50 protein-coding genes, 1 pseudogene and 1 riboswitch are annotated in these 55,265 nt (G+C 59.5%); of the genes and pseudogenes, 25 read left to right on the forward strand and 26 right to left on the reverse strand.

Annotated elements, in window-relative coordinates; all coding sequences use genetic code 11:
• A pseudogene (locus GAL01_RS16090) lies at positions 1-747 on the forward strand (IS5 family transposase); the annotation flags it as partial.
• On the opposite strand, the gene GAL01_RS13960 reads toward GAL01_RS16090, so the two are convergent.
• From GAL01_RS13960 to GAL01_RS13985, 7 genes are all read right to left on the reverse strand, one after another.
• Positions 703-945: an acyl carrier protein gene (locus GAL01_RS13960; RefSeq protein WP_062027911.1), complete on the reverse strand. Its 243-nt coding sequence runs from the start codon at positions 943-945 to the stop codon at positions 703-705. The pseudogene GAL01_RS16090 and the gene GAL01_RS13960 sit on opposite strands and share 45 nt — an antisense overlap.
• Positions 946-947: 2 nt before the next feature.
• Positions 948-2,861 (reverse strand): HAD-IIIC family phosphatase, encoded by a 1,914-nt coding sequence (locus GAL01_RS13965; RefSeq protein ID WP_082790627.1) that lies wholly within the window; start codon positions 2,859-2,861, stop codon positions 948-950.
• Position 2,862: 1 nt separating this feature from the next.
• Complete coding sequence (locus tag GAL01_RS15540; RefSeq protein WP_145995649.1) at positions 2,863-4,575, reverse strand: hypothetical protein; 1,713 nt, start codon at positions 4,573-4,575, stop codon at positions 2,863-2,865.
• Positions 4,576-4,741: 166 nt separating this feature from the next.
• Positions 4,742-4,972, reverse strand: a complete 231-nt coding sequence (locus GAL01_RS15545; RefSeq protein ID WP_145995650.1) for a hypothetical protein — start codon at positions 4,970-4,972, stop codon at positions 4,742-4,744.
• A 7-nt stretch (positions 4,973-4,979) separates the two neighbouring features.
• Positions 4,980-6,215, reverse strand: coding sequence for an NAD(P)/FAD-dependent oxidoreductase (locus GAL01_RS13975; RefSeq protein ID WP_062027946.1), 1,236 nt, complete (start codon positions 6,213-6,215; stop codon positions 4,980-4,982).
• A 51-nt stretch (positions 6,216-6,266) separates the two neighbouring features.
• Positions 6,267-7,235: a nucleoside hydrolase gene (locus GAL01_RS13980; protein ID WP_062027923.1), complete on the reverse strand. Its 969-nt coding sequence runs from the start codon at positions 7,233-7,235 to the stop codon at positions 6,267-6,269.
• Positions 7,232-7,483, reverse strand: a complete 252-nt coding sequence (locus GAL01_RS13985; RefSeq protein WP_062027925.1) for a DUF3297 family protein — start codon at positions 7,481-7,483, stop codon at positions 7,232-7,234. The genes GAL01_RS13980 and GAL01_RS13985 overlap by 4 nt, the downstream gene beginning before the upstream one ends.
• Positions 7,484-7,660: 177 nt before the next feature.
• On the opposite strand from GAL01_RS13985, the gene GAL01_RS13990 reads away from it, so the two are divergent.
• The 4 genes from GAL01_RS13990 (at position 7,661) to GAL01_RS14005 (ending at position 15,049) form a co-directional block, all read left to right on the forward strand.
• Positions 7,661-8,857 carry a lipase family protein gene (locus tag GAL01_RS13990; RefSeq protein WP_062027927.1) on the forward strand — a complete coding sequence of 399 codons (1,197 nt, stop codon included), beginning with the start codon at positions 7,661-7,663 and terminating at the stop codon, positions 8,855-8,857.
• 71 nt (positions 8,858-8,928) lie between these two features.
• A complete protein-coding gene (locus GAL01_RS13995; protein ID WP_062027929.1) occupies positions 8,929-9,732 on the forward strand; it encodes an SDR family NAD(P)-dependent oxidoreductase in 804 nt (267 codons plus the stop codon).
• Positions 9,733-9,812: 80 nt separating this feature from the next.
• Positions 9,813-13,118 (forward strand): efflux RND transporter permease subunit, encoded by a 3,306-nt coding sequence (locus GAL01_RS14000; protein WP_062027931.1) that lies wholly within the window; start codon positions 9,813-9,815, stop codon positions 13,116-13,118.
• Positions 13,119-13,123: 5 nt separating this feature from the next.
• Positions 13,124-15,049: an alpha/beta hydrolase family protein gene (locus GAL01_RS14005; protein ID WP_062027933.1), complete on the forward strand. Its 1,926-nt coding sequence runs from the start codon at positions 13,124-13,126 to the stop codon at positions 15,047-15,049.
• A 33-nt stretch (positions 15,050-15,082) separates the two neighbouring features.
• Here the strand turns inward: GAL01_RS14005 and flgA are convergent, their stop codons facing one another.
• The 6 genes from flgA to GAL01_RS14035 form a co-directional block, all read right to left on the reverse strand.
• Positions 15,083-16,075, reverse strand: a complete 993-nt coding sequence (gene flgA / locus GAL01_RS14010; RefSeq protein ID WP_062027935.1) for a flagellar basal body P-ring formation chaperone FlgA — start codon at positions 16,073-16,075, stop codon at positions 15,083-15,085.
• A gap of 3 nt (positions 16,076-16,078) precedes the next feature.
• Positions 16,079-16,870 carry a flagellar basal-body rod protein FlgG gene (gene flgG / locus GAL01_RS14015; RefSeq protein ID WP_062027937.1) on the reverse strand — a complete coding sequence of 264 codons (792 nt, stop codon included), beginning with the start codon at positions 16,868-16,870 and terminating at the stop codon, positions 16,079-16,081.
• Positions 16,871-16,903: 33 nt separating this feature from the next.
• Positions 16,904-17,644: a flagellar basal-body rod protein FlgF gene (flgF, locus tag GAL01_RS14020; RefSeq protein ID WP_062027939.1), complete on the reverse strand. Its 741-nt coding sequence runs from the start codon at positions 17,642-17,644 to the stop codon at positions 16,904-16,906.
• 82 nt (positions 17,645-17,726) lie between these two features.
• A complete protein-coding gene (locus GAL01_RS14025) occupies positions 17,727-18,890 on the reverse strand; it encodes a GNAT family N-acetyltransferase (RefSeq protein WP_099253351.1) in 1,164 nt (387 codons plus the stop codon).
• Between the two features lie 33 nt (positions 18,891-18,923).
• On the reverse strand, positions 18,924-19,391 hold the full coding sequence (locus GAL01_RS14030; RefSeq protein WP_062027944.1) for a RidA family protein: 468 nt from the start codon (positions 19,389-19,391) through the stop codon (positions 18,924-18,926).
• Positions 19,392-19,489: 98 nt separating this feature from the next.
• A complete protein-coding gene (locus GAL01_RS14035) occupies positions 19,490-21,268 on the reverse strand; it encodes a chloride channel protein (protein ID WP_062027948.1) in 1,779 nt (592 codons plus the stop codon).
• A 182-nt stretch (positions 21,269-21,450) separates the two neighbouring features.
• On the opposite strand from GAL01_RS14035, the gene GAL01_RS14040 reads away from it, so the two are divergent.
• Both GAL01_RS14040 and GAL01_RS14045 read left to right on the forward strand, forming a co-directional pair.
• Positions 21,451-22,218 (forward strand): alpha/beta fold hydrolase, encoded by a 768-nt coding sequence (locus tag GAL01_RS14040; protein WP_062027850.1) that lies wholly within the window; start codon positions 21,451-21,453, stop codon positions 22,216-22,218.
• 222 nt (positions 22,219-22,440) lie between these two features.
• The gene (locus GAL01_RS14045) at positions 22,441-23,169 is read left to right on the forward strand and encodes a hypothetical protein (protein ID WP_062027853.1); all 729 of its coding nucleotides are present in this window, start codon (positions 22,441-22,443) and stop codon (positions 23,167-23,169) included.
• A 101-nt stretch (positions 23,170-23,270) separates the two neighbouring features.
• Here the strand turns inward: GAL01_RS14045 and GAL01_RS16095 are convergent, their stop codons facing one another.
• Positions 23,271-23,516: a hypothetical protein gene (locus GAL01_RS16095; protein ID WP_231865233.1), complete on the reverse strand. Its 246-nt coding sequence runs from the start codon at positions 23,514-23,516 to the stop codon at positions 23,271-23,273.
• A 60-nt stretch (positions 23,517-23,576) separates the two neighbouring features.
• On the opposite strand from GAL01_RS16095, the gene GAL01_RS14050 reads away from it, so the two are divergent.
• Positions 23,577-25,742 (forward strand): putative bifunctional diguanylate cyclase/phosphodiesterase, encoded by a 2,166-nt coding sequence (locus GAL01_RS14050; protein WP_231865234.1) that lies wholly within the window; start codon positions 23,577-23,579, stop codon positions 25,740-25,742.
• Between the two features lie 6 nt (positions 25,743-25,748).
• Here the strand turns inward: GAL01_RS14050 and GAL01_RS14055 are convergent, their stop codons facing one another.
• Positions 25,749-26,396: a DNA-3-methyladenine glycosylase family protein gene (locus tag GAL01_RS14055; RefSeq protein ID WP_062027857.1), complete on the reverse strand. Its 648-nt coding sequence runs from the start codon at positions 26,394-26,396 to the stop codon at positions 25,749-25,751.
• 237 nt (positions 26,397-26,633) lie between these two features.
• On the opposite strand from GAL01_RS14055, the gene GAL01_RS14060 reads away from it, so the two are divergent.
• The 8 genes from GAL01_RS14060 (at position 26,634) to GAL01_RS14095 (ending at position 34,972) form a co-directional block, all read left to right on the forward strand.
• The gene (locus GAL01_RS14060; RefSeq protein ID WP_062027859.1) at positions 26,634-27,752 is read left to right on the forward strand and encodes an energy transducer TonB; all 1,119 of its coding nucleotides are present in this window, start codon (positions 26,634-26,636) and stop codon (positions 27,750-27,752) included.
• An 89-nt stretch (positions 27,753-27,841) separates the two neighbouring features.
• On the forward strand, positions 27,842-28,789 hold the full coding sequence (locus tag GAL01_RS14065; RefSeq protein ID WP_062027862.1) for a hypothetical protein: 948 nt from the start codon (positions 27,842-27,844) through the stop codon (positions 28,787-28,789).
• 91 nt (positions 28,790-28,880) lie between these two features.
• Entirely contained in the window at positions 28,881-29,762 is an 882-nt protein-coding gene (locus GAL01_RS14070) for a hypothetical protein (protein WP_062027864.1), read from the forward strand.
• Positions 29,763-29,914: 152 nt separating this feature from the next.
• Positions 29,915-30,847: a ribose-phosphate pyrophosphokinase gene (locus GAL01_RS14075; RefSeq protein ID WP_062027866.1), complete on the forward strand. Its 933-nt coding sequence runs from the start codon at positions 29,915-29,917 to the stop codon at positions 30,845-30,847.
• Between the two features lie 48 nt (positions 30,848-30,895).
• Positions 30,896-31,492, forward strand: a complete 597-nt coding sequence (locus tag GAL01_RS14080) for a histidine phosphatase family protein (RefSeq protein ID WP_062027868.1) — start codon at positions 30,896-30,898, stop codon at positions 31,490-31,492.
• Positions 31,493-31,625: 133 nt separating this feature from the next.
• Complete coding sequence (locus GAL01_RS16185; RefSeq protein ID WP_082790624.1) at positions 31,626-31,841, forward strand: glycosyltransferase family 2 protein; 216 nt, start codon at positions 31,626-31,628, stop codon at positions 31,839-31,841.
• A gap of 106 nt (positions 31,842-31,947) precedes the next feature.
• Complete coding sequence (locus tag GAL01_RS15555) at positions 31,948-32,541, forward strand: hypothetical protein (RefSeq protein WP_145995652.1); 594 nt, start codon at positions 31,948-31,950, stop codon at positions 32,539-32,541.
• Positions 32,542-33,031: 490 nt separating this feature from the next.
• Positions 33,032-34,972 (forward strand): M61 family metallopeptidase, encoded by a 1,941-nt coding sequence (locus tag GAL01_RS14095; protein ID WP_062027879.1) that lies wholly within the window; start codon positions 33,032-33,034, stop codon positions 34,970-34,972.
• A gap of 165 nt (positions 34,973-35,137) precedes the next feature.
• On the opposite strand, the gene GAL01_RS14100 is transcribed toward GAL01_RS14095, so the two are convergent.
• From GAL01_RS14100 to GAL01_RS14115, 4 genes are all read right to left on the reverse strand, one after another.
• Positions 35,138-36,658, reverse strand: coding sequence for an efflux transporter outer membrane subunit (locus GAL01_RS14100; RefSeq protein ID WP_231865235.1), 1,521 nt, complete (start codon positions 36,656-36,658; stop codon positions 35,138-35,140).
• The gene (locus GAL01_RS14105; protein ID WP_062027875.1) at positions 36,655-39,765 is read right to left on the reverse strand and encodes an efflux RND transporter permease subunit; all 3,111 of its coding nucleotides are present in this window, start codon (positions 39,763-39,765) and stop codon (positions 36,655-36,657) included. The genes GAL01_RS14100 and GAL01_RS14105 overlap by 4 nt, the downstream gene beginning before the upstream one ends.
• 18 nt (positions 39,766-39,783) lie before the next feature.
• Complete coding sequence (locus GAL01_RS14110) at positions 39,784-40,920, reverse strand: efflux RND transporter periplasmic adaptor subunit (RefSeq protein ID WP_062027877.1); 1,137 nt, start codon at positions 40,918-40,920, stop codon at positions 39,784-39,786.
• A 260-nt stretch (positions 40,921-41,180) separates the two neighbouring features.
• Positions 41,181-41,978: an OmpW/AlkL family protein gene (locus tag GAL01_RS14115; RefSeq protein ID WP_062106522.1), complete on the reverse strand. Its 798-nt coding sequence runs from the start codon at positions 41,976-41,978 to the stop codon at positions 41,181-41,183.
• Positions 41,979-42,249: 271 nt separating this feature from the next.
• Here GAL01_RS14115 and GAL01_RS14120 point away from each other — a divergent pair, with 271 nt between their 5' ends.
• Together GAL01_RS14120 and GAL01_RS14125 are read left to right on the forward strand one after the other, a co-directional pair.
• Positions 42,250-42,846: a Crp/Fnr family transcriptional regulator gene (locus tag GAL01_RS14120; protein WP_062026948.1), complete on the forward strand. Its 597-nt coding sequence runs from the start codon at positions 42,250-42,252 to the stop codon at positions 42,844-42,846.
• 73 nt (positions 42,847-42,919) lie between these two features.
• Positions 42,920-43,375, forward strand: coding sequence for a hypothetical protein (locus tag GAL01_RS14125; RefSeq protein ID WP_062026946.1), 456 nt, complete (start codon positions 42,920-42,922; stop codon positions 43,373-43,375).
• A gap of 44 nt (positions 43,376-43,419) precedes the next feature.
• Here GAL01_RS14125 and GAL01_RS14130 read toward each other — a convergent pair whose 3' ends face one another.
• Positions 43,420-44,889: a cryptochrome/photolyase family protein gene (locus GAL01_RS14130; protein WP_099253345.1), complete on the reverse strand. Its 1,470-nt coding sequence runs from the start codon at positions 44,887-44,889 to the stop codon at positions 43,420-43,422.
• Positions 44,890-45,069: 180 nt separating this feature from the next.
• Between GAL01_RS14130 and GAL01_RS14135 the strand changes: the two genes are divergently transcribed.
• The 5 genes from GAL01_RS14135 (at position 45,070) to ribH (ending at position 49,075) form a co-directional block, all read left to right on the forward strand.
• Complete coding sequence (locus GAL01_RS14135) at positions 45,070-45,261, forward strand: entericidin A/B family lipoprotein (protein ID WP_062027319.1); 192 nt, start codon at positions 45,070-45,072, stop codon at positions 45,259-45,261.
• A gap of 158 nt (positions 45,262-45,419) precedes the next feature.
• Positions 45,420-45,577, forward strand: a riboswitch (FMN riboswitch).
• A 117-nt stretch (positions 45,578-45,694) separates the two neighbouring features.
• Positions 45,695-46,729: a bifunctional diaminohydroxyphosphoribosylaminopyrimidine deaminase/5-amino-6-(5-phosphoribosylamino)uracil reductase RibD gene (ribD, locus tag GAL01_RS14140; RefSeq protein ID WP_062027321.1), complete on the forward strand. Its 1,035-nt coding sequence runs from the start codon at positions 45,695-45,697 to the stop codon at positions 46,727-46,729.
• A complete protein-coding gene (locus GAL01_RS14145; RefSeq protein ID WP_062027322.1) occupies positions 46,711-47,349 on the forward strand; it encodes a riboflavin synthase in 639 nt (212 codons plus the stop codon). The genes ribD and GAL01_RS14145 overlap by 19 nt, the downstream gene beginning before the upstream one ends.
• Positions 47,346-48,599 (forward strand): bifunctional 3,4-dihydroxy-2-butanone-4-phosphate synthase/GTP cyclohydrolase II, encoded by a 1,254-nt coding sequence (locus GAL01_RS14150; protein ID WP_062027324.1) that lies wholly within the window; start codon positions 47,346-47,348, stop codon positions 48,597-48,599. Before GAL01_RS14145 ends, GAL01_RS14150 begins: the two co-directional genes overlap by 4 nt.
• A complete protein-coding gene (gene ribH / locus GAL01_RS14155; protein WP_062027326.1) occupies positions 48,596-49,075 on the forward strand; it encodes a 6,7-dimethyl-8-ribityllumazine synthase in 480 nt (159 codons plus the stop codon). The genes GAL01_RS14150 and ribH overlap by 4 nt, the downstream gene beginning before the upstream one ends.
• Positions 49,076-49,098: 23 nt before the next feature.
• Here the strand turns inward: ribH and pqqE are convergent, their stop codons facing one another.
• From pqqE to pqqA, 5 genes are all read right to left on the reverse strand, one after another.
• Positions 49,099-50,169 (reverse strand): pyrroloquinoline quinone biosynthesis protein PqqE, encoded by a 1,071-nt coding sequence (pqqE, locus tag GAL01_RS14160; RefSeq protein ID WP_062027328.1) that lies wholly within the window; start codon positions 50,167-50,169, stop codon positions 49,099-49,101.
• Positions 50,166-50,453 (reverse strand): pyrroloquinoline quinone biosynthesis peptide chaperone PqqD, encoded by a 288-nt coding sequence (pqqD, locus tag GAL01_RS14165; protein WP_062027330.1) that lies wholly within the window; start codon positions 50,451-50,453, stop codon positions 50,166-50,168. Before pqqD ends, pqqE begins: the two co-directional genes overlap by 4 nt.
• Entirely contained in the window at positions 50,450-51,169 is a 720-nt protein-coding gene (gene pqqC / locus GAL01_RS14170; RefSeq protein ID WP_062027332.1) for a pyrroloquinoline-quinone synthase PqqC, read from the reverse strand. Before pqqC ends, pqqD begins: the two co-directional genes overlap by 4 nt.
• Complete coding sequence (gene pqqB, locus GAL01_RS14175; RefSeq protein WP_062027338.1) at positions 51,166-52,080, reverse strand: pyrroloquinoline quinone biosynthesis protein PqqB; 915 nt, start codon at positions 52,078-52,080, stop codon at positions 51,166-51,168. The genes pqqC and pqqB overlap by 4 nt, the downstream gene beginning before the upstream one ends.
• A 114-nt stretch (positions 52,081-52,194) precedes the next feature.
• Positions 52,195-52,275 (reverse strand): pyrroloquinoline quinone precursor peptide PqqA, encoded by an 81-nt coding sequence (pqqA, locus tag GAL01_RS14180; protein ID WP_010502998.1) that lies wholly within the window; start codon positions 52,273-52,275, stop codon positions 52,195-52,197.
• 377 nt (positions 52,276-52,652) lie between these two features.
• Here pqqA and GAL01_RS14185 point away from each other — a divergent pair, with 377 nt between their 5' ends.
• Both GAL01_RS14185 and gmk read left to right on the forward strand, forming a co-directional pair.
• Entirely contained in the window at positions 52,653-53,756 is a 1,104-nt protein-coding gene (locus GAL01_RS14185; RefSeq protein ID WP_231865207.1) for an AI-2E family transporter, read from the forward strand.
• A gap of 208 nt (positions 53,757-53,964) precedes the next feature.
• On the forward strand, positions 53,965-54,591 hold the full coding sequence (gmk, locus tag GAL01_RS14190) for a guanylate kinase (RefSeq protein ID WP_062027334.1): 627 nt from the start codon (positions 53,965-53,967) through the stop codon (positions 54,589-54,591).
• Here gmk and GAL01_RS14195 read toward each other — a convergent pair.
• The coding region (locus tag GAL01_RS14195) for a slipin family protein (protein ID WP_099253347.1) at positions 54,581-55,265 on the reverse strand (685 nt) is incomplete at its 5' end. The two genes, gmk and GAL01_RS14195, sit on opposite strands and share 11 nt — an antisense overlap.

The following is a 55,265-nucleotide window of genomic DNA, read 5'->3' on the forward strand; positions in this document are numbered from 1 at the left end:
TTGCAATTACCGTGTTGATGACCGCCACGTGCTTAGGCGGCATCATTTTCGTGAACCGCAATGGTCTGCGCTGGCGGATGTGCCTTGGGAATACGGCCCGCACAAGACGCTCTACAACCGTTGCAAACGTTGGGGCGCCATGGGCATTTTCATGCGGATGATGGATGGCCTGCCTGCCGGAAAGGCAGAGCCTCAGACCATTATGATTGATGCGACTGATCTCAAAGCACATCGCACGGCTTCAAGCCTGCGGCTAAAAAAGGGGATCCGGGCCGCCTGATCGGTCGCACCAAAGGCGGTATGAATACCAAGCTGCATGCGATTATCGATCAGAACGGACGACCGCTGAGTTTTTTTCATAACGGCGGGACAGGTCAGTGATTACACTGGTGCCGCTGCTCTGCTGGACAGCCTTCCTATGGCACAGTGGGTGCTGGCGGACCAGGGGGTATGATGCTGACTGGTTCCGGGATGCCCTGGAGGAAAAAGGGGATCAGGCCCTGCATTCCGGGACGGAGATCCCGCGGAAAACCACTCAAATACGACAAGCGAAAATACAAAAGACGCAACCGCATCGAAATCATGTTCGGAAGTCTCAAGGACTGGCGGCGGGTCGCAACCCGCTATGACAGATACCCGACCGCCTTCTTCTCCGCCATCTGCCTCGCCGCAACCGTCATCTTCTGGCTATGTGTCCTGAGCCTAGGAAATTTTATTCAAAACTGCTTCGTAAAGATCTCCAACTGACTTCAATCCTTCAATTTCTCGCGTTTTTAGACGAATATTGAAATTTTCTTCGATAGCCACAATGATGTTGATCATCGCAACAGAATCCCATCCCGGAATATCTCGAGCTGTTGTTTCATCCTTTAGCAGCAGATCAGGATCATCGAAAACATCCTGAAATATTTTTGTAATCTGCACAGCAACTTCGGTACGATTCATTTTCAAGACTCCGAGCTTAAAGTAATAGAGGTTTGTTTAACGCTCCGCTCCACCAAGGAAAGGATATATATTTTTCCTCTTATCCCATTATCTTCCAACAAGGTAAACCCAAGTCGAGAATACATGTCTGCAACCATATTATTCTTGGACGTAGGCAGATATATTCCTCTAAGCGCTACAGCTCCTCTTGCGAGAGCCTGAGCGGCAATAACACTGAGGGTTGCTTCCTCTACGCCGCGGCCTAGAACCCTGCAACTCATGAGCCATGTATCAATCTCTACAATTCCTTCGTCAGCGTCCCGTCCTATGACTACTGCAATCAGACCATTATCTCCGAAACGGTCTGTCAAACGGAACCACAGACCGAAAGCTGTATCATCAACCATCAGCGTCGTCAGATCGTCTTGGCTGTAACGGCGTGTTGTTAGATTGAATTGATTACTTTTGTTAATAAGCTGTGTGATTCTGGAAAGATTAGTTGAGTCGAACGGACCATAAACTAGGGTCATATTTAACCCACTCAAATAACTATTGAAATCTGTAGAACTTTCTTGCAGGAATTGCCGCTGTAGGTTGGCCTGATATTGATCGCTTCGATTGAGATCTTCAGAACTCAATTCAATAAGATCAAAATACCCAGCCGCCGCTACCGCATCTGGAACAAGTGTAGGATCTTCTGGTATTTCTGGAACATTGACCATAGGCAAAGCCTCGCGCACTCGAGCTCGCTCAAATGGATTGTCATCCACAAACACTATGGAATCGAGACCAATACTAAGACGGGAAGCAATTTCGCGAATATTTTCTGCCTTATCGTTCCAGTTGGCTACAAAACATCCAATATCTTTTTCTTTTAGGATCATTTCTGGATGTTTTTGAAAAGGTAAACGTGCATTCAGCTCATCATTTTTGGAGCAGACTGCCAAAACGACACCTCTACGGCTTAGACGCAATGCATAATCCTGCAAAGCGACAAATGCTTCGCCCAAAGGGCTTCCCTGCCCAAGCTCGATACCATCCAGACCATCATCACCAATAACCCCTCCCCAAAGAGTATTATCCAGATCAAGCACAAGGCATTTTGATGAACGGCCCGCCAGCGCGGCCAAGCTGCGACCCACAAGTTCGCCAAAAACAGGAGCTGCGCTCGGGGCAATTTCCTGCTTGGCACGCCACCACAGTGATGGATCATACCAAGCTTCAAGCCCGTATCGCGTTGCCTCAGCAGCAAGATCGACCAAGATTGCACCATGCCTGCGACAACTGTCGGGCAGAAGTGAATTAATCCGCGTTATGAAATTGGCTGATGAAGATGGAAGAAGCGATTCTGCACTTCCCATAAGACGTGGAAAAACAGGAAGAAAGGAAGTCTGAAGAACAGGACATCCGTAACGGCTTTTAGCGTCGCGCCAGCATTCTGGAAGCAGGCTATCAACGACTTCCTGACATGCCATATCGGCCGTTGCTTGGTCGGCGTTACTTGGCAAAAAGCCTGCTATATGTCGCGCATCCAGAAGCAGGAGAATGAGTGTGGGTGCAAATTCTTTGAGAGCTTTGTCATCCTGCCCGAGCTCCTGACGGTAACTTCCATACTCTCCTGTATGCACAGTGAGCCAAATGCCATGCCTTAGAGCCGCAACTCGAAGTGACGGAATAAGATGAGATATTGTGGAAGAGCCCAGAAGTGCAAGGCGGACAGGTTTGACAGCAAGGTGGGTAGGAGGTTCCGGGAACTGTCGCGTTAAAACCCGATCCAGTTTCATCGTGCGTATGAAATTCAAATTATAACGCGCAAGCTCCAGCAGAGTATCCCAGTCAGGGGCGGCGTCTTTTGCCTGCGAGAGACGTTGATCCCATAGATGACCCGTCGTTATGAGACTTGGATCTGGAAGCCAAGCTAGCTGGGGTGCTGACATGTCAATGTGTTCCCACTTCCTGAATTACGAGATCAAGGGCGGCTCCACAGAGATCCCTCCATTCTTCTAATGACCCTGAATATGCTTCTGCATAAGGAGCAAAGTGTGAAATATAGCCTCTTAGTAATCCATCTCCCAAGTCCTCCACGGTATTGAGATCAGCCTCACCAGATGCTTGAGTGACTATCAGAATGGGACAGTTTCCATGTCGCCTGACGGCTCGATAAAGAGAACGAGCTTCCTCATCTGTAATAATGTCATTGGATTTCCGAATAAGGATTTTTGTTCCTTCTTCAAGATCCTCCAGAGTTTTCCGGGCAAGATATCGTAGTTTTTTTTGCTCGCTTGCAAGTACAGCTTCACTAGATGAATCATGAGCATAGCGATGAGTATGAAACGTTACTCCGTAACGATTACTTGTGGAAATCCACTCACCGTATGCTTCATAAATCTCGGTATCACTCACTGTCCCAAAAGCACTCAAATCTTCATCAAATGCTTGTATAAGATTTTGAATATTTCGTATTCCTCCAAATCTGAACAGATCAAGGGGTTCCAAACCAACTTCGCGCTGAATTAATCCAAATTCGCAATTGTCACCTAAACTCGTAAATCGTGAAAATAATCTCTGATCATTGATCAGTCTATTTTCAGGATCGCGCTGTGAAGCCAGAGGATATGCATCTAGCAGGATACTCTTCAGGCATTCTCTCTGTTCCGAGAGGGAAGAAACGCCTTCTGCAAACGGATTCATGAAACTGATCTGTTTTTCACCCTCGGGCGCAACAGCAATAACCTCAGTATCAAGAGCATACATGGTCTGCGAAGATTCTGGTTTTTCGCCTTGATTTTCTATTTCGGATGAAAGCGAGCGCAGACCAGGAAGACCAAACAATTCAATATCAGATGCTGTAAAAGCCGCCAGACTGGTTTTGCTCAGTTCGGAAATCTGGAAGGGGTTATTCCAGCTACCCTCGCCTTGAAGGGGTTTTTGGATCTGCTCTGGCGACAAATAAACAACTGAACCAAAACTCAAAACTCCAAATATCCATCGACTATCCCAATCTTGATGTAAAGGACGGATATCGGAAATAAGAAGTAAAATATCGCTACCCAGAACTGTTCTCAGGTAGAAAGAAGCAAGAGTCTCGAATTGAATATTTGTTTTTCCATGGGCAGAAACATAGTCCCATCCATATTCATGAGCTACCCGATACAATCTCGGATCGTCAGAGTATCCAATGACAACACCTGGCTTAGCTATTCCTGTAACTCTTTCCAGCTCTTGGAGATGTTTGCGCAGCGTTGTGCGATCCCGTGCTCGGACGCTCATGTGAATTCGCAGGTCCGAAAAATTTTTGTATTTTGGAAGCGCCCATTTTTGTCGGCCTGGACCATTAAATCGAACAATATCAAAAGTATTATCCGTATAATTCACTATAAAAAATGATTCGGAAATATCTTCAAAAAAAATATTTTCCCGAAAAGATATAAATTGCATAAAACGACAGTTAAGTGCTCTATCCCCAAGCACGTCAGCAACATCTTGGCTGTGAAGTCCGTAAGAATCTATCTTATAATCCAAATTACGAATATGAAAAAAAATTTCTGTTATTTTTTTTTCATAATTCACAAACCATCCATCAATTTTAATTTTCGAAAAATCATGGTTGGAAAAATTAAAACTATCTATTCTATAATCTAATTCAGACATTATTTTTGCCTATATTGCATTCTATTCTTTATAGTACGACAGCTTTTTATGGTCTTTCAAGAGCGTTTTCCCTGTTATTCAGGGTAAGTCATTTTCTCGATGTATACAATCGAAGGATCTCCCCCCTTTTTTAGGTTTTAATGAATTTTTTCTACGAGCGTGGTAATCAAATCCAAGGCTTTTCCTGTTTGCCTCGGTGCTGATGTTCGAAGCTCTGATGATCAACACATTGAATAAATTGTCCGAACGAAAAGACAGAGGGTTGGAAAAACAAGCCGATTAGGCCGCTATCTCTTTCTTTGGCTGCAAATCCTGACTCGTCAGTTAAACGATTTTGGATACGGCAGCCAATCATAGCGCCCACTACCTGATCAGATATCAAAGCCGGTTCAATCACGCCAGGTTCAACTCGTCTCTTTGGGCGTATGCTTGATCCTGATGTTGTAGCCCCTGAGCATTCCGTACCAGTAGAGCTTCGGAAACACTTCGGTCTTGAGAAACCAGGCGAAACGGCTGGGTTTTCGCTGGTCGTAGGGGAAGCTCGGCGCGACCTTGCCGCCGTAAAGGAACTCGGCCAGCACGACCTTGCCGTAGGACACCGTCAGCGGGCAGGCGCCATAGCCGTCATAGCTGCCTGTCTGCGGTCGGCCATCGAGTGAGGCCAGAAGGTTTTCCACAACGACCGGAGCCTGTTCGCGGGCAGCCGCGGCGGTCTTGGCGTTGCTGGTGCCCAGGACGTCTCCGGCACCGAAAATATTGTCATAGGTCTTGTGACGCAGACTGGCCGGATCGACGTCCAGCCACCCGGCTTCATTGGCCAGCGGGCTTGCCTTGATGAAATCCGGCGCACTCTGTGGCGGCACGACATGCAGCATGTCGAACGCACGCACGATGGTCTCGTCCGTCCCGACAATCTGGAACGTTGCTTCCCGCTTTTCGCCGTCCACCTTGATCAGGTTCTCCTGCTTGTGAAGGTTTACGCCGTAATAGTCGATCTGGCGCTGAAGCGACGGGACATAATAGGACACGCCGAACAGCGCATTGCCCGCCATCGAGAAATCGACCTCCGTGCGGTGCAGGGAGCCTTCGCGGCGCCAGTGATCGCAGGCCAGATAAACGATTTTCTGCGGTGCGCCCGCGCATTTGATGGGCATGGGCGGCTGCGTGAACAGGGCCTTGCCGCCATCGAGATGGCGGATACATTCCCATGTATAGGCCGCCGTCTCGCGCGAATAGTTCGACGCCACACCATTGCGGCCCAGCGTTTCGGGCAGACCTTCGATCTTGTCCCAGTCCAGCTGAAGACCGGGGCAGACAATCAGGCGGCGGTATTCGACAACGCGGCCGCCTTTCAGTGTCACGGTATTGGCTTCGGGCTGGAAGCTCTCAACGCTGTCCCGCAGCCATTCGACATTGCGCGGGATCAGCCCGCCTTCCTGCCGGAGTGTTTCGGGGAGCGTCATCACGCCGGCACCCACCAGCGTCCAGCCAGGCTGATAGGCATGGGTCGTGGACGGTTCGATAATGGCGATCGAGAGATTGGCGCGTTCGCGTCTGAGCTGGGCTGCGATGGTGATGCCAGCGGCACCACCGCCGACGATGACGACTGAAAAGCGGTCGGACCGGGTCGGGTCGAGCATCGGGTCTGCCATGTTCGGTTCCTCCAACGTCATTGTGCGACGGCAAAAAGTCTAGACCAGAAGGGCAAGTCTTTCCGTCAGCAGGGAATAGAAGGCATCTGCCTCAACGTCATTGACCCATAACGCGTTCGGAACGCGATTGGTTACGTTCCACAGATCCACCACACTCTGGCCCACGCACAGCGGCGCGTCGACCTCGATCTCCACATTGCAGCGCAGTCCCGAGAAAAGCTCCGGCCACAGCAGGAAGCCGATGGTGAGCGGATCGTGCAACGCACCGCCCTCCCAGCCATATTTGAACTTCTCGAACCTGTCTTCCGCCCCCAGCATCCGGACGACCATGTCCGTCACGGGCGAGCCAACCGCCGCAATCGGCTTCAGGCGGGCCGGTGTGGCGATGGCGCGATGCGTCACATCCAGCGGCAGGAGCGTGATGGGGATGCCGGAACGCATGACGATGCGGGCGGCATGAGGGTCCACGAAGAAATTGAATTCGGCGGTCGGCGTGATGTTGCCGCCCTCGCGCTGTGCACCGCCCATGGCCACGATCCCTGCGATCCGGGGGGCGATGTCCGGTGCATGGGTCAGGGCCAGAGCCAGATTCGTCATGGGGCCGAGGCAGACCAGCGTAATCGTGCCCTCGGGCTCACGCCGCAGCAGGTCCACGAGATGCGTTGCAGCATCAATTGCCTGTGGACGCAGCGTCGGTTCCGGAAGATCGGCTCCCGCCATGCCCGTTTCGCCGTGCACATGCTCGGCGCTGATGGGCGCGCGATGCAGCGGACGGGCCGCGCCCGCGAACACCGGAATATCGGTCCGACCCGTCAGTTCGAGCAGGACGCAGGCGTTTTTCGTCGTCAGAGCGACGGGAACATTGCCGGCGACGGTCGTGATGGCCTCGACCGCCAGTTCCGGCGAGGCCAGCGCCAGCAGGATGGCCACGGCATCGTCCTGACCCGGATCGGTGTCGATAACGATGCGGCGGGGTGCGGTCCCGGTGGAGCTGGCCTGTGTCATCATGCGTCTTCTTCAGAATCCTTGATCCAGACCTCGACCGGCCCCGTGACCTTGATCGTCATCGGGCGGCCACGGCGGTCCATGGACTTGCCAACGGCCAGACGCACCCAGCCTTCGCTGATGCAGTATTCCTCGACGGTGGTGCGCTCTTCGCCCTTGAAGCGGACACCGATGCCGCGCGACAGCAGCTCTTCGTTGTAATACGGGCTGTCGGGGCTGGCGGAGAGACGATCGGGAATGGTGTCGGTCATGGCTATCCTCGTTGTATCAGATCCGATCAGGTCGGACCCGCGCGTCAGAGGTCTTCTCTGTAGCGCCGGATGGACGGCTCTCCAAGCCCGGCCCCGGAGGCAATGCCGGATATGGCCGCTCCCACAGGACGCGGAGCACTGCTATGAGAGACGCTTCTTGTCGGAGACAGACCGCCCATGCCGTACCGCTCTTTTCGCCGTAAACCGCTGACCGCCCTGACATCGCTCGTCATGCTTCTGACGGCCGGAGCCGCCCTGTCCGGCTGCGCCTCGGATGACGACGGCGACAACTGGTCCATCAGCGCGCCCGTCTCGGCCGGGCAGGCGATCCGGCTGGATTCCGTGCCGTCCCATGAGCCTGCTTCCGTCTATCGTCTGACCTATCGCAGTACGGATGCGCGCAACCCGCATCAGCTCGTGCGCGTCTCGGCACAGGTTCTGGTCCCACGTGGTCCGGCTCCGGCGGGGGGCTGGCCTGTTCTGGCCTGGGCGCATGGAGAGAGCGGCCTGCACCTGACCTGCGCGCCGTCCGTGATGGGAATCGGTACCGTTCAGGCGCGTTTCTATGACGGATGGCTGCGTCAGGGCTTTGCGATCGTCGCGACCGACTATCCCGGCATGGGCGAGCCCGGCGCACCGCTTCTGCTGAACGCGCGTTCGGAAGGCATGAGCGTGCTGGATTCCGTGCGCGCGGCCCGCGAACGCCTCCCGGACCTGTCAGACAATGTGGTGCTGAATGGTCATGCACAAGGTGGGCAGGCGGCTCTGGCGGCTGCGGCCATGGCTTCGACCTATGCCCCGCATCTGCATATTCTGGGCACGATTGCTGCTGCCCCGCCCTATCTGGACGAACAGACGGCGCAGGAGCTTCTGCATCCCGCCAATCCGCGCAGCTTCTCCCCGGCCGTGCCTGAACTTTTGACACTCGGGCAGTCGCTGGTCGAGGCTGATCCGTCCACCGACATCAACGAGGCTTTCACGCCCCGTGGGCAGCGCCTTTTGCGTGATGCAGGCTCCATGTGCGCTTCGGATTTCTTCCCGATCGCCAAACGCTCCGGCCTGACACCCGCGACCCTGCTCGAACCCGAAGCGGGGCGTGTGCTGGCGCCCGTGTTCGACTGGGCGAAATATCCGGGCTTCTCCCTGCCCTCACCTGTTCTGATCGAATCAGGCGCACAGGATCTGCACACATCCACCGGCCAGCAGAAACGCCTCGTCGCGCGTCTCTGTGCCGCTGGAACACCCGTGACACACCGGATTCATGATGCCAGCCACAACGGCACACTTGCCGCCATGGTCACGGAAGCCCACAGCTTCGCCGGACAGCTTCTTGCGGGCACAAGCCCCCGTTCGGACTGTAATTCCCCGAAGTAACCTCACGGAGAAGAGATGTTTTCGCCCCTTCGGGGGTCGCATCGCGGAAACACTCTGTTAGACTCCGCCCCATGAATATCCTGATTACAGGGGCCGCATCCGGGATCGGACGCGGTCTTGCCCTGAAACTGGCCCGTCCGGGCGTTTCCCTGCATCTGTGCGATCACGCTGAAGACGGCCTGATGGAAACGGCCCGGCGCTGCGACGGACAAGGGGCCAGAGCGGTCCCGGCCGTGCTGGACACGCGTGACCGTCAGGGCATGGCAGAGTGGATCGCCGCCGCGTCGGAAGACCGGCTCGACATGGCGTTTCTCTGTGCAGGCATCACGGGCGGCCTGCCTCAGACCGCCAGCGACGGTCTGCTTCTGGAGCGTGAAGAGCGCGTCCGCGACATGCTCGACATCAACCTGACTGGAACGCTCAACACGTTCTTTCCGGTCGTCGAGGCCATGCGTGGGCAGGAGCGGAATAGCGAAGACCTGCGCGGGCGGATCTGCGTGATGGCGTCCGTCGCGGGGTTCGTGTGCTACCCCGGCACGCCATCCTATTCCGCTTCCAAGGCCGCTCTCGACCGCTTCATCGTGGCCAATGCAGCCCGGCTGGGCGGTTTCGGCATCAGCCTGACCAGCGTGTGCTGCGGATTTGTCGATACGTCCATGGTGAAGGGAAACCGCTTTGCCATGCCCGGTCTGGTGTCCACGGAAGAAGCCGTGCGCCGGATCCTGCGCGGAACGCTGCGCCAGACGCGCCGGGTGACCTTTCCGGCATGGCTGGTCATGGGATCCCGCCTGATGGATCTTCTCCCGCCCCGCCTGGCAGAACGCTATTACGTCACCCAGCCCTCCGCCCAACCGGCAGGCATGCCGGACTTCTGACGGCCCGCACACTGAAGAACTGACATTTTGTGTCCTATCAGTAATGACCTGAAACGCGGTTTTGTGGATAAACTGACCGCATGAATTTCTGCCGCCTATTCATAGACCGCCCGGTCGCGACGACACTGATGTCCATTGCCATCTTCATGGCGGGACTGATCTGCTATCCGCTCCTGCCCGTCGCCACGATGCCGGACATGACCACCACATCCATCATGGTCGTGGCGACCCAGCCGGGCGCTGACCCGCAGCAGATGGCAACCTCCGTCACAACGCCTCTGGAGCGCAGGCTCGGGTCGATCGCGGATCTGGAAAGCATCGAATCCGACACCAGTGCCGGACAGGCCCAGATTTTTCTGGAGTTCTCATCGTCGCGGAACATCGACGGCGCCCTGCGTGACACGCAGGCGGCCCTGCGCGCCGCGCGCGCCGACCTACCGACGGGGACCATGGATGCCGATCCGCAGGCCTTCAAAATGGATGGCGGCGGCTTCCCGGTCTATCTGATGAGCCTGACCGGGGACCAGAAAACACAGGCCGAGCTCTACGATATCGCCAATATCCGCATCAAGCCGCTGCTCGCCGAGGTCAAGGGCGTGGGGCGTGTGGAAGTCGTGGGATCGACGAATCCCGCCGTGCGTGTCGAGCTCAATCCCAACCCGCTCTATAAATGGGGCATCGGGCTTGAGGACATCCGTACGGCTCTCGCCTCGGCCAATGCCTTCACACCCAAGGGTTTCATCGACAGCCACGGCCAGCGGATGATGCTGTCCACCAACGATCAGGCCATCAACGCGGCCCAGTACCGGGACCTGATCGTCGGCTACCGCAACGACTTCTATCCCGTCCGTCTGAGCGACATCGCCACCGTCACCGACAGCGTTCAGGACGTCTACCAGACCAGCTACATCAACGGACATCGCGCCGTCACGCTGGTCGTAACCGCACAGCCGCATGCCAATACCGTGGCTATTGTGGACGGCATTAACGCCAACCTGACGCATCTGCGCGATGCCCTGCCGGCGGACGTCAATCTGGTCGTGGGCCTCGACACGTCCCGGTCCATCCGCGCGTCTCTGGCGGATGCGCGGCTGACGCTGATCCTGTCTGTCGTGCTGGTCGTGCTCGTGATCCTGCTGTTCTTCCGCAGGATGATCACGACACTGATTCCTGCCGTGACGGTCCCCATCGCGCTCTCCGGCACACTGGCGGCGATGGCAGCATTCAACTTCACGCTCGATGTCCTGTCGCTCATGTCCCTGACCATTGCGGTCGGTTTCGTGGTCGATGACGCCATCGTCGTGCTTGAGAACATCGCGCGGCACATGGAGGAAGGAAAGGACCGTTACACGGCCAGTCTGATCGGCTCTTCGGAGATCGGCTTTACGGTCCTGTCCATCAGCGCCTCTCTGGTCGCGGTTTTCATCCCGCTGCTGTTCCTGCCGGGCGGAGCGGGTTCGATCATGTTCGAGTTCTGCATGACGATGATTTCCGCCATCGTCATCTCCATGTGGCTGTCCCTGACGCTGACGCCGATGATGTGCGCAAGGATGCTGGAAATCGACCATGGCGATCAGCCCCGCAAAGGCGTGGTCGGTTCCATCGCTTTCGTGACGGAAGCCTCGCTGGACTGGACGCTGAAGCAGTATGGCCGCTCCATGCACTGGTGCCTGCGCCATCCCGTCCTGATGGGCCTGACCCTGCCGCTGAGCTTCGTGGTGCTGATCGGCTCCGTCATGCTGATGCCCAAGGAATTCATCCCGTCCCAAGACATGTCGCTGCTGGCAGGACGCATCAAGGGCGACCCCACGATGTCCTTTCAGGAAATCGACCGGCGCCTGAGAGAAATCGGCGCCATCGCCCAGACGGACCCCGATGTCACGTCCACCACCATTTTCAGCGACGACAAAAACAGCGGCGAACTTTACATCCATCTAAAGGAAAAAGACGAGCGCGCTTCCGCGGAAACCATTCTGGACCGCATCCGCAAACGCCTGCCCACCGAGCCCGGAGCGGACGTGTCGTTCTGGAGCGTTGGCGGAAGCAGTCAGGGCGGCAGCAGTTCCAAGAATACCGGCAGCTACCGCTACGTCCTGCGCGGAGACAACGTCTCGGATCTGTTCGGCTACGTTCCGATCCTGCTGAACGCCCTGCGCGCCTCGGGCAAGCTGGTCAACATCTCCTCCACGACCGAGGGGCAGTCCGCAGCCGCCTACATCACCGTCCAGCGCGATACGGAAGCACGCTATGGCGTTACCCCGCAGTTGATCCAGAACGTCCTGTACGATTCCTACGGCCAGGCCATCGTTTCCACGATCCACCTGCCCACGACCGAACACCGCGTGGTCATGGTGCTGGCGCCGAAATACCGGATGGACCCCGAGACGCTCCGTCAGGTCTGGATTTCCACCTCCGCAGGCACGGCAGCCGGTGGCGTGGCCTCCAACCTGATCCGCGCCCGCAGCGACGCCAGCACCTCTGCCAGCAGTTTCACGTCTCTCGCGACAGCCTCCATCCAGAACTCGCTGGCCAACCAGCTTTCCGGCAATACCTCCAGCGGTGCCGCCGTCTCCTCCGCGATCGAGACCATGATCCCGCTGATGAACGTCGCGTCCATCCTGTGGAAACCGCAGCCCCTGGATATCACCCATCGCGGCAACTACTATTCCGCCAACATCTCGTTCGATCTGGCGACGGGCGTGAGCTACAACGATGCGGTCGCGCTCATCAAACAGACCATGCAGAGCACGCACGCTCCCGATGGCGTGCTGGGCGACTTCACCGGAACGGCCGGCGACACGCGCAAGCTCATGATCAATGGCGCACTGGCGTTTCTCGCCGCCATTGCCGTGATGTATATCGTGCTGGGCATTCTTTATGAGAGCCTGATCCATCCCATCACGATCCTTTCCACCCTGCCCTCCGCCGGGATCGGCGCGGTTCTGGGGCTGTGGATCGCGGGAGAGTCTTTCAGCATCATCGCCATGATCGGCATCATCCTGCTGACGGGCATCGTCAAGAAAAACGCCATTCTCGTCATCGACTTCGCCATCCATGCCGAGCGTGTCGAGAAGCTTTCCCCGAAGGATGCCATCTTCAAGGCCTCCATCACCCGTTTCCGCCCCATCCTGATGACATCCCTCGCCGCCGCACTCGGCGCGGTCCCGCTCATCATCAGCAATGGCTACGGCGCGGAAATGCGCCGTCCACTGGGTGTCTCCATCCTCGGCGGCATGGTTGTGAGCCAGCTTCTGACGCTTTACACCACGCCGATCGTCTATCTGTGGATGGACGCCATCGGTGCGAGAACGAAGCGTCTGTACCACTGGCTGCTCGGCCTGCTGCGCCGCCACAACACCTCCGCCCCTTCTGCCAGACGGACCTGAAAACCATGATCCTTCCCCGTCGCATCGCCCTGCTGGCCGCGCTGTTCCCCCTGACGGCTCTGGCCGCCCCCGTGCAGCTCTACACCCATCTTGCCATCTCCCCGGACGGAACACGGCTGCTCTCGCTCGAACACCCTGCCGGACAGCCGGGTCAGGACGTGCCGTCACAGCCGGTCCTGTATGTCGTTCCGTCCGGAGCCCGCAGTTCCCTGCCCCTGTGTCATGGCTGCGTGGCCAGCTCCTTTGCATGGCGGCAGGACGGGCAGGCGATGGCCTATGTGCTGAAAAATCCGTCGGCAAAAACCCTGTCGGTCTGGCAGGCGGACCGCGACGGCCATCATGCCGTACAGATTCTGAGCTTCACGGGCACGCTTCAGTCCCTGTCCTATGGACCGCAGGGGCAGATTGGCGTTCTGGCGATCGAGAACGCCCATCGTCAACCCGGCGCGCTGGAAGCCGGGGCGCCCCCATCCGGTGAAATCAATACGCAGGTGGACGAACAGCGGATTGGCGTGATCGAAAACGGACGCCTGAACTGGCAGTCCCCGGCGGATCTGTATGTTTACGAATATGACTGGCGACCGGATGGGCAGGGTTTCGTCGCCACGGCCGCTCCCGGTAACGGGGACGATCACTGGTGGATTGCAAAACTCCATGCCTTCGCAAACGGCACGGACAGCGTCCTCTACACCCCGCCCCAGCAACAGCAGCTCAATCTACCCCGCGTTTCCCCGGACGGAAAACAGGTCTCCTTCATCGGCGGCCTGATGAGCGATTATGGAGCAATCGGCGGAGACGCCTTTACTCTGGACCTGACGAAGCCCGGCGCCCGCCCCGTCAACCTGACACCGGGCCTCAAAGCCACCGTGACCGATCTGTCCTGGGCGTGCGGTCCGGGTCTGATCGCCGCAGGCATCAAAGGCGACCGGAGTGCGATCTGGTCCCTGCAGGGCAGCGTGCGATCGCTCTGGGAAGATCCCACCATGATTTCGGATGGCCGGTCCGAACCCAGCCTGTCCTGTGCGGGACAGCATACCGCCATCGTCCGGCAGAGCTTTGAAAAGGCGCCTGAAATCGCAACAGGCCCCATTGCGCTCTGGAAGCCCGTCAACCGCGACAATGCCGCACAGCTGCCCCATCTCAAAGCCCGCAGTCTGACATGGAAAAGCGATGGCTATTCCGTTCAGGGCTGGCTGCTGGAGCCTCTCAAACGCAAGCCTGGCATGGAGCAGAACGGGAAGGTTCCGATGATCGTCTCTGTGCATGGCGGACCGTCCAGCGCGTCCGGTCCTCGCTATCTGCACGACCACGGATACATGGCGATGGCGCTTGTGGATGCGGGCTATAACGTCTTCATGCCCAATCCGCGCGGCAGCTTCGGACAGGGCGAAACCTTCACTTCGGCAAACCGCAGGGACTTCGGACATGGCGATCTGCGCGATGTGCTGCGCGGGATTGATGCGGTCGAGAAGATCGCTCCTGTCGACGACCATCGTCTGGGCCTGACCGGATTTTCCTATGGTGGCTACATGACGATGTGGACTGTCACCCAGACGGATCGCTTCCGGGCAGCCGTCGCCGGAGCAGGAATTTCAAACTGGCTTTCCTATTATGGAGAAAACAACATCGACAGCTGGATGCTGCCTTTCTTCGGAAAATCCGTCTACGACGACCCCGACATCTACGCCCATTCCTCTCCCATTCTCTATATCCGGCAGGCCCATACCCCGACTTTCATTTTCGTCGGCTCTGCGGATGAAGAATGCCCGATGCCCCAGAGCCAGGAGTTCTTCCATGCGCTCCAGACCCTGCATGTGCCCAGTTCGCTCGTCATCTATCCGGGACAGGGCCACGGTATGCGCAACCCGCAGGCCTGGGAGGATGCCGTACAGCGGACCATCCACTGGTTCGACACCTATCTGACGAAATGAAAAACCGACCTGACGGGTGGCGGACGCTGCCCGTCAGAGAGACGGGAGAGCCGTCGTCTGCTGATGGAGTCTGTTGTCGGCGGAAAGCGGCATGATGCCAGGAATGACTTCCACTTCCGTCCGGTCCACAACACGTCCTGTCAGCACCATATGGCTGCTGGCATTGTAAACATGCACGGTATCGCCCTTCCCGCCTGTTTCCAGAACGGTTCCGGATACCGTCAGATGAAGGCTCTGGCCGGAAAACGTCGCCACGACGGGGGACCCACGATGCACAAGCTGGGGATGAGCAAGTTCCGAAACGCTCAGAACCTGACCAGCCGCGAGCACACCCCGCGCCTCCAGACCAACCGCATCTTCAGGGTTCTGTAACGCATCATCCGGAATCAGACCGACCCGGACGAACGTCATGCTGACATCATCCGGCAGAATGGGCTGCCCCAGATGCATGGCGTGGCGCAGGGTCACCGCACGCACTTCCATGGTCGCCGTTCCGCTTACATTGAAAGCCGTTCCCTGCCCGCCCTTGGCGGAAGGAACCTCAAGCCGTGCCGTAAAGTGCTCGCTGCCATGCGGCGGGCGGTCAATATGCAGGATGGCAGGCGCGCCCTGATCCGCAACCGGAACCGGTACGGGCTTGAAGCCGGTCAGCGCCACTTCCACCCGCGCATCGGACGGCAGTTCCAGCTCCTCGCGAACGACAGGCAGCACATCGTCCGCCGTAATCATGCGCGCCGTATGTGTTACGGTCGTGGACACCAGAGGCGAGGCATCCGGCCAGTCCACGCCGAACTGGGCGGCAATGGCCGTCAACTGCGGACCACCCACCACGTAACTCGCCCCAAGCGCGGGAGCATCGCCGATATCGGTGTCCTGTCCTTTGCCCAGATCGGCAAACAAATCGGACAGACGCACGCGCGGATGATCGACATTGACGGTCGTTCGCAGCGTCGCCGCTGACGCAAAGGAAAACGCACCGCACCCCGCCAGCAGCAGAATGCCACCCGTCACCAGGGCGCGGCTCATGTTTTAAGCGCCGCCCAGATTGGTGACGGTTTTCAGCATGTCATCGGACGCGGTGATGACCTTGCTGTTCATCTCATAAGCGCGCTGTGCCGTGATGAGATCGGTGATTTCGGTCACGACATTGACGTTCGAGTTTTCGACATAGCCCTGCATGATGCTGCCGTAACCGACAGCCTCGGGATTGCCCATCATGGCGTCGCCTGAGGCCGTCGTCTGCGTGAACAGGTTTTGGCCCATCGCGGCCAGACCATTTTCGTTGGTGAAGATGCCAAGCTGCAGCTGGCCGACGAGCGTCGTGTTGTTCTGACCGGCGATCTGCACACTGACCTGACCGGACTGGTCGATCGAAATGCTTTGCGCATTGTTGGGAATCGTAATTGTCGGGCTGATGAGATAGCCATCCGCAGTTACGAGCGAACCGTTGTTGTCCATCGAAAACGTGCCGTCGCGGGTATAGGCAAGCTGCCCCGAGGGAAGCTGGACCTGAAAATAACCGCGCCCCTGAACCGCCAGATCCAGGGAGTTGCTGGTCTGCTCAAGGCTGCCCTGATCGTTGATGCGGTAAATCGCCGCCGTCTTCACACCAAGGCCGACCTGTGCGCCGGCGGGAATGGTCGTGCCGGTATCGGACGAACTTGCGCCCACGCGACGGAGGTTCTGATAGATTAGATCCTGGAACTCGGCGCGGGAGCGTTTATACCCCGTGGTGCTCATGTTCGCGATATTGTTGGAAATAGTTTCGACGTTGGTCTGCTGGGCCTGCATGCCCGTTCCGGCGATGTCGAGTGCGCGCATGGAAAGTTATCCTTGTCCCGTCCGGGGAAATAATCAGGCCGAGACCTGAACGATCTTGTCGATGGCGTTTTTCTGGCGCGTGGCTTCAGCATCCACGAACTGCGCCATGAACTGGAAATTCCGCTGAATTTCCATCATCTTCGTCACTTCGGTCATCATCTGGACGTTGCTGCCTTCCACCATGCCCTGCACGATGTTGGGCCGCTCCACAGCGGTTGTGGGCTGATCCGTCCTCAGAAGCCTGCTGCCTTCGGCCTGAAGCCTGTTGTCGTCCTGTGCCGTCACGATGCCGATCTGACCCTGTTCGCCGGTTTCGGTCGAGATCACGCCATCGGCGGAAATGGTGATGCGGTGGTCGGTCTGGGGGAGGACAATCGGCTGCCCGTCGCGGTCCAGCAGGGCATTGCCGCTTTCATCAACGACAGCGCCGTCCTGCTGTTCCTCGAAGCGTCCTGCCCGCGTCAGACGCACACCATTGGCGGTACGGATCTGAAAATACCCTTCACCTCCGAGCGCGAGGTCCAGCGGGTTACCAGTGGACTGCATGTCGCCCTGCTGAAAGTCCCGGTATGTCGCACGGTCCTGCGTGTAGGATTCCGTATCCGCACCCTCTGCCTGTTTGGAGCCGTGCTGATGGGACAGGAAGTCACTGAAAAGGACATTTTCGCGTTTGTAGCCCACGGTCGATGCATTCGACATGTTGTCCGCAACCACGGACATGGCGCGCTGCTGGGCATCCATGCGCGAAAGCGCGATATAGGTACTGTTCTCCATGGGCGTTACAGGCTCCGGTCAATCCCGATTTCGGAGCACAGCGTAGCGGCACAAAGCTTTCCCAATCGTTAAACGAACACCTTCAACCCGACTCGCCGTGACGATATGGTGAAAGAGTCAGCAGTTCCGCCGCCTCTGCCTGCAGGGCTGTCCGTTCCTCTTCCACGAAGGCTGCGACAGCCTGTCGCAGACCGGGATCGAGTATGGCATGGGCCGAGTGGGTGAAACTCGGGAGATAGCCACGCTGGATCTTGTGTTCGCCCTGCGCCCCGGCTTCAACACGGGAGAGGCCGTGTTCGATAGCAAAGGCGATCGCACGGTAATAGCACAGCTCGAAATGCAGGAAGGGCCAGTCGCCCTCACAGCCCCAGTTCCGCCCGAACAGCGCGTCGGTCCCCATGAGATTCAGGGCGCCTGCAACGGCTTTTCCATCATGATGGGCCATCATCAGGACCACGCGGTCTCCGAGGCGCTCGGACAGCATGGGAAAGAAGCGCTCCGTCAGATAAGCGCTGCCCCATTTGCGGTCGATCGTGGACTGGTAGAAGCGGTAGAACGCTTTCCAGTCTTCCGGCGTGATGTCGTCTCCGCGGAGCGTGCTGAAGGTCAGACCACAGGACTGGGCAGCACTGCGTTCCTTGCGGATGGATTTGCGTTTGCGGGAGGACAGCGCGGCCAGAAAATCGTCGAATGTCGTGTAGCCGTTATTCTGCCAGTGATACTGAAGGCCTGTGCGTGGCAGATAGCCAGCCCCGGTAAAGGCCTCGAGCGAAGCCGCGTCGCAGAAATTGGCGTGCAGGGAGGACAGGCCGAGTTGCGCCGTCGCCTGAATAAGCGCGGCGGCGAGGGCCTGCGCCACGGCCTGCGGATCCGGCAGATCCGGACGCAGCAGAAGCCTCGGGCCGGGCACCGGAGAGAACGGAACGGCGCAGACGAATTTGGGATAATAGCGGCCCCCCGCGGCTTCATAGGCGCGGGCCCAGTTCTGGTCGAAGACGTACTCGCCCCAGGAATGGGATTTTCCATAAAGCGGGGCGAGGGCGGCGATGGAGCCGTCCGGCGCGCGCAAGGCGGCATGACGGACCAGCCAGCCGGAGCGGTCCGCGACGGAACCGCTGTCTTCAAGGGCGGACAGGAAACCGAAGGAGACGAACGGATTATCCGCTCCCGCACAGGCGTCCCAGGCTTCGGCCCCGATCTCGTGGATCGAGGCATGAAGGCTCAGGCTCCAGTCGGGGGACGGCATGGTCTCCGCTTCTCCCATTCGGTTTCTCCCGTATCAGGCGATTTCGAACAGCGCCTCGACCTCGACCGGCGCATTCACGGGCAGGCTCGGCACGCCGATCGTGGAGCGTGCATGGCGTCCGGCGTCACCGAACACGTCCACAGCCAGATCGGACGCGCCGTTCATGACGGTGGCGTGGTCGGTGAATTCCGGCGTGCAGGCAATGAAGCCGCCCAGACGGACAACGCGCGTGATACGGGAAAGATCGCCGTCGAGCGCGGCTTTGGCCTGCGCCAGAACATTGATGAGGCAGGCGCGGGCACAGGCCACACCGGCATGGGCCGAAACTTCGTCACCCAGCTTGCCGGTGATAAGCAGCTTGCCGTCCACCAGCGGGAGCTGGCCGGACACGACGAGCAGGTTTCCCGTCCGTACGGTCGTGACGTAGTTCGCAACCGGAGCGGCTGCGACCGGCAGCGTGATGTCGAGGGCGGCGAGGCGGGATTCGGGGGTCGCGGTCATGGGAAAATCTCCGGTTGGGGCGCCCGGAACGGGCATCTGACAGGGCCATATGTTGAAGCGGGAACGGCCCGATGCCAAGGGGGCAAGCCGGAGCCGGGTCACGTTGGCAGGCTGTCGTCACCCGCAAGGCTTCTGCGGCTGCGTTCGAGTTCTTCGGCATAGCGGCGCAGGGCGTGCTGTTCGGTCAGGGTTCCGATCACCTGCCGGGACTGGGGGTCCTCGACGACGACAAGCGCATCGGCCTCTGCTTTTTCGAACAGTTCGATCGCCTCGCGGATGTTCATAAGCGGTGTGAGCATGGCGTTACGGAACAGGGCCAGCGTTCTGATGGATGTCTGGTCGGCAGGGGCGGCGTGCAGTTCCGCCAGATGAACAATACCGTCATAGTGTCCCGCCTCATCAAGCAGCACGATCCGCTGGGCCGAGCCGAGCGGAAAGAGGGTTTGTGCCCGGTTCACGGACGTCTCCGCCGGAAGGGTCCGGACCTGTCCGCGCATCATGCGGCGTACATTGAGTGAGCGCATCCAGCCGATATCGACAGCGGAACGGATGGATTCGCCCCGCAGATGGAAGCGCCATGTCGCGAAGCTGTAGCCGAACAGGCGACGCACGGTCAGAAGAGACAGGACCGCAGCCACCAGCGTGGCACCGCTCATGGACACGCTACCAGTCAGTTCCAGCATCAGGCACACCATTGTCATGGGGCTGCCGATGACGGCTACGGCCATCGCGCTCATGCCGATCAGCGCGCAGGCCGTGACGGAATCCGGCGCAATGCCCAGCGGCGCCAGAAGTGTGCCGTAGATCGTCCCTGCCAGAGACCCAAGATACAGCGACGCGAAAAACAGCCCTCCGCGAAATCCGGACCCAATGCACAGGCACGACGCCAGCGCCTTCAGGAGCAACAGAACGACGGCCATTCGCGCCGTGACATTGCCTGCAAAGACGGCACGCATCGCATCGTGCCCCGCTGACAGAACGGACGGATGAAGCGTTGCCAGCCCTCCCACAATCAGACCGCCAACCGCAGGCCGCAGCCAGACCGGTCCGGGCATCCTGCGGAACAGCCCCTCCGTCTGGGTGACGCAGAACATCAGCCCGATGGCCGTCAGCGCCGTGAGAACACTGATGAGGACCGCCCCGGCCGTCCCTTCCCAGGACAGCGCTCCAGGAGAGGGAATGACAATGCCGGGCGGAACGCTGCCCAGAAAGCGTGTTACGCCCACGCCCGCCAGCGCGGCGACGGCCACGGGAGACAGGCTGCCCAGCGAGTAAGAGCCGATCACCAGCTCAAACGCATAGAACGCGCCAGCCACGGGGGCATCGAACGCTGCCCCGATCGCAGCCCCGGCCCCGGCCCCCACCAGAACGCGCAGATCCTCACGACGCACCCGGAAGGAGCGCCCTATCCGGGAACCGAAGGCGGCCGCGATCTGGGTAAACCCGGCCTCAAGTCCGATGGAGCCACCCACGCCGTTGGACAGAACGGTCTGGCAGACGATGACCAGACTGTCGCGCACCGACATGCGCCCGCCATGCAGCGCATTCGCCTCAATGGGGTCCACCGGGCTGCGCGGCATGATTTTTGCGATCAGCACCCCGAACAGACCAATCATCAGCCCACCACCACCCAGCACAACCACTGTGCGGAGAGGCGGCAGAGCGTTCAAACCGGACAGATGACCGCCGGACACACCCGAAACGCCAAAAAGCAGTCTGTGCATCCAGAATGTGAGATGGGTCATGACGACCACACACAACCCTGACAGAATGCCGACAAACCCCGCCAGCACGCTCAGCCAGATCTCGTTGCCACGCACCAGCGTGCGCAGATTTGATGGCGCATGGGGAAACAGCCGCGCCTGAAAGCGGTTCATCCCCTGTCGCAGCATAATACGGACGCGGCCCGGAAAACGGCTTGCAGAACCGTCAGGGAACGCAGGCGGAGGGGGCGGCGAAGGGGCGGGACTGGTGGACAAGCGGGCTCCCGGGCGGCAGGTGTGATCCTGTTTGACGGCAAGCGGGCTGCCGATCAACAGCTGTCATGGAAGGATCACTGATGAAACTGAATGTCATCGAACGCGGCGAAGGCCCGGAGACAGTCGTTTTCCTGCACGGGCTGTTCGGGCGGGCCCGGAATCTCGGCGTCCTCCAGCGCGGCGCCGCTGCGACCTTCCGGACGCTGGCGCTGGATCTGCGCAACCACGGACACAGTCCGCACGGCCCCGCCAGCTACGCTCTCATGGCACAGGACGTGCTGGAAACGCTGGACGATCTGGGAATCGGTCGTTTTGCGGTCGTCGGACATTCCATGGGCGGCAAGGTGGCCATGATGCTCGCCCTGGCCGCCCCCGAGCGCGTCACGAAACTGCTGGTGGCGGATATTGCGCCCGCACGAACGGGGCATGGCCACCGCGAGATGATCTCGAAGCTGGACACCCTCACATTCCCCGCTTCGCTCGAACGCCGCGAAGGGCTGGACCTTCTGGAACCCATCACGGGCAGCAGACCCGTCGCCGAACTCCTGCTGCAGAATATACGGCTGGGCGATTCGCCGGGCTGGAGCATCGGTTTCGACGACCTTTCCCGCGACATTCATGAGATCGAAAGCTGGCCCGACCTTCAGATTGCGCCTTACGAAGGGCCTGTCCTTTTTCTGCGTGGGGGTGCTTCGCCCTATGTCCGGCCCGAACATCACGATCCGATCCGGGCGCTCTTTCCGCAGGCGCTGATCCACTCCCTGCCTGATGCCGGACACTGGCTTCATGTGGAACAGCCCCGCGCGTTTCTTAAGGAAATGATGGAATTCCTTCAGGCCCCGGCCTGAAGGAAGACGTTACGATATCAAACCAGACGGAAGGGCGGCAGTTTTACGCGAATCATATCATTACGATTAAGCAACATAATGAGAATCTAATATATTAATATTTTGATAATTTAATAAAACTCAATTAAAATTAAAGTAAAAAAGTTACTTTTCTGAAAATTTAACGACTACAACATCACTGCCGGAACGGCGCATGTAATAAACTTCTTCAGGATTACGCTGATGTACGCTCTACTGTTCTCCGAGCCTTTGGTAAATCGTGCCGAAATGCGTGTCTTTACACGAGAGAAAATCTATTCTTCTGCGCTGGCCCGGGGCGCAGCTCATGGCGATAAAGAGACTATTAAAGCCATGATGATCGGCTGGTGGCCTTTTATTCAGGCTTTCGAGCGCGCTATTGACGTACGCGTCGGCCATCTTCCCATCAAACCGCTCGTCCAGCGTTTCGGACAGGCCCGGATCAAGACCTTCTTTTCAGAAGCGCGTGAAGCCGTGCGGGAAATGAAGGAAGAAGAGGGCTCACACGCCATTCTCTGGGCTGACGGCGCAAAAGAATTCGGCCTCGACCTGTATGGAACCCACTACGACACGCTTCCCACGGTCCAGAAGCTGATCGCCAATGCAGACAGCGAAGATCCCGTGGTCTTCTTCTCTTGGCTCGCAGCCGTCGAATACATTGCCGAAGAACTGGCTGCCTATCTCTGCCATGCTCCGAAGTTCACCAGTCTGTTCGCGAAGAAGCACTGGACCTGGGGTCTGGCGCATGACGAGCACGAACATGACGGCCCGTCCCACCTGGAAATCGATGAGGATCTGGCCCGCGGATATTATCCGTCCAACGATCCGGACATCACTCGTGCAGCTCTGACGGCCAATATGCGCGAATGCATTGAAATGTTTGAAAAAGCCAGCCACGAGATTTACGACACGACGCCGGAAATGGCGCACTAACGAAACCTTAACCATTTAACAGCTATCTCCGTGTCCGGGGCGCCATACCCGAGGCGCGGAGATGTTGTCTGCAACAGATTCGCTCTCTGCAAAGAAAAACTTCATAAATTCCTGTCATCGTGGCACCCTCCTCCGCTATTGGGAAGGTTCATGATGTCTTTGCCTGTCTCACCGGCTTTTGTTGTCGCCTCCTGGTCATGCGCGACATAATGACAGCCGTCCTGACCCTGCTCAAACAAATGCGGCTTGCCCGACTTTTCCCCTTCCGGGCCGAAATCCCGGCAGGAGCAGAGGAAGAAATCCGCCTTTCGCGCTGCCGGGTCCTGCGCGGTCTGAACTTCTTCCATTTTGTTCCCCAGTTCAGCTGCGGCCCGATCGCAGGCCTGTGCCTGATGCGGAATTATCCGATGTACGGTGCGAGCATGTGCGGAGCTGTCCTGCTCCTGCTCCTGCTCTACAACATCTGCTTTTATGCGATCCCGACCGAAAAACTGGTCGACACCCGGCAGTCGTGGATCCTCAAGGGCCTCAATTTCGCATTCGCTCTCTGCTGGATCACGCTTCCTCCCGTCGTGTTTCCTTATGGAGACGCCAATGACCGGGTTCTGGTCGCCGGCATTATGGTCGGGCTGACCGCGACGACCATTACGATGGTTCCCCTGACGGGCATGGGAGAAATCATCGCTTCCATGCTCATCCTGTCCTGCTGCTTCGCCCTTTTTCAGGCGTGGACGATCGACCACGGAATTTTCTATTTTTACATCGCCATCGAAATGGCGGTCTATCTGTTCTTCGTCCTGTCACTGACGATGGCCGTGCGGACCCTGTTCACGGCTTTTCTCGTCAGCCGGTATTCCCTCGAACAGCGCAACAGCATCGTCCAGCTTCTGCTTCGCAATGCCGATGACGACACCGGCGACTGGCTGTGGGAAACCTGCGCGTCAGGAAGTCTGCGCAATGTCTCGGCCAGTCTGGCCTCGGCTTTCGACAATAGCCGCGAGTGGCTTGAAACCCGTATCTTCTTCGACATCCTGTCCGATCTGGCAGGTCCGGCCGCTTTTGACGGTGACGAACGGACGGGGCTCGGGCGGCTGCGACAGTGCCTCGACAACCGAATCTTCTTCCGGGACATCGTGGTCTCCGGAACCCTGCAGGGTCAGCAGCGCTTCTGGTCGCTGAGCGGACGCCCGGTTTTTCAGGACCGCACCTTCGTCGGCTATCGCGGCGTCGGGACGGACGTGACCCAGACGCACTGGGCGCAGGAAAGTGCCTCTTTCAGAGCGCGGCATGACCTTCTGACCGGCCTGCCCAACCGCGGCGCCTTCCTCGACGACATGGAAACCTACCTCATCGAGACCGCACGCACCGGAGAGGCCTTTGCCCTGCTTAACCTCGATCTGGACGGCTTCAAACAGATCAACGACCGGCACGGCCATTCCGCCGGCGACGAGATGCTCCGGAAAGTCACGGTCGTCCTGAGCCGCACCCTGAGCGAACGTCACAGACTCTACCGTTTCGGCGGCGACGAATTCATGCTGCTCGAACGCCAGACAACACCGGCTCAGGCTTCCGCCACTGCATCGGGTCTGATCAATGCGCTAACGAACGTGCCCATCCGGGTTGGCGAAGGCGTACGCTGTGCTGTTGGTCTCAGCGTGGGAATCGTGCTGTCCATTGGCGGATCAGAACGCGTGGGCAGTCTGCTGGAAGCCAGCGATCTGGCGCTTTACGAGGCCAAGAGCCTCGGAGGCCACACGCATCGCTTCTACAATCCGGAACTGCGGACTGTAGCCAAGCGGAACCGGGATTTGATCCGCGCGCTCCCCGAGGCACTGGACAAAGGAGAGCTGGGCATTGTCTACCAGCCTTTCTTCAACACCCAGAGCCAGAAGCTCTGCGGATTCGAGGCGCTGATCCGCTGGTCTCATCCCGAATATGGCCGCGTTCCCCCCGAGCGGATCATCCAGCTTGCCGAAGAGGCCGGCCTGATCCAGAAGCTCGGCGTCTATGTCATGGAACGGGCCTGCCTCTTTGCCTGCGAATGGGAAGAGGGGCTTGTCCTGTCGATCAATGTCTCGGTCGGGCAGCTTGAGGCCCCAACCTTCCTCAAGGATACGTTCCGGGTTCTTGAAAAAACCGGCTTCCCGGCCCGCTGTCTCCAGATCGAGATGACCGAAAACATCTTCATGGAGCCGGATGCCGCAACCTTCACGCTGCTGAGCCGCCTTCAGAGCGCCGGGATTTCCATTGCGCTCGACGATTTCGGCAAGGGCTTCTCATCGCTCGGATATCTGCGCTTCTTCCCGTTCTCGAAAATCAAGCTGGACGGTCTGTTCGTCAGAGACATGCTGCGTGAGTCCCGGGCAGCCTCCATCGTGCGTGCTGTGGTAGACCTGTCGATCGACCTGGGTGTGGCCGTGACCGCTGAAGGCGTGGAAAGTCAGGAACAGCTTTCCTACCTGCGGCGCCTGGGCTGCACGGAAGTTCAGGGTTATCTGCTGTCACGTCCTCTTTCGCCCGAAGACACCCGTCAGTTCATGACGACGGCCCCGGCTGTCATGGAAGCGTCCTGATCCGATTCAGGCCGTCAGGGGGTTGGGAGCCGTTTTCTTTCCTTCTTCCGCCATACGCCAGCAGTACCAGGCCAGTGTTGAACGATAGGGAGAGAAACGCGCCGTTTCCTCTTTTAGCGCCTTTGGCTTTGGGGGCAGTTCCAGTCCGCGCAGACGACGCCAGCCTTCCCGGACACCGAAATCATCAACAGGCATCACGTCCGGACGGTTCAGCGTGAACATCAGCAGCATCTCGACGGTCCAGCGCCCGATCCCACGCAGGGTCACGAGGCGCACGATCAGCTCTTCATCCGTCATGGTCCGGGCATCGGCACGGCTGGGAACAGTTCCATCCAAACGGGCCTGTGCCACACCCCGCATGGCCAGAAGCTTGTTTCCCGAAAGACCGCAGGCACGCAGGCTTTCCTCGGACAGCTCCAGAAGTCTGCCGGGAGACGGCGGTGCACCGTCTCCCGTACCCTGTTCCCCGAGCAGACAGAGGCGCCCGAAAATCTTTCGCGCCGCGGCTCCGTGAAGCTGCTGTCCGGCAATGGCGCGCAGAAGGGCATCGTAGGGTTCCTGCCCGTCGTCACCACGCAGGGTGCAGGGGCCGATGCGCGCAATGGCCGCCGCCAGACCGGGATCGGAGCCAAGAAGTGTGGCATAATCAGCCATCGGACATGCGCCTTTCCGGAAGTTAAGGTTCGGGTGACTCTTTGTGTCTTTCGTGGGTCTCGCATTACTGCCATGATATGCCAAGACAGACGCCCACCCTCAGCCCCGGATAACCAGCCTGCCGGATGACAACCCCGACCGCCCTGGTGCAAAAGGTCTGGCGATGATGCGACGCCACCTTCTCCTTGCCGACCGGCTGTTTTCTGCCAGGTCCTTTCCCGACGGACGGTCCCGCCCATGAGCGGAACAGCCACTGTCACGTCCGGAAAGCCCCAGAAGCGCGAGCCGCAGCTCTTCGCCCCCTCGGCGCGGACTGCTCCCACACGCCCGCAGCACGCCCCCGCCGGGACGCGCGAACGTCTGAGGGATTACGTCCCGCCCACGATCCCGGTACGTCCGGTGCTGACGCCGATGATGCGTCCGCAGACAATTGTCGAGAACGGGCCGACAGTTCCGTTCATTTTTTCGGCCGGCCTCCACGTAGCCGTTCTGGCTTTCCTGCTGATGCAGCATCACGGCATGCACGGCTCGCCTGCGGGGCAGGAGCAGCCGCAGGTGGAAATGGTTTTCGATACACCACCCTCCAAAAGCAGCATGCGTGGCCCGCGGGCCCATGAGGAGGGCGGCGCACCCCCTCCCCCCTCGGCCCAGAGCCCGCAGGAAACACAGGAAGACCAGCAGCAGCCGCAGAAGGAGCAGTCCACTCCGACACCGGCCGTCCCGACACCTGAAACGCCGTCCGCGCCTGACGTGCCCGAAGAGCCTTCGGCAGAGCTGCCCAAGACCGCCCCCACACCTGCGCCGATTACACCGGGAGCAGCGCCAAGCCGCCGCAGCCAGCAGACGTCGCCGCACGCTCATCACGCACAACGGTCGGTCCGCTCCGACCGGAACAATCCGTTCGCGCACCCGATGGACCTGTCCTTTGGCGAGCAGCCCTCTCCCTATCGCCGTCACCGTGGTCGCGCCTCGGGGTCCGGCGGCCCGATCGACATGTCTCTGGGTCCGCTCAGTATGAACGGTGCCATCAATGCCCCCTACCAGACCCGCACGAGCGTCAAGGGCGTCAGCGAGGATTACGGCGGGGAAATCGACCGCTGGATCCGGGCACATATGTATTATCCGGAAGAGGCTGCCCGTGCGGGCGAGGATGGTCCGTCCTCAGTGCATGTGGTGCTGGACCGGTCGGGCCATGTAAAATCCGTCCGGCTGATGAGCCAGTCCGGCTCCTATTCGCTGGATGCGGCAACGACCGGCATGTTCCAGGGGGCGCATCTGCCGCCGGTCCCGCCGGACATGAAGGGTGACCATTTCGATATCGACGTGACGATCAACTACATCCTGATCCGCCGGTAAGGACGCGGCCCCATGCGGGGGGCGGCTTCGACATCGGAGCCGCAATCCCATACAATCCGTCAGGTCACCGTCCTGTTGCCGGAGCCCCGATGCGCCGTTTTCGTTCTGCCCTGCTGTCTCTCTGTCTTCCGCTGGCCCTCCCGCTGGCGCTGGGAGGCTGCTTCAGTCTTTCCCGGCCCTTCGCCGACCCTGGACAGCAGGCCCGATACCTTACGGCAGCCAATCTTCCTCCCGCACGGCTCGCGGTCCCTACTCCGCCGAACGCACTGCTGTCCGACGATGCTGCCACACTCTGGGCCCATGACGTGGCGCAGGCCATGGTCAACCAGTCCGTTCCCGCCATCGCACAGCCCCGCAAAAAGGGAGACTGGTGGCTGAAGCTGAATGCGACGACCCACGGGAATACGGTCGTCCCTCACTACGTCATCATGACTCCGGAAGGGAAAATCCGTGCGGAAACGGACGGTCCTGCCGTGGATATGGCGGGATGGAGCGCGGGCGACAGGCTGACGCTTCAGGACGCCGCCATGCAGGAGGCGCCCCAGCTTGCGAACCTGCTCACAGGTATTCAGGCGAACATGATGCAGCAGGACCCACACAGCCTCATGAACCGCCCCGCGAAGATCTGTTTCAAGGGCGTCACCGGCGCCCCCGGAGACGGAAATGTGGCCCTCGCCCGTGCCTTCTATTCGTCATTTCCGGACAAAACCAACACGGTGACGACCACGGAAAAAGGCGCGGACTTTATTGTACGCGGAACGGTTGCCCTCAAGACGGGCACCGCGGGCAACACCGGTCATCCGGTCGATCATATCGAGATCGTCTGGCATGTTCTGACACCGGACGGAAAGGAGGCGGGCGCCGCCACCCAGTTGCACGACATTGCCCCCCATTCCTTGGACGGTGCATGGGGCGATACGGCGGACATGGCTGCCGAAGAAGCTGCACAGGGCGTCCGGACCATCGTCACCAACTATTCCGGTCGCGAGCATGCCCCTTTGCCGGAGACAAAAAGCAGTCCGAAAAAAGCGGCCTGATACAGAAGTTCCATTCCGTTAATGTAACTCTGAGTATCTTTATGTAATACGTTTTGTTACAGATCTCCGGCCTTTTCATCCGGAGTGTCCGATGCGCCTTTCATATCGTTTGCTGCTGTCCAGCCTGAGTCTCTGTGCGGGACTTGCTCCTCTTGCATCCGCCTTTGCGGACCCGGCGCCCGTCATCGCCGTAAACCGTGAGATCGGTCTTGCGATGACAGGCACGTTCCGCAACAGCGTCAGCGGCGCCAGTTCCAGCGTAACGGAGAATGGCGGTTCCGGATTTATCACACAATCCGCAAGCGCCTCGCGCTACCGCACCATTGGCTGGACCCCCGGCTTTCGGGCCGATGCATCAGTCATGTTCAATGTCTTCGGGATCGAAAACCTTTACGGCGCCCTGCATTTCTCGCTTGAAGACGGCCAGAGGAACTACAAGTCTCATTATCGCAGCTACTCCAGCAATTCTGCGCCCTTCGGATTTTCAGCGGGCGGAAACGACAGCTCCAATGGCACGGATAATCGGGGAGAGATCGGTAAGGGCTTTCTTCTGCTCTCCGATACCTTTCTGCTGACGCCTTTCATTCAGGGCGGATATGTCACGAGCGGTGGTGACGGAGATTTCGGCTACGGGTCCGGACGTTACTTCGCCGGTGCTGGCCTGAAGGCCGATTACGCCCTCACATCCCGCCTTGTCCTGCGTGGACGGTTCGGATGGGCGGAAGTCCTCAATTCCGGCATTTCCTACAACAACCAGCCACGCCCTCTATGGGAGGGTGGTCTTGGCATGGATTACCGCATGACCCGGCGCCTCCATCTGACGGCGGGAGGAGACTATTCCTATATTTCCTACGGCCATGACCGGAACGTCGAATCCAGCACTGAATTTGGAACAGCCTATTCCTATTCGGGCGTCTCAAGTGCCCTGAGCAACGGTCTGAAGCTGCATGCGGGTCTGGCCTGGCAGTTCTGATCCCGACCGACAGACCGCGTCCGGTCGGCACGGCATGCAGTGACCGGCCAACTGGTGCGCGGAAAGAATGAAACAGGACGGATGACAGGGGGGCGCTGCGCTGTTAGAAGGCCAGCAACTTCCCTGTCGGACACCGGACGAGGCCGTTTTTCATGAAGATCGTAGCCTGCAACAGTAACCTGCCGCTGGCCCGCGCGGTCGCCCATGAACTCCGGATGCCTCTGTGCAAGACCGTGGTGAAGCGCTTTGCCGATGGCGAAGTCTTCGTCGAGATTCAGGAAAATGTCCGCGGTGAGGACGTCTTCGTCGTGCAGAGCACCTGTATGCCGACAAACGACCACCTTATGGAACTGCTGGTCATGCTGGATGCGCTGCGCCGTGGATCGGCCAAGCGCGTCACGGCCGTCATGCCGTATTTCGGTTATGCCCGGCAGGATCGTAAATCCGGCCCCCGTACACCCATCAGCGCCAAGCTGGTCGCGAACCTTCTGACGGAAGCCGGTGCGAACCGCATTCTGACGATGGATCTGCACGCCATGCAGATTCAGGGCTTCTTCGACATCCCGACCGACAACCTCTATGCCGCGCCGCTGTTCGTGCGCGACCTCAAGACGCGCCTGCCGGACCGGGAACTCATTATCGTTTCGCCGGATGTTGGCGGCGTGGTCCGTGCGCGCCAGCTCGCGCAGCGTCTGAACGTGGATCTGGCCATCATCGACAAGCGGCGTGAACGCGCTGGTGTGTCGGAAGTCATGAACGTCATCGGTGACGTCGCCGGCCGCTACTGCGTGCTGGTCGACGATATCGTCGATAGTGGCGGCTCGCTGTGCAACGCCGCCAACGCGCTCATGGCCCGTGGGGCGGAAGGCGTCGAAGCTTACGTCACTCACGGCGTTCTGACTGGCAATGCCTGCCAGCGCGTGAAAGACAGTCCGTTGAACATGCTGACGCTGACGGACAGCATTCCGGCGACCGAGGCCCTCCTCGAGACCCCGAATATCCGTCAGATCACGACAGCCAACCTCCTCGCCCGGGCCATGAGCGCCGTGGCCGATGAAAGCTCGGTTTCCTCACTGTTCGACTGAGCATCCACCGGCCTGCGTCACGGTCCCCCTTCGTGAACGGACTTGCTCATGACCCAGATTATTCCCAAGCCCTACTGGTACCTGCGCCATGGTGAGACCGACTGGAACCTCCAAGGGCTGGCACAGGGAAGAACAGACATTCCACTGAATGAGACGGGAATCGCACAGGCCTTACGTGCAGGCCGGACGCTGGCAGCGCTTTTTCAGAACAATGAACGTCCCTTTAACCGCATCGTCTCCTCACCTCTCAGCCGCGCACTTGTTACGGCCACTTACGTCCGCGATGAAATCGACAGACTTACCGGCGTCGGGCTACCACTTCTTATCGAAGAAAATCTATCAGAAGTCTGCTTTGGTATTCACGAAGGGACACCGATGGGAAACTGGTACCATGACTGGATCGAGGCAGGCACACCTCTCGAAAACGGCGAAAGCTTCGAAGCTCTGACCCAGCGTGCCATTACGACAGTCAACACCAACCTGGCATCCGAAGGAACACCTCTGTTTGTGGCTCACGGTGCCTTGTTTCGCGGATTACGGGCCGGTATGAATTTGAGTGTAAATGCGCGTTTGATAAACGCCCTACCGCTCGAAATTCGACCAGACGATAGCAATTGGGTGCTTAATTTCTTAGAATTAACTTGATATTTCCTCCTACACCCAGATTGAGAATATTCTAATAGGGATCGATATTTTAGACTAGCTCACAGAAAATATCAGGTATACAAATACAGTAGAAAATTAAAATTCCTAGATTATTATTCTTTTGGAGTCGTTAATGAACAAGAATTCCTGCGATGTTGGTATCGCAATTACAACGTATTTGAGAAAAGATATGGTCTGCAAGCTTGTGGACAGAATACGTGAGCTAACCCGCAGTGATTATAAAATTGTCGTTTGTGACGATGGATCTTTAGACGGAACCAAGGAAGAGTTACAAAAAAAAAGATATTACCGTCTTAGGAGGAAAGAACAAAGGAATAGCTTGGAATAAAAATCGAGGTCTGTTCTATTTTTCAAATATTTGTCGAGCAAAAACAGTTATTCTTCTGGATGATGACGTCTGGCCTGAAATAGCTGGATGGGAGCAAGAATGGATTTTGGCTGCTTCTCGTATCGGGCATGTGAATTATATTCCTCCAAGCTATGAGCGTTACTCCCCTAATCGCCCAATGACTGCAACGAACCTAGGGATTGGTGCAGTCGTCGGGGGAATGATCCTTGCTCAAACCATAGAAGCCCTCGCCTGTGTTGGTTATATGGATACTCGCTTCGGGCGCTACGGACACGAGCATAGTGATTTCTCCATTCGTTTCCTTCGGGCTGGTTTTGGAGGCGTCCGGTGTCCAGTTGAAAACGATATTCACAACCGCTTTTACCTTCTTGATAGCGGAATCAGGCTTCTGGATGCAGTCAGTTCATCTTCCCATGAAGATTTAGAAAACAACGCCAAACTTTTGATTGAGCTCCAAAAAGAGCCCATATACAGAACACCTTGGTGCAATGAAGAGGAAATGCGTGAATTTTTATCTGAGTTTGGGTCAGGTTTTTCTGAAATGAATGACCCTCCATTTAAAGAAAAAACATTTGATATTAATAGTTATTACCAGAAAAATCAGGATGTATACTTGAGTGGATGCGATGCTTTTTCTCATTACATTGAAAATGGCATCCGGGAAAATAGAGATCTTTAATTTACACTATTAAATTTAATAATTTTCACTTTCGTCCTAAATTATAGGCTGACCATGAGTTCATTGAGATGCATCCTCGGTGAACTCATGGCAGTTTTAATGGAAGTGTTGATAGTTATTCTTTTAATCATCCGATTAATGGCTTTCAGAGCCTAAAAATTAGTCGCTTAGAAGCTTTGGTTTATGCCCACGACAAGGTGGTCGCCATGACTTCCTTGTTTTGCGCCGGAACCGTAGAACGCGGCTTTTTAGGACAAGTCTTCTAAATCTCAACAACCTAACGTTTCACCACTTCGTTGCGGTTTTCAGGTCCATCTAAAGACTTCAAGGACCCTCACCATTTGGGAGAGGATCTCCCAAATGGTGAAAAATCAAACAGATTACTCTTTAAACCGAGCACAGCACAGTTCACGGCGAAACAACTCATCTTGCCTCTACGCTCCATCGCGGTTACGCGTAGTAATATCTCGATTACCAACCGGAAATGCTGATGTCCCTTCTGCGCCCTCTGATCGCACTTAGCGTGTTTACAGCGCTTGTCTCCCCAGCTCTCGCGCAGTCCCAGCCCATGCCGCTGCCCATGCCGGCGCCCATTCCTGAGCCGCAGGACCGGGCTTTCCCCGGGGCCATAACCGTCTCGGTCGATGCAACGGATACGCTGCATCATGTGATGTCCATCCACGAGACGGTTCCTGTGCCGAAGGAAGCGCAGCAGAAGGGGGAGATGGTCCTTCTGTATCCGATGTGGATCCCGGGCGATCATTCACCCACTGGTGTGATCGAGCAGCTTGCCAGCCTGCATGTACAGAGCAACGGCCGCACGCTGGAATGGAAGCGCGATACGGTTAACGTTGCAGCCTTCCATATTCCGGTCTCCACGAGCACGCCGACACTGGACCTTCACTTCCAGCTTCTGACACCGATTTCGCCGGGCCAGGGCCGCGTGGTCATGACGCCGTCCATCGTCAATGTGCAATGGGATCAGGTTTCGCTCTATCCGGCCGGATATTTCACCCGTGGGATCACGGTTCAGCCCTCCGTGCGTGTTCCGCATGGCTGGCAGATCGGCTCGGCCCTTCGCGCCGGGATCTATGGTGACGAGACGCATTTCAACGCCACGACCTTCAATACGCTCGTTGACTCCCCGATCTATGCCGGACGCTATTTCCGCAAGTTCGATCTGACCGGCCCGGATCACGTTCCCGTCTCGCTGGATGTCGTCGCTGACGAACCGGACTCGCTGGACGCCACACCGCAACAGATCGCAGCCCATCAGAACCTCGTCCGGCAGGCCACGGCGCTGTTTGCCTCACATCACTACGACCATTACGATTTCCTCCTCGCCCTGACAGATGAGCTTGGCAGCATTGGCCTCGAGCATCACCAGTCCAGCGAGAACAGCGCCGCTCCGGGCTATTTCACGGAATGGGACAAAACCTTCCCCGAGCGTGACCTGCTGGCCCATGAATACACCCATTCCTGGAATGGCAAGTACCGCCGCCCGGCCGACCTGTGGGCACCCAACTTCAACACGCCACAGCGTGGGTCCATGCTGTGGGTTTATGAAGGTCAGACGCAGTACTGGGGCAATGTTCTGGCTGCGCGCTCCGGGCTCGTGACGAAGGATCAGGGTTTCGAGGCACTGGCATATATGGCGGCATCGTATGACAACCAGACGGGCCGTCAGTGGCGTCCACTGGAAGACACGACGAACGATCCGGTCATTGCCCGGCGTTCGCCCCTGTCATGGCGCGACTGGCAGCGTTCGGAAGACTATTACGTCGAAGGTCAGCTCGTCTGGCTGGATGCGGACGCGCTGATCCGCAAGCTCTCCAACGATCACAAGTCGCTGGATGATTTCGCGAAGGCCTTCTTCGGAACGAACAGCGGCAGCTTCGTCGTCAGCCCCTATCAGTTCGACGATGTGGTCGCCACACTCAACAGTGTGCAGCCTTATGACTGGGCCAAGTTCCTGCACGACCGCCTGGACACCATCCAGCTTCATGCGCCGCTCAACGGCCTGACCAATGGTGGGTACAAGCTGGTTTACACGTCCAAGCCGACCGCCTTCGTCAAGGCCAGTGAAGCCGCGCGCCACACCACCGACCTGTCCTTCTCGCTCGGCCTGACGGTCAATGCGGCCGGACGTGTGGGACGCGAGCACTGGATGAGCCCGGCCTTCAAGGCTGGTCTGGTTCCGGGCGTGACGATCGTGGCCGTCAATGACATGAGCTTCACGCCGCAGCGTCTGCTCCATGCCGTCACGGACGCGCAGAAGGACCCGAAGCAGGATATCCGCCTGATCGTGAAGTCCGGCGACCACGTCACCACCGTCTCCATTCCCTATCATGAGGGTCTGCGTTACCCGCATCTGGAACGGATTGAAGGCACGCCGGATCGTCTGAGCGCGATTTACGCAGCGCGTCAGTAAGGGCGCATTGAGCTGATCTGATCCTGTGAAGGGTCAGGTCAGCCTGTATGGGGCTCTGCTCCATACCACCCAAAGGGATTCGGTCCCTTTGATCCCGATTCCAGTAAAGCGGTTTCCAAAGGCCCTCGGCCTTTGGCGGGTTTCAGGGCAGAGCCCTGCACACTCTCACCAAGGCAGCAGAGACTTCCCGAGCACCTTCTGGGCTGCCGGCGTCATGCCCATGTCATTGCGGTTCCACCAGCCACCGCCGAGAGACTGGAACAGACCCACGCTGTCTGAGAAACGCGCGCCTTCAGCCTGAACATAGGCCAGACGCGCCTGAGCATCGGTCTGCTGGGCCTGAAGCAGCACGAGTTCGCTGACATCTCCCAGACGCAGCTGCCCGCGGGCAATTGTCATGCTCTGCGTCGTTGCCTTCAGAAGATCCTCGTCGGCCTTCAGGGCATCGGCGTCGAACGTGACGGCATGCAGACTGTCCGCCACGTCCTGAATGGCGGACAGGACGGTGGCTTTGTAGGTCTCGTTGGCCTGAAGCAGGTTGTCGCGCGCCTGACGCTCGGCATGCAGGAGCGAACCGCCCTGGAAGATCGGCTGCATGACGGTCGCGGCGATCGTCCAGTTTCCATAGCCGGGCTTGAAGAAATCACTCATCACGCCCACGGCCTGCGCCGGTGTGGCGCTGAGCTGCACGTTCGGCAGACGGTTGGCGATGGCCACACCGATCTGCGCGCTGGCAGACTGGATCTGGGCCTGAGCCGCGCGGATATCGGGGCGCTGGTTCAGCAGGTCCGCCGGCAGCGAGACCGGGAGCGTCTTTGGCAGGGTAAACTGTTCCAGACGAAACTCGGGCAGCGGTGTGTTGGGCGTCACACCCACCAGAACCGCCATCTGGTCCCGCGTCTGCGCCAGCTGGAGGCTCAGACCGGGCAATGTCGCCTCAAGCTGGGCCACGGAGGCCAGCTGCTGCGCCATGTCCTGCCGGGATGCATTGCCGATCCCCTGCTCGGCCGTCACCGTCTTCAGAACGGCGCGCTGGCTACGGATCAGTTCGTTGGTGGCGTCGATCTCGGCGCGGATCGTGGCTTCCTCGATCGTCGCATTCACCAGATCGGAAATCATGGTGAGGGCGGTGGCTTCGAGCTGGAATTTCTGGAGGTCCGCCTGCGCTCCGGCCGCTTCGATCGCCCGGCGCGTTCCGCCCCACAGATCCGGCACATAGCCGATATTCAGCTGCGCGGTGTGGACATTATAGAGCCACACATTCGAGTTCGGAACAGGGGAATAGACCTTGGACGTCTTGTTCCGCGTCGGATTGAACGAAGCGGAGAGCGTCGGATACAGGCCCGCACCCTCGATCCGTCGCTGTTCCCACGCGGATTTCAAGCCCTGCTGCATGGCGCGCAGCGACTGGTTGTTGGCCAGCGCCTGATCGACGAGCGCATTCAGGGACGGATTGCCGAACACCGTCCACCACTGGCCCGGAATATCCACGCCCGGCTGGAACTGCTGGGGCACGGTCGCGCCCGCAACACCATGCCCGGCGGTCGCGGTCAGGGGCTGGCCCTCATAGGCCGCGTTTTTCGGCAGATCCGGGCGATGGAAATCCGGACCGACCGCACAGGCGGAAAGCGCCGTCAGACACAGCAGGAACGACGCGTGGCGGGACACCAGAGAGCGCATCTTCATGATCCGGCTCCCTCTGTGGCAGATTGCGGACGCTTCTTCGCATCCCGGCGTTCAACCCACATTTCAAGCTCGCTGAAATAGACCGGCAGGGCAAACAGCGTCAGCAGCGTGGCGATCCCCAGACCGCCTACCACGACCGTCGCCAGTCCGCGCTGCACGTCCGTGCCCACACCCGTGGCAAGAGCTGCCGGGAGCATACCAGCCGTGGCCACTGTCGCGGTCATGAGAACCGGACGGAAACGCTCGGCGGCCCCGGCGATGGTGGCATCCCGAACCCCCAGACCTTCCACGCGATGACGGTTGATACTGGCAATCATAATGATGCCGTTCTGCACGGCCACACCGAACAGCGCGATGAAGCCCACGGCGGTCGCGATATTGAGTGTCTCGCCGCGGACATGTAGCGCGATCAGGCCGCCCAGCGTCGCCAGCGGCACCACGCTGAGGATCAGGAGCGCCTGACGGATCTTGCGGAATTCGGCAAACAGCAGAACCAGCATCACCGCGAACATCACGCCTAGCGCGATCATCAGACGCTTCTGGGCGCGTTCTTCCTGCTGGAAGGAGCCAGCCCATTCGAGCGTATATTTTTCCTTGTCGAAATGCAGCTGCTGGTCGATCCGGCCCTGCGCATCAGCCAGATACTGCGACAGCGGACGCTTGCCGTTGTCCACGCGAATGGTGACCTGACGATGGCTCATTTCGTGGGCAATGTTGCTCTCGCCCATATGCAGCCCGACATGCGCGACCTGAGACAGCGGAATATAGGCGCCTTCCGCATCCAGAAGCGGGATCTGCGACAGGGACTGCATGTCCTGCAGGTCCTTGCGGCGGATATGGAGCGTCGCGTTATAGAAGCGGTCCCCCACATAAACGGTCGTGATGGGCGCATCGCCAATGGCGTTCGACACGACATCGGAAATATCCGAAATGCTGATGCCATAGCGCGCGGCAGCCAGACGGTCGGCCTCGACTTCGATCTGCGGGATGCGCGGTTCCTGGAAGATCGACGCTTCCGCCGTCCCCGGAACCTGATGGAGAATATCCACGATCTGCTGACCGATACGGCGCAGTTCCTGAAAATCATTACCATAGACGCGCAGGACGAGCGGACTGTGCGCTCCGCCGACCAGATCGCTCATATTGTCCTGGATCGGCTGGCTGATGCCAAAGTTGATTCCCGGAATCTGCGACAGACGCCGGCGCAGACGCTCGACGAACTGCGCCTTGGTTTCGCCGGACGGCCACTGGTCATAAGGCTTGAGGCCAACCGGCATTTCAATATGTGACGGCGTCCAGGGGTCGGTTCCGTCATCCGAGCGCCCGAGCTGCGTGATGGCATAAGACGTTTCGGGGAACTCGCGGACCGCATGGCGCAGTTCATTGGCGATGGACTCGCCTTTCTCCAGAGAGATGCCGGTCGGCATCTGCACCTGAAGCCAGAGCGAGCCTTCATCCAGATCCGGGAGGAACTCGCGCCCGATGGACGCCCCAAGAATCACGACTGCGACCATCGCCGCAACACCGGCGCCATAGGCGATCAGCGGACGGTCGATGAAATGGCCGAGCCAGTAGGTATAGCGGGCATGCAGCCATTCCAGCGGGCGGTTGTGCCAGATGTGCTTGGGCTTGCGCAGCGCCAGATAGGTCAGGGCCGGAATGAGCGTCAGGGCGCAGAGCAGCGCGCCCAGCAGCGCGAAGCTGACGGTATAGGCCATCGGGCGGAAGAGCTTGCCCTCGCTCCCCTCGAACGCAAACAGCGGGCTGTAGGCCACGATGATGACGAGCGTGGATGAGAAGATCGCCCGCCCCGCACGCTGCGCAACCGGCAGGACCTCGACGGGATCGAGCGCCTCGGTCGGGCGTTCCTCGCGGATGCGGAGGATCGTCTCGGTAATGACGATGGCGCCATCCACGATCACGCCGAAATCAATGGCGCCGAGCGAGAACAGGTTCGCCGACATGCCGAAGCTGTGCATCAGCACGAATACCACCGACAGTGCGAGCGGAATCGTCACCGCCGTGACAATGGCGCTGCGCGGACTGCCAAGGAACAGCGTCAGGATGACACCCACGAGGACGATGCCCTCGATCATGGTTTCCGTGACCTTGTGTGTCGTGGAAAGCACGAGATGGTCACGGTCCATGTACGGCACGATGCGGACATGACTGGGCGCAAGCTGCTGCTGGAGCTTCGCGATCGTAGTATGAAGGCCGTCGAGCACGAGTGAGGGGTTTTCCCCGCTCAGCATCGTCACCACGCCTTCAATCGTATCGGGATTGCGGTCCTTGCCCAGAATACCCTGTCGGACCTGATGCCCGAACTGGACACGCCCCAGATCCTTGACGAAGACCGGCACACCGCCATGACTGGCAACGACGATGTTCCCCATGTCATCCAGATTATGGATCATGCCGATCCCGCGGATGATGTAGGACTGCTCACCACGGCTCACGCGGCCACCACCGGCATTGGCGTTGCTGTTGCGGATGGCGGTAAGTACGTCTTCGAGGCCAACATGGTAGCGCTGCAGGGAATCAGGATCGAGAACGAGCTGATACTCACGTGTCAGGCCACCGAAATTGTCCACATTGACGACGCCTGGCACACGCTGGATCGCCGGAATGATCGTCCAGCGCTGGAGATCGGACAGCTCCAGCAGGTTCTTGTCGTCGGATTCCAGCGTATAACGATAGATCTCGCCGCTCGGCCCTGAAATCGGACCCAGCGAGGGTATGGCGCCATTATTCAGCGGATTGTTGGCGAGCTGCGTCTCGACGAGCTGACGCGCCGCATAGACATTCGTACCCTCACGGAAAATCAGCGTAATCAGCGAGAGGCCGAACGTGCTGGTGGAGCGGCTGTCCGTCACGCCGGGAACGCTGGCCAGCGTCCGCTCGAGCGGGATCGTGACCTGCTGCTCCATTTCCTCGGCGGCCAGACCTTCCTGCTGGGTCGTGATCGACACGCTGACCGAGCCCAGATCCGGATAGGCCTCGACCGGCAGGATCTTCCACGAAAGACCACCGAGAAGCGCCAGGATCAGGGCGGAAAAGAAAACGATATTCCGGTGATTGAAGCACCAGGAGATGAAACGCTCGATCATCAGCTCAGGGCCACCGGATCAGTCATCATTCAGGAGAATGGCACCGCTCGTCACGATGCGCTCCCCTGCGGAAATGCCCTTGAGCACACGGACGTTTTCACCTTCATCGTAGCTGATGGCGATATCGCGCCGCTGGAACGTATGCGGCGCGGTCTCGATGAAAACGGATACCTGATCGTTGTTCATCAGAAGGGCGGCCTTGGGAATGATGATCTCGCTGGGCTGCGGGATGTTGAGCGTCGCATTCACATACATGCCCGGACGCAGGGCACCATCGGTATTGGGGCAGGCGACGTAGGCGTTCACCCGACGCGTATCAATATGAAGCGCGGGATCGAAACTGATGACCCGTCCGGAACAGGTCCGTCCCGGGAATTCGTCGAAAGTAACCGACAGCACGTTGCCATCCCCGATCTGCGCCAGATTTTCCTGCGGAATGGCGGCAGCAATCCAGACCTGCGACAGGTCCAGAACCGTCATCTGGATGGCGGTCGGATCGGTAATGTTTTCCCCCGGTGCCATGATTGTCGTGGAGACGACACCATCCACGGGGGACACAAGCGGGGCCTGACCCTTTGCGGAATAGCCGGGTCGCGCGCCCAGAACCTGAAGCCTGCGCTGCGTGCGCTCGGCTTCCGCCTGCGCCTGCGCCAGATCATTGCGAGCGGCTTCGATGTCCTTGACGGCATTCCCGCCGATCGCCTGAACCCCCTGCGCGCGGGCATAGGCACGACGCGCGAAATCGAGGGCGGCACGGGCACGGGTATCGTCGGCCCATGCCTGATCCAGATCTCCGGCGGCAATCGTAGCCAGCACCTGTCCGCGCTGGACCCGCTGACCCAGATGGACCAGAACATCCGTGATCCGGCCCGCTACGGGCGCATAGACATTCACCTGCCGGTCCGGTTCCGTCATGACCTGTGCCGGAAGCAGAATGCCGTGATCACGGGACACGCTTGCAACGGTCTGCATCGTCAGGCGTTTTTCGAGCGGACTGCCTTCCTGGACGACCAGACCATCCTTCGACTGCGTCACCATAGGAGGTTCGGCCGCTGCAACGGGCGAATGCGGGGATCGAAATCGCAGGACGGCGACGAGAAGGATGGCCAGGCAGAGCAGGCCAATGGCCAACGCGCCGACGCGGGTAACGCGCATGCTGATAGAAAACCCCGTAACTCTGTCAGGACAGACGTCCCGTTTTGACTGAAACGTCTGGACAATGACCTGTCGGCCAGCGTTCGGACGTTTTCATATCCCATGGAAGGACGCCAGACGTCACATACGGAAACGAAAAGATTTTTGCACTGATCGAATGACCGGATTGCAAAAGTTTTATGTGATTGCCACAAAAATGCAAAAAAGCAGCCCTTCGGAGAAAGGCCGCTTTCCTGATACGCCGGTTTCTGATCTGAAAATCAGAAGCGGTATTCGATACCTGCGCCAACAACGGTCGGATCGAGGGAATCATGCGCCGTGATCTTCGTGGTCTCGGCATTGTTCTGCGCCCAGGCATGGACCCGCATGAACATCTGCTTGACGTCGAAGTTGAAGAACCAGTTGCCGACGACCTGATAGTCGAAACCGACATTGACGGACGGGCCGCCCGTCACGCCGACATTGAGCTTCTGGGTGAGCGGACCGCCAGCGGGGGACACGTTGTGGAACCAGGCCAGCGTTGCACCGACACCCGCATACGGGTTGAAGCGCTTGTGCGGGCGGAAGTGCCAGGCGAACGTGACGGTCGGCGGCAGAACCCAGGCGCTGCCCACATCAACCTTGCCCAGACCCGGAACGCCTTCAGCAGCGATTTCATGACGCGTGCTGGCTGCGATCAGATCAACCGACACGTTGTCCGTGAAGAAGTATTCGAACGTCAGCTCCGGCATGACCTGACGCGTCGTCTTGACGCGGCCGCCGAGATGCGCGCCGTTCAGCCGCAGGCTGCTGTCACGGTCTTCCGGCATGACGCCGAGGGCGGACAGACGAACGATGAAGTCGCCCTTGCCCAGTCCGATGCGCGTGTTGGCGCAGGTCTGGAACAGGCCGCAATGACCGGAAGCAGGCGCATGGATGTTTACGGAAGGCACGGGAGCCGCCGTCATGGGCGCACTGACCATAACCTGGGGTGCAGCAGCCGGAGCAGTGACCTGTGCAAACGCGGGAGTTGCAACGGCGCCGACTGCGGCGGCCAGCGCGAAAGCGTTAAATTTCATCTGGAATTTCCATCACCATTCGTTGAGCCTCACAAAGCACTCCTCCCCGCCCATCACCTTGACCTGAATCAAGTCTGGTAAATTATGTGGTAGTGTGGCTGAAAGTCTTCAGGCTGCGGTCAGCACAACGGGAACAGGATTCATCATGTCTGCGTCACATATTCCAGAGGATGTTCATGATCGTTGCGCCCATTGCGTAGGGCGACGTCTGAGTGTGTGCAGCAGCATTGACGACTGTGATCTTGCCATTCTTGCCAACGAGTCTTCACGAATGACCGTGGCCGACGGTCGATCCTTTATAGAAGAGGGCGCACCGGCCAACGATTTCTTTGTCGTGACCGGCGGCAGGGTCAAGCTTTTCACCCTTCTTCCGGATGGGCGGCGCCAGATCACCGGCTTTGCGGAAGGCGGGGACTTTCTCGGCCTCGCCGCCTCCACGAGTTACGCCTTCGGCGCTGAAGCGCTCGGCGGGGCCACGCTGTGCCGCTTTCCCCATGCCGGCATGCAGCGCCTGACCGAACGCTTTCCCAGCCTTGAACACCGCCTGCGCGAAGAAGCCTCCCGCGAGCTGGCCCTGATGCAGGCCCGCATGACCCTTCTGGGGCGCAAGACGGCCCGCGAACGCGTGGCCACATTTCTGATCGAACGCTGCCAGCATCTGGAAAAGCCCGACCTCTCCCATCCCGTCGAACTCGACCTGCCGATGCCCCGGACTGATATCGCGGATTATCTCGGACTCACTATTGAAACGGTCAGCCGGATCCTCAGCGCCTTCAAAAAAGAAAAGCTCATCAGTATCCGAAGCATTACCCACATCACTTTACTGATGCCGGAACGGATATCGACGATCGCCGAAGGCATGGAATAGGACCCTTTTCAAAAAGCCACATTCCCGCCATCAGGACGCTCTATGTTTTACTGACGCGTTTACAGGAGATGTCATGATTTTCATCCGCTTCCCCCGCACAATGTTTGCTGTCGGACTGATTGCCGGGGCTGCGTCCCTTGCTCCGCAGGCTTATGCGGCGGACACAACCTCCTCCAGCGCCTGCCAGCAGACTGGCCAGAATGATGTCGTCGGACGTCTGGCGCAGCGGGAAAACTGCCTGAACAGCAAGGTCCAGAACTATCAGAAGCAGTCCCAGGATGCGCAGGCTGCGCGCGAAAAGCGCATTCAGGACCTGAAGGACAAATACACCAACGCTCCGGCCAGCGAAAAAGCACGCCTTCAGAAGCAGATCACTGGCGAACAGTCCAAACTGACTAGCCTGCGCGATCAGGAAAACCAGCACCTGCAACAGCTCAAGAATGCTCCGCAGGAACAGCGCAACCGCCTCAATGCCCTGGGCAGCAAGACCCGCGGCGATGTCAGCAACTTCCTGAACGGCGGCCTCTGATCCGGCCGCTCCGGCCCCCCTCGCGGGGCCGGAATTTCAGTGCCTCAAAGCGCCCTGAAGGCCTGAAGGGCGCGATCCCGCCCGTCTTTTAGATCAACGATCGGGCGCGGGTACGTTCTGCCCAGCACAACACCTGCCTGCCGCAGATCCGCTTCTTTCGCGGCCCAGGGTTCAAACAGCGCCTTTCCTGACAGACGACGCAGCTCAGGCACCCACTGGCGGATATAATCGCCATCCGGGTCGAACTTTTCGGCCTGTCGCGTGGGGTTGAAAATTCTGAAAAACGGCGTGGCTTCGATGCCCGTCCCCGCGACCCACTGCCAGTTCATGGCATTATTGGCAAAGTCCGCATCCACCAGCGTCTCGCGGAACCAGGCCTCCCCTTCCTTCCAGTCGATCAGCAGATGTTTCGTCAAGAAAGACCCCACGATCATGCGGGCCCTGTTGTGCATCCAGCCGGTCTGCCAGAGCTGGCGCATCCCTGCATCCACGATTGGCACCCCCGTCTGCCCGCGCTGCCACGCTTTCAGATCTGCGGCATTCTTTCGCCAGTGCATCCCGGAAAATTTCGGACTGAGGTTTTCGAACGGCAGTTGCGGCAGGTGATACAGCGTGTAGCGGGCAAACTCCCGCCATCCGAGTTCTGACAGAAAAATCCGCGGGCCATCCGTATGCGCGCCATGCTTCTGCAGCGCTGCCCAGACCTGCCGGGGGGAGACCGCACCGGAAGCAAGATAGGGCGACAGACGCGATGTTCCCTCCTCCGCCACCCTGTCCCGCCCCCTCGGATATTCCGCAACGGCGTCTTTCAGAAAATCCTCAAGATGCTCCTGCCCTTCCGCCTCTCCGGGCTCCCATGTCGTGCGGAACCCTGACGCCCAGTCCGGCGCCTGGGGACAGAGCTCCGCTTCGTTCAGCCGCACATCCTGCAGGACGGACTCCGGAACATCCTGAAACGACGACATGTCGGGAATGCCCAACGGCTCCGGTACGGCGTGGGTCTGAAGCGCCTTCCAGAACGAACCGCAGACCTTGTAAAATCCGCCCTGCTTCGTGCTCACCAGGTCCGGATCGAGCAGGACCGTGCCCCAGTGCGTCCGAACCTCACAGCCCTGCTGTTCCAGAGCCTGCCGGATCCGGTCGTCCTGTGCCCGTTCGCGCTCATGCAGACGATGATGCCAGTACACTGACGCAGCATCCATGTTCCGCGCGAACTTCGGAATCAGGTCCTCGGCAGAGCCCGCGAGCGTCAGCAGCGTTCCGCCCCGGCTTTGCAGTTGTGCCCGCAGATCGGCCAGTGCTCCATGAAGCCACCATCGCAATGCCGCTCCAGCCGGGTGCAGGGCCGGGGTTTTGTCGTCGAGAACATAAAGACAGATCAGCGGCCGGCCAGATGCCACCGCCTCATGCAGCGCAGGATGGTCGGCCAGACGCAGATCGTCCCGAAACCACACGATGGCTGGTTGGGTTGAGGCCTGGCGGGCTGGGGTACGTGCAGTCCGGGAACTGGGCATGGATCCTCACAAAAAGGGGAGATTCCTCATAAAGCGTCCGACACTGCCGATCGTTCAGAAGGGATGAAACGCCTTTCAATCCTGACCGAAGGCAGGCTGAAAAAATTTCACCCGCAGTCATGAACCATTGTCATCAAATGTCGTTTAATGGCCGAAACGCTCTTTAAGAGGATTTTTTCTATGTCCACCAAGTCCATCGCACGCATTGCCCTGTCCCTGGCTCTTCTTTCGGGCTCGGCCGTCACGCTGTCCGCCTGCAACACCGTGCGCGGCGCTGGTCAGGACGTGAGCTCTGTTGGACACAATGTCTCCCGCGGCGCCAATGCAACGCAGGGCGCAATCGAGCGCCACACGAACGCTTCTCCGAACTGAGTTTCCCGAAAACCCGTTCCGGGCTTTTCAGAACCGCCGGTCCTCGACCGGCGGTTTTTTTGTATCGGCACATATCGGACTCCAGCTTCAGAAACGGGTCCCTGTAGATTTTTGCTTGTCATTCCGGTCCGGACGGTTCCATAGTTTGATCTGAACAAAGACGTTCTCAGGGCGGGGTGAAATTCCCCACCGGCGGTATTGGCGGATTTCTCCGCCTCAGCCCGCGAGCGCCTTCCGGATTTCGGTCAGGAAGGGACAAGCAGATCCGGTGAGACTCCGGAGCCGACGGTTAGAGTCCGGATGGAAGAGAACGCAGCACTTGTCCGGTCACGGGCAGGTCAGGGTGCATGGCATCCTGCCTGTTTTCCGTTCCGGCTGAGGGCGGCGTGCGCCTTGCGAGCGTCCCGACTGTAACGGGACCAGAAGACGCATCTTGGCTGAGCAGACCATCTTTTCCGACACAGTTTCGTTGACCGCGATCCGCGATGGCTTTCGTTCGGCCATCGCGCAGGCTGTCGAGACATTCGGCGCTACCGCTCCCAACCCGTCTGTGGGCTGTACGCTGCTGGATGCGGATGGCCGTATTCTGACGGTTGGCGTTCACCCCCGCGTTGGCCAGCCCCATGCCGAAGCCATGGCTCTGGCGCAGGCCCGGGCAGCGGGCGTGCTGGATCAGGCGCGCGTGGCGCTGGTGACGCTGGAGCCCTGCAACCACACCGGACGTACCCCGCCCTGCAGCGAAGCCCTGCGCAACAGCCCGATCCGCGAAGTCTGGATCGGTGCGGCCGACCCGAACCCGCAGGCCGCTGGTGGTGCGTCACGGCTTCGCGAAATGCCGGGGGCAAAGCGCGTGGTCATGCTGGCGGATCGGCCGGAGATGGCCGATCTGGCACGGGACTGTCGTGCCCTTCTGGCGCCTTTCGCAAGCCGCGTTGTCCGGCACCGCCCGTGGATCAGCGTCAAGCAGGCGCTGGACGAACACGGCTCCATGGTGCCGCCGCCGGGGCAGAAAACCTTCACATCTCCGGACTCGCTCGTCCTCGCGCATCGCCTGCGCCGGGCAACGGATGCGATCATCACCGGCGTCGGTACCGTTCTGACGGACCGACCACGCTTCACGGTCCGCCATGTTCCAGACCATGAGGACCGAAAACCCCGCCTGCTCGTCGTCTGCGACCGCCACGGCCGCCTTCCGGCAGACTGGATCGCCGAGATGACGGAGGCCGGGTTCGACGTCATTTCCAGCCCCGATCTGCTCTCGGTTCCCGCCATGCTGGCGGAGCGGGGTGTGAACTGGGCGATGGTCGAAGCGGGACCTGCCCTGCTGGCCTCAGTGTCCGAAGCCGAGCTGTGGGATGACTGGCTCACCATTCATAAAACTGCGGACGCTGACCGCATCGACCTGAAATCGCGGGACGAGAGCCCGCTGCGACTGCTGAGGGAAAACGCATGTTCTCTGGAATCATAGAGCGTCTGGGCACAGTCCGCTCAGCATCCGTCCGCGACAAGGCCATGGACCTGACCGTGGAGACCGGTTTCCCCGATCTGGAACTCGGCGAAAGCGTGGCTGTGAACGGCGTGTGCCTGACGGTCGAAACTTTCGATTCAGCGGGCGTGGCAACGTTCCATCTCAGCGGCGAGACGCTCTCCCGCACACCACTGGATCAGCTCAAAGCCGGATCGCGCGTCAATCTGGAACGCGCCGTTGCTGCCAGCACGCGTCTTTCAGGCCATATCGTGCAGGGTCATGTGGATGGCGTGGCGACCCTCGCCAGTGTTGAAAAAGCGGGCGATTCCTATGCCCTCCGCGTGTTCGTCCCGCAGGCACTGCGCCAGTATGTCGTGGAAAAGGGCTCCATCACCTTCGACGGCATCAGCCTGACGGTGAACGATCTGCATGATGACATCACGCGCGGCAATCAGGCCGGTTTCGAAGTCGGCCTGACGATCATCCCGCACACCTGGGAACACACCAACCTCTCCACACTGTCGGTCGGGGACCGGATGGATGTGGAGGTCGATGTGCTGTCCAAATATGTCGAGAACCTGCTGCGGTTCTCCCCCAGCCTTGGAAAGGTGGCCTCATGAAGCCGTCCCTGAAAGCAGCCATCGAGGCCATCCGCGCGGGCGGCATGGTCGTCATGGTCGATGACGAAAACCGGGAGAACGAGGGCGATCTGGTCATGGCGGCACAGTTCGCCACGCCGGAAGCCATCAACTTCATGGTCCGCGAGGCGCGCGGGCTGATCTGCCTGCCGCTGGAAGCGGAACAGGCAGACCGTCTCGCCCTGCCACCCATGGTGGCGCGCAACCGCGACCCGCGCGGCACGGCCTTCACGGTTTCGATCGAAGCGGCAACAGGTGTGACGACCGGCATTTCCGCCGCCGACCGCGCCCGCACGATTGTCATTGCTGCCAATCCTGCGGCCAAGGCGGACGATCTCGTTTCGCCCGGACATATCTTCCCCCTCCGCGCCCATCCCGAAGGCGTGCTGGGCCGAAACGGTCATACGGAAGGCTCGATCGACATCGCGCGTCTGGCCGGGCTGGAGCCCGCTGGCGTGATCTGCGAAATCATGGCCGATGACGGCAGCATGATGCGCCTGCCGGAACTGCGGAAATATGCCGCCCGCCACAACATGCCCATCGTCAGTATCGCGGACCTTCAGGACTGGTGCCGCGAGCATGGACGTGGCGCCATCGCGGGCCACGATCTGATCTGCACGCCCGTTCCGGCTGCGGGCGAAATGGTGGCCGAATCTGCCCTCCCCAGCATTTTCGGCGGTCACGATCTGCGCATTCATGCCTTCCGCGCCGTCGATGGCGTGGAGCATGTCGCGCTGGTGAAGGGCGATCCGTCCAAGGGCGTGCCACTGGTACGCCTGCATTCGGAATGTGTGACGGGCGATGCGCTCGGCTCCATGCGCTGCGACTGCGGCGCGCAGCTCCGCGAGGCTCTTGAGCGGATTTCGGCCTCGGAATCCGGCGTGCTGGTCTATCTGCGTGGCCATGAAGGTCGCGGGATCGGGCTGGCCAACAAGATCCGCGCCTATGAGCTTCAGGATCATGGGATGGACACTGTGGAGGCCAACGAGGCCCTCGGCCTGCCCGCTGATGCCCGCGAATGGGATGCGGCGGCCGACCTGCTGCGGCATCTGGGCGTAAGTTCGCTCCGCCTTCTGACGAACAATCCGGACAAGGAATCCAACCTCGTCCGCTTCGGCTTTGACGTAAAATCCAGCGAGCGGCTGGAAATCGAAGCCAACCCTTTCAACCGCGCCTATCTTGCGACCAAACGCACGCGGATGGGCCATTTCCTTCAGGAACAGCCGGCATGAGCACACATATTCCCGTAGCCCCCGACCTGCAGCTTTCTCCGGCTCCGAAAGTGGCGATCGTTTCCAGCCGCTTCAACACGAGCATCACCGGCGGCCTGAAGAATGGCGCGCTCGAATGGCTCCAAGAGCGCGGCATCACGGACGTGGACGTCTATGATGCCCCGGGCGCTTTTGAACTGCCCCTTCTCGCACAGCGTCTGGCGAAATCCGGCCAATACGAGGGCGTGATCTGCCTCGGCTGCGTCATCAAGGGCGACACCGCGCATTTCGAGTTCATCTCGCTGGGCGCCACCATCGGCATCATGCAGGCCCAGCTTGCCACCGAAGTGCCGATCGCGTTTGGCATCCTCACGACCTACACCGAACAGCAGGCTGTGGACCGCTCCCGCGAAGACGCCGAGAACAAGGGCCGCGAAGCCGCCGCAGCCTGCGTCGAAAGCCTCGCATTCCTGCGAAACGTCCCTGCCCGCTCCTGATCCTGGCGGAAAAGAGCCATATGTCAGAAACGCCGGTATACAAGCTCCGGCTTTTCTGACGCTTCCGCCACGGCTTTTTCCACACGGTCGTGAAAAGGCGAGAGACTGCAGACGGGGTCGGTGTTGGCGGCATTACCCGTCAGCGCCAGAGCCTGACAGCGGCAGCCGCCCCAGTCCTGTTCCTTGCGCGCGCAGGACCGGCAGGGTTCCGGCATCCAGTCCGTCCCACGGAACATGTTGAACAGGGGCGAACAGTTCCAGATATCCGACAGGGTCCTGTCCTGAACATTCGGGAAAGCGACATCTGGAATGATTTCCGCCGCATGGCACGGCAGCACACGCCCTGAAGGCGTGACATTCACGAAACGCTGCCCCCAGCCTCCCATACAGGGTTTTGGCCGGTCCGCGTGATAATCCGGCGTGACATAGTCAATGGAGAGGCCTCCCTTCGCGCGTTCTGTCTCAACGGCGCGCGTCGCGTCCTGGAGTTGTTCGCGACTGGGCAAAAGCGCGTCGCGGTTCTTCAGTCCCCAGCCATAATACTGGGTATGCGCGATCTCCACCCGTCCGGCCCCGAGTTCCCGTGCCAACGCAAACATCTCGGGAATGCGGGCGACATTTTCCCTGTGCACCACAAAGTTGAGCGTCATCGGAATGCCGGACGCCCGGATGAGCCGGGCCGCCGCGATCTTGCGGGCCTGCGCCCCCTTGAGGCCGCCAATCCGCTCGGCGCCCGCTTCCGTCACGTCCTGAAAGGATAGCTGGATATGATCCAGCCCGGCCTTGTCCAGCGCTTCCAGCTTCGCTTCATCCAGCAGAACCCCGGAGGTGATCAGGTTGGAATACAGGTTGAGTTTGCGTGCAAGGGCTACCAGCTCGACGAGATCGGGTCGGGCCATCGGCTCGCCGCCGGAAAAATGAACCTGCAACACACCAAGTTCGGCAGCCTGCTCCAGCACGGAGCGCCAGCCGGCGGTATCGAGTTCTGCGGCTTTTCGTTCAAGTTCAAGCGGATTGGAGCAATAGGGGCAGGAAAGCGGGCAACGATGCGTCAGTTCAGCCAGAAGGCTCATCGGCGGCGAAGGCAATGTCATGTGTGCAGGACGTTCTTTTCTGTCAGTTCAGAAAGAAGCGCGAGGACATCCTTCGCAATGACCTCACGCGGGGCGGAAAACTCGTTTGCAAGCTTCTGGATGATGTCGCCGACGCTGCGCTCCCCATCCAGAAGCCGCAGAATATGCGGCGCGGAGCCCTCAATCACAAACGCTTTCTCAGGCGCCTGCACGATCCACAGGTCTCTCACGCGATCGTGCTGGAGCCGATGGCCGCGCGCGAAGGAGAGGACCGTCTCCTCCGCGACACAGGACTGGTCCCTCATGGAACGAAAGCGCCCGGCGGAATGTGGCCATCCACATAGGCATAATCGAGCGCATCCAGCATGGTCCACAGCACGGAGCATTTGAACTCCAGAGCTTCCAGAACCTCTTTCTGCTGCTCGGGCGTGCGGGCATTTTCGCGGACATAGGCCAACGCGAAATCGGAATCCCGGGGAGCCTGCGTCAAACGGGGCGTGAAATAGGCCAGCGTCTTTTCCGACACGAAATCATAATGCCGCAGCATCCCCGAGACGCGCTCGCTGATGATCGTGGGCGAAAACAGCTCCGTCAGTGACGACGCGATGGCGGCCAGAATGGAGCGGTCCCGCACAAAATTCACATAGGCATCAACCGAAAAGCGCGTCGCCGGAAGCAGACCGTCGAGGCTTTCCACATAGTCGCGATCCAGCCCAAGACCATCCGTCAGCATCAGCCAGCGCGCGACACCACCCGTTCCAGGCTCCGTGCCGTCATGATCCTCGATCCGGCGGCGCCATTCCCGGCGCAGCTCGGCCGTGGGCAGACGTGCGAGAAGGGTCGCGTCCTTGGCCGGGATGCGGGCCTGATAATAGTAGCGGTTCAGCGCCCAGGCCTGAACCTGCGCGCGGTCGAGCTTGCCGTCATGCAGTTTGCGATGGAACGGATGCCGGTTGTGATACCGCTCGGCACCGATCTGGCGAAGCCTCTCTTCAAGCTGGTCAGGGGTGAGGAGCGTCATGGTGTGTCCAGTCTGAAAGTCATGCCGTCTTCCGCAACCGTCCAGCCGGCGCGTTCGACGCTTTTGCGTTCGGGGCTGTCTTCGAACAGAATCGGGTTGGAGTTGTTGATATGAATCAAGACCTTGCGAGGTTTTTCGCACATCGTGAAACATTCAACGGGGCCACCGGCATCATTCACCGAAACATGCCCCATCCGCTGGCCGCTCTTGGGACTCAGCCCGGCGCGGATCATTTCGTCGTCCCGCCACAGCGTCCCGTCGAAGAAAACGAGATCGGCCGCAGCCACCCGCTCCACGATCTCCGGCGTGATATGCGCGCATCCGGGAATGAAGAGCAGCGTTTTCAGACCGTCCGTGATGGACAGACCCAGCGTTTCGTCGGGTTTTGAGCCCGCGGCCTCTGCGTAAAGCGGAGCCTTGCCCGGAACAGCAAAGGCCGTGAGCAGCAGACCCGAGGGAATCCCGTCCTTGTTCATCAGGGACATGGGTTCGTTGAGAAGCAGCGGGATTCGCGGCACGATCTCAGGGTCGAGCGCGCCGAACATCGGATTGTCCGCCAGTTGCCGAAGGGTCGATTCGCTCCCCATCAACCTGAAGGGTTCGCGTTCGCGCAGCGTCAGAAGCCCCGTGATGGCGTCGATTTCGCCGCAGGTCAGGACGACGCCCTGAATGGGCGTTCCGCGCAGGCTGCCCTGATGATGCAGGGCCGGGGTCTCGATGATCTGCTGGCGCAGATCGGGCGCGGCGTTGAGAATGAACCAGCGTTTTCCGTCGGCGCTGACGGCGATGGAGGCCTGGGTCCGGGCTTTCGCGCCCTGTCGCGTGCGGGCGGCCACACAGCCGGGTGCGGCGGAATTCCACTGCGGAAAACCGCCCCCTGCCGCCGCGCCAAGCACGATGACATCAATCATTTTTTCACAAACCGTCTGAATCGGGTGCCCTGCGGCACCCATGAATGAAAACGGCCGCTCCGAAGGGGAGCGGCCGTGCCATATTCCTCAAGGACGGGGCCTCGGGGAAGAGGCTTATTTCTTCTCGCCGCAGACATACGAGTTGATTTCTGCGCCCAGCGGGATTTCGGTAACTTTCGGTGTGTTCCAGGCCATGATTGGTCTCCTTGAGTCTGCGATAAACCGGTGAATGCGGCTGACGACACATTCACGGGCGCTCCTCATGATTTAGTGACCTGATGCCACTGGAGTTCAAGGGTTTTTTTGGGCAGAACACGCAACTGTGTCCTTTCGCGGATCGTCAGGGTCAACTGGTGGTCCGTGTGCCCCGTCTTTCGCTTCAGGCAGAAATCATGTCCGGCCGTCCCATCGCGTCCTCCGCCGACCCTGCCTGTAGCGACACTGCGTCTACGTCAGGAAAACCCCCTGAAAAACCTGGGAAAAAATCCGGCGAGAAACTGCTGCCGGACGGTGATTTTCCGGACCCCACGCTCGACCGCAACCTGCTGCGCGAACATCTGAACATCCGGGACATGTGCGTCCTGATCCTGACGATTCTTGCCGTGTTCTATTCGCTGTATTTCACGGCGCCCATCCTGCTTCCCTTCGTCTTCGCGCTCGTGCTGAACCTGCTCATGATCGCGCCCATGCGATTCCTGACCCAGCGTCTGCGCCTGCCCCGGCATCTGGCGGGGCTGCTGCTGATTGTCATGATGTTCGGAATCGTGGGCGGAATCGCCACGACGATTTCCGTTCCGGCCGCCGGCTGGATCACCCGTGCCCCACAGACGCTCCCCGCGTTGCAGAGCAAGCTGGCCGTTCTCAGCGGGCCGATCGACATGATCCAGCACGATTACATGCGCCTGTCGGCCATGTTCAGCGGCCATTCGGGCAACACGCATACAGCGCATGGCGTCACCGAACCGATCAGCGGTGAGACGGCGCTCTCCCGGCTCGGCTCTTCCGTTCTCGCCGGGACGCGCGAGCTTGCAGGCGGCTTCTTCTCGATGCTGCTGATGCTGTTCTTCCTCATGACGGAAGGCGACACGCTCCTGCGCCGCTGCGTCGAGATCATGCCGACCTACGCCAAGAAGCGCCGTCTCGTGGAAATGGCGACCCAGATCGAGCAGAATGTCTCGCTCTATCTCGTCACGATCACGATGATGAATCTGGGTGTGGGGCTGGTGAACATGATCCAGTGCTGGGCGACCGGCATGCCCAACCCGCTCCTGTGGGGCGTGCTGGCCTTCCTACTGAACTACATCCCCATCATCGGGCCGCTCACGGGTGTGGTCGTCTATTTCGTGGTCGGGCTGTTCAGTTTCCCCTCCCTGCTGTACGCGCTCCTGCCGCCGTCGATCTATCTGCTGATCCATGTGCTGGAAGGCGAGACCATCACGCCCATGCTGCTGGCCCGACGCTTCACACTCAATCCCGTTTTCGTCATGGGATCACTGTTGTTCTGGGACTGGATGTGGGGCATCTCCGGTGCGTTCCTGTCCGTGCCGATGCTCGCGGTTTTCAAGATCGTCTGTGACCATATCGAAGTGCTGGCGCCGCTCGGCCATGTGCTGGGCGGCCCGACGAGGCGGACGATCAGTAGTGCCATCGTTGCGCAGCTTCAGTCCGAGCCGTGAGGATCGGGGCGTTGCCCCGCGCCCCACAAAGGGGCTCGCCCCCTTTGATCCCGTTTGTAAATTCATAGGTTCAGAGGGACTGCGTCCCTTTGCGGGTTTCAGGGCAGCGCCCTGAACAGGCTCCGAATATCTGGCCACCCCCACCCCTTTCACGCTAGACGCTTCGGCAGAACATTCCTGTCCGGCCCATTATTCCTAAGGAGACCCCATGACCCAACTGCCCCGCCGTGGCGTCTGTCTGGTGATCTCGGCCCCGTCTGGTGCGGGCAAGTCCACCATTGCCAACGCCCTGCGCGCTTCGGAGCCGACCCTGCGCCATTCCGTCTCGGTCACGACGCGCGGACCGCGTCCGGGGGAAGTCGAGGGGGTGCATTACCATTTCCGGGATATCGCGGAATTCCGCCGCATGGCTGCGGATGGCGAGCTTCTGGAATGGGCGGAAGTGTTCGGCCGGGGCTATGGCACGCCGCGCGCCCCGGTTGAGGAAGCCCTGGATGCCGGGCATGACATGGTGTTCGATATCGACTGGCAGGGGCACCGCCTTTTACGCGCGGCCCTGCCGGACGATGTGGTGAGCCTGTTCGTTCTGCCGCCGTCTCTGGAAGAACTGGAACGCCGCCTGAACAAGCGCGCTTCGGACCATCCGGAAGAAATCGCCAAGCGCATGCAGGCGGCGCTGAACGAAATTTCCCACTGGTCCGAATTCGATCACACGATCATCAATTCGGAGCTCGACACGGCGATTTCGCAGGCCCGCTCAGTCCTGACGGCCGCCCGGCTCGCAACACGGCGTCAGCGTAACCTGCCGGGCATGGTCGCCAGCTTCAGCCGCTGACCTCACCGGTCGCAGCCGGGGCACCCGCCTCCGGCTGGACGATCTGCATCGCGGCGGCGAAGGCCGTTGCGGATGTCATGACATCCGCCATGGTCGTCGGCATCAGGATGGTGGTGCCGCGGTTCTTGTTCATTTCAAAAATTCGGTTGATCTGAAGGATCTGGAGCGCGATCGGCGAGGCCTCGTACGTCTTGGCTGCCTGCGCCAGTTCGTGCGCCACTTCCCGCTCCGCCGAAGCCAGCGTGACGCGGGCCGCACGCTCGCGCTCGGCCTGCGCCTGACGGCTCATGGCGTCCTGAAGACTGTCGGGCAGTTGTACGTCACGAATCTCGACAGCCTGAACCGTAACGCCCCATTCGCGCGTCTTGCTTTCGATGAGGTCACGTAGTTCCCCGTCGATGCGGCGGCGGTCTTCCAGCAGCGTCGCCAGATCCGAACTGCCGACAACCTCGCGCAGCGTCGTGAGCGCAACCATCGAGACCGAACCCTCGTAGTTGTCCAGCTCCGTGATGGCCCGCAGCGGATCATGCACCATCCAGAACACGACCGCGTCCACATCCACCGGCGTCGTATCGCGCGTCAGGGTCTGACGCGTATGCACGGGCACCGTGCGGATGCGCTGGTCCACAACGGCGTCAATCTGATCGAGAAAAGGCACGATCAGGAACAGGCCC

The sequence above is a fragment of the Gluconobacter albidus genome (genome assembly GCF_002723915.1).
In the GTDB taxonomy this organism is placed as follows: Bacteria; Pseudomonadota; Alphaproteobacteria; order Acetobacterales; family Acetobacteraceae; genus Gluconobacter; species Gluconobacter albidus.

Coding starts and splice junctions, on each gene's coding strand:
- GAL01_RS13960 (WP_062027911.1), bottom strand. CDS start 945: ATGAATCGTACCGAAGTTGCTGTGCAGATTACAAAAATATTTCAGGAT.
- GAL01_RS13965 (WP_082790627.1), bottom strand. CDS start 2,861: ATGTCAGCACCCCAGCTAGCTTGGCTTCCAGATCCAAGTCTCATAACG.
- GAL01_RS15540 (WP_145995649.1), bottom strand. CDS start 4,575: ATGTCTGAATTAGATTATAGAATAGATAGTTTTAATTTTTCCAACCAT.
- GAL01_RS13975 (WP_062027946.1), bottom strand. CDS start 6,215: ATGCTCGACCCGACCCGGTCCGACCGCTTTTCAGTCGTCATCGTCGGC.
- GAL01_RS13980 (WP_062027923.1), bottom strand. CDS start 7,235: ATGATGACACAGGCCAGCTCCACCGGGACCGCACCCCGCCGCATCGTT.
- GAL01_RS13985 (WP_062027925.1), bottom strand. CDS start 7,483: ATGACCGACACCATTCCCGATCGTCTCTCCGCCAGCCCCGACAGCCCG.
- GAL01_RS13990 (WP_062027927.1), top strand. CDS start 7,661: ATGCCGTACCGCTCTTTTCGCCGTAAACCGCTGACCGCCCTGACATCG.
- GAL01_RS13995 (WP_062027929.1), top strand. CDS start 8,929: ATGAATATCCTGATTACAGGGGCCGCATCCGGGATCGGACGCGGTCTT.
- GAL01_RS14000 (WP_062027931.1), top strand. CDS start 9,813: ATGAATTTCTGCCGCCTATTCATAGACCGCCCGGTCGCGACGACACTG.
- GAL01_RS14005 (WP_062027933.1), top strand. CDS start 13,124: ATGATCCTTCCCCGTCGCATCGCCCTGCTGGCCGCGCTGTTCCCCCTG.
- flgA (WP_062027935.1), bottom strand. CDS start 16,075: ATGAGCCGCGCCCTGGTGACGGGTGGCATTCTGCTGCTGGCGGGGTGC.
- flgG (WP_062027937.1), bottom strand. CDS start 16,870: ATGCGCGCACTCGACATCGCCGGAACGGGCATGCAGGCCCAGCAGACC.
- flgF (WP_062027939.1), bottom strand. CDS start 17,644: ATGGAGAACAGTACCTATATCGCGCTTTCGCGCATGGATGCCCAGCAG.
- GAL01_RS14025 (WP_099253351.1), bottom strand. CDS start 18,890: ATGCCGTCCCCCGACTGGAGCCTGAGCCTTCATGCCTCGATCCACGAG.
- GAL01_RS14030 (WP_062027944.1), bottom strand. CDS start 19,391: ATGACCGCGACCCCCGAATCCCGCCTCGCCGCCCTCGACATCACGCTG.
- GAL01_RS14035 (WP_062027948.1), bottom strand. CDS start 21,268: ATGAACCGCTTTCAGGCGCGGCTGTTTCCCCATGCGCCATCAAATCTG.
- GAL01_RS14040 (WP_062027850.1), top strand. CDS start 21,451: ATGAAACTGAATGTCATCGAACGCGGCGAAGGCCCGGAGACAGTCGTT.
- GAL01_RS14045 (WP_062027853.1), top strand. CDS start 22,441: ATGTACGCTCTACTGTTCTCCGAGCCTTTGGTAAATCGTGCCGAAATG.
- GAL01_RS16095 (WP_231865233.1), bottom strand. CDS start 23,516: ATGGAAGAAGTTCAGACCGCGCAGGACCCGGCAGCGCGAAAGGCGGAT.
- GAL01_RS14050 (WP_231865234.1), top strand. CDS start 23,577: ATGTACGGTGCGAGCATGTGCGGAGCTGTCCTGCTCCTGCTCCTGCTC.
- GAL01_RS14055 (WP_062027857.1), bottom strand. CDS start 26,396: ATGGCTGATTATGCCACACTTCTTGGCTCCGATCCCGGTCTGGCGGCG.
- GAL01_RS14060 (WP_062027859.1), top strand. CDS start 26,634: ATGAGCGGAACAGCCACTGTCACGTCCGGAAAGCCCCAGAAGCGCGAG.
- GAL01_RS14065 (WP_062027862.1), top strand. CDS start 27,842: ATGCGCCGTTTTCGTTCTGCCCTGCTGTCTCTCTGTCTTCCGCTGGCC.
- GAL01_RS14070 (WP_062027864.1), top strand. CDS start 28,881: ATGCGCCTTTCATATCGTTTGCTGCTGTCCAGCCTGAGTCTCTGTGCG.
- GAL01_RS14075 (WP_062027866.1), top strand. CDS start 29,915: ATGAAGATCGTAGCCTGCAACAGTAACCTGCCGCTGGCCCGCGCGGTC.
- GAL01_RS14080 (WP_062027868.1), top strand. CDS start 30,896: ATGACCCAGATTATTCCCAAGCCCTACTGGTACCTGCGCCATGGTGAG.
- GAL01_RS16185 (WP_082790624.1), top strand. CDS start 31,626: ATGAACAAGAATTCCTGCGATGTTGGTATCGCAATTACAACGTATTTG.
- GAL01_RS14095 (WP_062027879.1), top strand. CDS start 33,032: ATGTCCCTTCTGCGCCCTCTGATCGCACTTAGCGTGTTTACAGCGCTT.
- GAL01_RS14100 (WP_231865235.1), bottom strand. CDS start 36,658: ATGAAGATGCGCTCTCTGGTGTCCCGCCACGCGTCGTTCCTGCTGTGT.
- GAL01_RS14105 (WP_062027875.1), bottom strand. CDS start 39,765: ATGATCGAGCGTTTCATCTCCTGGTGCTTCAATCACCGGAATATCGTT.
- GAL01_RS14110 (WP_062027877.1), bottom strand. CDS start 40,920: ATGCGCGTTACCCGCGTCGGCGCGTTGGCCATTGGCCTGCTCTGCCTG.
- GAL01_RS14115 (WP_062106522.1), bottom strand. CDS start 41,978: ATGAAATTTAACGCTTTCGCGCTGGCCGCCGCAGTCGGCGCCGTTGCA.
- GAL01_RS14120 (WP_062026948.1), top strand. CDS start 42,250: ATGACCGTGGCCGACGGTCGATCCTTTATAGAAGAGGGCGCACCGGCC.
- GAL01_RS14125 (WP_062026946.1), top strand. CDS start 42,920: ATGATTTTCATCCGCTTCCCCCGCACAATGTTTGCTGTCGGACTGATT.
- GAL01_RS14130 (WP_099253345.1), bottom strand. CDS start 44,889: ATGCCCAGTTCCCGGACTGCACGTACCCCAGCCCGCCAGGCCTCAACC.
- GAL01_RS14135 (WP_062027319.1), top strand. CDS start 45,070: ATGTCCACCAAGTCCATCGCACGCATTGCCCTGTCCCTGGCTCTTCTT.
- GAL01_RS14145 (WP_062027322.1), top strand. CDS start 46,711: ATGTTCTCTGGAATCATAGAGCGTCTGGGCACAGTCCGCTCAGCATCC.
- GAL01_RS14150 (WP_062027324.1), top strand. CDS start 47,346: ATGAAGCCGTCCCTGAAAGCAGCCATCGAGGCCATCCGCGCGGGCGGC.
- ribH (WP_062027326.1), top strand. CDS start 48,596: ATGAGCACACATATTCCCGTAGCCCCCGACCTGCAGCTTTCTCCGGCT.
- pqqE (WP_062027328.1), bottom strand. CDS start 50,169: ATGACATTGCCTTCGCCGCCGATGAGCCTTCTGGCTGAACTGACGCAT.
- pqqD (WP_062027330.1), bottom strand. CDS start 50,453: ATGAGGGACCAGTCCTGTGTCGCGGAGGAGACGGTCCTCTCCTTCGCG.
- pqqC (WP_062027332.1), bottom strand. CDS start 51,169: ATGACGCTCCTCACCCCTGACCAGCTTGAAGAGAGGCTTCGCCAGATC.
- pqqB (WP_062027338.1), bottom strand. CDS start 52,080: ATGATTGATGTCATCGTGCTTGGCGCGGCGGCAGGGGGCGGTTTTCCG.
- pqqA (WP_010502998.1), bottom strand. CDS start 52,275: ATGGCCTGGAACACACCGAAAGTTACCGAAATCCCGCTGGGCGCAGAA.
- GAL01_RS14185 (WP_231865207.1), top strand. CDS start 52,653: ATGTGCGTCCTGATCCTGACGATTCTTGCCGTGTTCTATTCGCTGTAT.
- gmk (WP_062027334.1), top strand. CDS start 53,965: ATGACCCAACTGCCCCGCCGTGGCGTCTGTCTGGTGATCTCGGCCCCG.